General features: G+C 34.4%; 48 protein-coding genes and 1 rRNA gene (1 of these 49 running past the window's edge). 31 read left to right on the top strand and 18 right to left on the bottom strand.

The genetic code is table 11. From position 1 onward, the window contains the following. A protein-coding gene (gene pyrF, locus E0F91_RS14135; RefSeq protein WP_132067101.1) for an orotidine-5'-phosphate decarboxylase crosses the window boundary here: on the top strand, nt 1-398 show its 3' end. Its footprint begins 445 nt before the window's first position; 398 of the gene's 843 nt are visible here — the last part of the coding sequence; its start codon lies off the left edge, out of view; it ends in the stop codon at nt 396-398. 500 nt (nt 399-898) lie between these two features. Then, a complete protein-coding gene (locus E0F91_RS14130; protein ID WP_165930141.1) occupies nt 899-1,699 on the top strand; it encodes an ABC transporter substrate-binding protein in 801 nt (266 codons plus the stop codon). On the opposite strand, the gene E0F91_RS17775 is transcribed toward E0F91_RS14130, so the two are convergent. Then, the gene (locus E0F91_RS17775; protein WP_165930140.1) at nt 1,694-1,843 is read right to left on the bottom strand and encodes a hypothetical protein; all 150 of its coding nucleotides are present in this window, start codon (nt 1,841-1,843) and stop codon (nt 1,694-1,696) included. The genes E0F91_RS14130 and E0F91_RS17775 overlap by 6 nt on opposite strands. A 106-nt stretch (nt 1,844-1,949) precedes the next feature. On the opposite strand from E0F91_RS17775, the gene E0F91_RS14125 reads away from it, so the two are divergent. Next, complete coding sequence (locus tag E0F91_RS14125; RefSeq protein ID WP_132067100.1) at nt 1,950-2,735, top strand: alpha/beta fold hydrolase; 786 nt, start codon at nt 1,950-1,952, stop codon at nt 2,733-2,735. A 248-nt stretch (nt 2,736-2,983) separates the two neighbouring features. Here the strand turns inward: E0F91_RS14125 and purU are convergent, their stop codons facing one another. The 3 genes from purU to E0F91_RS14110 all read right to left on the bottom strand — a co-directional run bounded on the left by purU (nt 2,984) and on the right by E0F91_RS14110 (nt 6,589). Beyond that, entirely contained in the window at nt 2,984-3,838 is an 855-nt protein-coding gene (purU, locus tag E0F91_RS14120; protein ID WP_132067099.1) for a formyltetrahydrofolate deformylase, read from the bottom strand. Nucleotides 3,839-4,064: 226 nt separating this feature from the next. Then, nucleotides 4,065-4,772, bottom strand: a complete 708-nt coding sequence (locus E0F91_RS14115) for a DUF4197 domain-containing protein (protein ID WP_132067098.1) — start codon at nt 4,770-4,772, stop codon at nt 4,065-4,067. Nucleotides 4,773-5,122: 350 nt separating this feature from the next. Further along, complete coding sequence (locus E0F91_RS14110) at nt 5,123-6,589, bottom strand: glycoside hydrolase family 130 protein (protein WP_132067097.1); 1,467 nt, start codon at nt 6,587-6,589, stop codon at nt 5,123-5,125. 797 nt (nt 6,590-7,386) lie between these two features. Here E0F91_RS14110 and E0F91_RS14105 point away from each other — a divergent pair. Then, the gene (locus E0F91_RS14105; RefSeq protein ID WP_132067096.1) at nt 7,387-10,839 is read left to right on the top strand and encodes a methylmalonyl-CoA mutase family protein; all 3,453 of its coding nucleotides are present in this window, start codon (nt 7,387-7,389) and stop codon (nt 10,837-10,839) included. A gap of 398 nt (nt 10,840-11,237) precedes the next feature. Here E0F91_RS14105 and E0F91_RS14100 read toward each other — a convergent pair whose 3' ends face one another. Both E0F91_RS14100 and E0F91_RS14095 read right to left on the bottom strand, forming a co-directional pair. After that, complete coding sequence (locus E0F91_RS14100; RefSeq protein WP_132067095.1) at nt 11,238-11,783, bottom strand: type 1 glutamine amidotransferase domain-containing protein; 546 nt, start codon at nt 11,781-11,783, stop codon at nt 11,238-11,240. A gap of 134 nt (nt 11,784-11,917) precedes the next feature. Next, nucleotides 11,918-12,487 carry a DUF1543 domain-containing protein gene (locus E0F91_RS14095; RefSeq protein WP_132067094.1) on the bottom strand — a complete coding sequence of 190 codons (570 nt, stop codon included), beginning with the start codon at nt 12,485-12,487 and terminating at the stop codon, nt 11,918-11,920. 87 nt (nt 12,488-12,574) lie between these two features. Here E0F91_RS14095 and E0F91_RS14090 point away from each other — a divergent pair, with 87 nt between their 5' ends. After that, on the top strand, nt 12,575-13,075 hold the full coding sequence (locus E0F91_RS14090) for a hypothetical protein (protein ID WP_132067093.1): 501 nt from the start codon (nt 12,575-12,577) through the stop codon (nt 13,073-13,075). Between the two features lie 70 nt (nt 13,076-13,145). On the opposite strand, the gene E0F91_RS14085 is transcribed toward E0F91_RS14090, so the two are convergent. Beyond that, nucleotides 13,146-14,093, bottom strand: coding sequence for a TerC family protein (locus E0F91_RS14085; protein WP_132067092.1), 948 nt, complete (start codon nt 14,091-14,093; stop codon nt 13,146-13,148). Between the two features lie 295 nt (nt 14,094-14,388). On the opposite strand from E0F91_RS14085, the gene E0F91_RS14080 reads away from it, so the two are divergent. The 9 genes from E0F91_RS14080 (at nt 14,389) to E0F91_RS14040 (ending at nt 24,814) form a co-directional block, all read left to right on the top strand. Then, a complete protein-coding gene (locus tag E0F91_RS14080) occupies nt 14,389-16,578 on the top strand; it encodes a glutamine synthetase III family protein (RefSeq protein ID WP_132067091.1) in 2,190 nt (729 codons plus the stop codon). Nucleotides 16,579-17,212: 634 nt separating this feature from the next. Next, nucleotides 17,213-17,899 carry a hypothetical protein gene (locus E0F91_RS14075; protein ID WP_165930139.1) on the top strand — a complete coding sequence of 229 codons (687 nt, stop codon included), beginning with the start codon at nt 17,213-17,215 and terminating at the stop codon, nt 17,897-17,899. 228 nt (nt 17,900-18,127) lie between these two features. Further along, the gene (locus tag E0F91_RS14070) at nt 18,128-18,649 is read left to right on the top strand and encodes a hypothetical protein (RefSeq protein WP_132067089.1); all 522 of its coding nucleotides are present in this window, start codon (nt 18,128-18,130) and stop codon (nt 18,647-18,649) included. Nucleotides 18,650-18,652: 3 nt separating this feature from the next. Further along, nucleotides 18,653-19,384, top strand: coding sequence for a CsgE family curli-type amyloid fiber assembly protein (locus E0F91_RS14065; protein WP_132067088.1), 732 nt, complete (start codon nt 18,653-18,655; stop codon nt 19,382-19,384). A 124-nt stretch (nt 19,385-19,508) separates the two neighbouring features. Then, nucleotides 19,509-19,916, top strand: a complete 408-nt coding sequence (locus tag E0F91_RS14060) for a curli production assembly/transport component CsgF (RefSeq protein WP_132067087.1) — start codon at nt 19,509-19,511, stop codon at nt 19,914-19,916. 117 nt (nt 19,917-20,033) lie between these two features. Continuing rightward, nucleotides 20,034-21,407: a CsgG/HfaB family protein gene (locus E0F91_RS14055; RefSeq protein WP_132067086.1), complete on the top strand. Its 1,374-nt coding sequence runs from the start codon at nt 20,034-20,036 to the stop codon at nt 21,405-21,407. A 93-nt stretch (nt 21,408-21,500) separates the two neighbouring features. After that, the gene (locus E0F91_RS14050) at nt 21,501-22,982 is read left to right on the top strand and encodes a carboxypeptidase regulatory-like domain-containing protein (RefSeq protein WP_243698911.1); all 1,482 of its coding nucleotides are present in this window, start codon (nt 21,501-21,503) and stop codon (nt 22,980-22,982) included. Between the two features lie 230 nt (nt 22,983-23,212). Then, the gene (locus E0F91_RS14045; RefSeq protein WP_132067085.1) at nt 23,213-24,391 is read left to right on the top strand and encodes an AIR synthase related protein; all 1,179 of its coding nucleotides are present in this window, start codon (nt 23,213-23,215) and stop codon (nt 24,389-24,391) included. A 63-nt stretch (nt 24,392-24,454) separates the two neighbouring features. Continuing rightward, nucleotides 24,455-24,814, top strand: a complete 360-nt coding sequence (locus tag E0F91_RS14040; protein WP_073354556.1) for a hypothetical protein — start codon at nt 24,455-24,457, stop codon at nt 24,812-24,814. Nucleotides 24,815-25,012: 198 nt separating this feature from the next. Here the strand turns inward: E0F91_RS14040 and E0F91_RS14035 are convergent, their stop codons facing one another. Then, complete coding sequence (locus tag E0F91_RS14035; RefSeq protein ID WP_132067084.1) at nt 25,013-27,841, bottom strand: M16 family metallopeptidase; 2,829 nt, start codon at nt 27,839-27,841, stop codon at nt 25,013-25,015. A gap of 262 nt (nt 27,842-28,103) precedes the next feature. Between E0F91_RS14035 and E0F91_RS14030 the strand changes: the two genes are divergently transcribed. Next, entirely contained in the window at nt 28,104-28,700 is a 597-nt protein-coding gene (locus E0F91_RS14030) for a GNAT family N-acetyltransferase (RefSeq protein WP_132067083.1), read from the top strand. A gap of 36 nt (nt 28,701-28,736) precedes the next feature. On the opposite strand, the gene E0F91_RS14025 is transcribed toward E0F91_RS14030, so the two are convergent. Next, nucleotides 28,737-30,890, bottom strand: a complete 2,154-nt coding sequence (locus tag E0F91_RS14025; RefSeq protein WP_132067082.1) for a PAS domain-containing protein — start codon at nt 30,888-30,890, stop codon at nt 28,737-28,739. Nucleotides 30,891-31,507: 617 nt separating this feature from the next. Between E0F91_RS14025 and E0F91_RS14020 the strand changes: the two genes are divergently transcribed. After that, complete coding sequence (locus E0F91_RS14020; RefSeq protein WP_132067081.1) at nt 31,508-31,948, top strand: hypothetical protein; 441 nt, start codon at nt 31,508-31,510, stop codon at nt 31,946-31,948. Nucleotides 31,949-32,051: 103 nt separating this feature from the next. On the opposite strand, the gene E0F91_RS14015 is transcribed toward E0F91_RS14020, so the two are convergent. The 6 genes from E0F91_RS14015 to E0F91_RS13990 form a co-directional block, all read right to left on the bottom strand. Beyond that, a complete protein-coding gene (locus E0F91_RS14015; protein WP_132067080.1) occupies nt 32,052-33,314 on the bottom strand; it encodes a peptidylprolyl isomerase in 1,263 nt (420 codons plus the stop codon). 32 nt (nt 33,315-33,346) lie between these two features. Further along, nucleotides 33,347-34,471: a peptidylprolyl isomerase gene (locus E0F91_RS14010; protein WP_132067079.1), complete on the bottom strand. Its 1,125-nt coding sequence runs from the start codon at nt 34,469-34,471 to the stop codon at nt 33,347-33,349. An 8-nt stretch (nt 34,472-34,479) separates the two neighbouring features. After that, nucleotides 34,480-35,142 (bottom strand): gliding motility-associated peptidyl-prolyl isomerase GldI, encoded by a 663-nt coding sequence (gene gldI, locus E0F91_RS14005; protein ID WP_132067078.1) that lies wholly within the window; start codon nt 35,140-35,142, stop codon nt 34,480-34,482. Nucleotides 35,143-35,146: 4 nt separating this feature from the next. Continuing rightward, nucleotides 35,147-36,151 (bottom strand): DHH family phosphoesterase, encoded by a 1,005-nt coding sequence (locus E0F91_RS14000; protein ID WP_132067077.1) that lies wholly within the window; start codon nt 36,149-36,151, stop codon nt 35,147-35,149. A gap of 69 nt (nt 36,152-36,220) precedes the next feature. Further along, the gene (locus tag E0F91_RS13995) at nt 36,221-37,477 is read right to left on the bottom strand and encodes a voltage-gated chloride channel family protein (protein WP_132067076.1); all 1,257 of its coding nucleotides are present in this window, start codon (nt 37,475-37,477) and stop codon (nt 36,221-36,223) included. A 33-nt stretch (nt 37,478-37,510) separates the two neighbouring features. Continuing rightward, nucleotides 37,511-37,921 (bottom strand): RidA family protein, encoded by a 411-nt coding sequence (locus tag E0F91_RS13990; protein WP_132067075.1) that lies wholly within the window; start codon nt 37,919-37,921, stop codon nt 37,511-37,513. A 284-nt stretch (nt 37,922-38,205) separates the two neighbouring features. On the opposite strand from E0F91_RS13990, the gene E0F91_RS13985 reads away from it, so the two are divergent. Further along, the gene (locus tag E0F91_RS13985) at nt 38,206-38,874 is read left to right on the top strand and encodes a hypothetical protein (protein ID WP_132067074.1); all 669 of its coding nucleotides are present in this window, start codon (nt 38,206-38,208) and stop codon (nt 38,872-38,874) included. A gap of 127 nt (nt 38,875-39,001) precedes the next feature. On the opposite strand, the gene E0F91_RS13980 is transcribed toward E0F91_RS13985, so the two are convergent. After that, on the bottom strand, nt 39,002-39,529 hold the full coding sequence (locus E0F91_RS13980) for a hypothetical protein (protein ID WP_132067073.1): 528 nt from the start codon (nt 39,527-39,529) through the stop codon (nt 39,002-39,004). A 196-nt stretch (nt 39,530-39,725) separates the two neighbouring features. Here E0F91_RS13980 and guaA point away from each other — a divergent pair, with 196 nt between their 5' ends. The 6 genes from guaA to yidC all read left to right on the top strand — a co-directional run bounded on the left by guaA (nt 39,726) and on the right by yidC (nt 47,784). Further along, complete coding sequence (gene guaA, locus E0F91_RS13975; protein WP_073354527.1) at nt 39,726-41,255, top strand: glutamine-hydrolyzing GMP synthase; 1,530 nt, start codon at nt 39,726-39,728, stop codon at nt 41,253-41,255. 118 nt (nt 41,256-41,373) lie between these two features. Further along, nucleotides 41,374-43,317: a LysM peptidoglycan-binding domain-containing protein gene (locus tag E0F91_RS13970; protein WP_132067072.1), complete on the top strand. Its 1,944-nt coding sequence runs from the start codon at nt 41,374-41,376 to the stop codon at nt 43,315-43,317. Nucleotides 43,318-43,409: 92 nt separating this feature from the next. Next, complete coding sequence (locus tag E0F91_RS13965; protein WP_132067071.1) at nt 43,410-43,811, top strand: OsmC family protein; 402 nt, start codon at nt 43,410-43,412, stop codon at nt 43,809-43,811. Nucleotides 43,812-43,893: 82 nt separating this feature from the next. After that, a complete protein-coding gene (locus E0F91_RS13960) occupies nt 43,894-44,127 on the top strand; it encodes a DUF3820 family protein (protein WP_066082415.1) in 234 nt (77 codons plus the stop codon). Between the two features lie 73 nt (nt 44,128-44,200). Beyond that, nucleotides 44,201-45,814 (top strand): CTP synthase, encoded by a 1,614-nt coding sequence (locus E0F91_RS13955; RefSeq protein ID WP_132067070.1) that lies wholly within the window; start codon nt 44,201-44,203, stop codon nt 45,812-45,814. A 65-nt stretch (nt 45,815-45,879) separates the two neighbouring features. Then, the gene (gene yidC / locus E0F91_RS13950; RefSeq protein ID WP_132067069.1) at nt 45,880-47,784 is read left to right on the top strand and encodes a membrane protein insertase YidC; all 1,905 of its coding nucleotides are present in this window, start codon (nt 45,880-45,882) and stop codon (nt 47,782-47,784) included. Nucleotides 47,785-47,838: 54 nt separating this feature from the next. Here yidC and E0F91_RS13945 read toward each other — a convergent pair whose 3' ends face one another. Beyond that, nucleotides 47,839-48,807 carry a fasciclin domain-containing protein gene (locus E0F91_RS13945; protein ID WP_132067068.1) on the bottom strand — a complete coding sequence of 323 codons (969 nt, stop codon included), beginning with the start codon at nt 48,805-48,807 and terminating at the stop codon, nt 47,839-47,841. Between the two features lie 462 nt (nt 48,808-49,269). Between E0F91_RS13945 and E0F91_RS13940 the strand changes: the two genes are divergently transcribed. The 5 genes from E0F91_RS13940 (at nt 49,270) to E0F91_RS13920 (ending at nt 54,361) form a co-directional block, all read left to right on the top strand. Continuing rightward, nucleotides 49,270-49,986: a toxin-antitoxin system YwqK family antitoxin gene (locus E0F91_RS13940; RefSeq protein WP_132067067.1), complete on the top strand. Its 717-nt coding sequence runs from the start codon at nt 49,270-49,272 to the stop codon at nt 49,984-49,986. Nucleotides 49,987-50,058: 72 nt separating this feature from the next. Then, nucleotides 50,059-51,246, top strand: a complete 1,188-nt coding sequence (mnmA, locus tag E0F91_RS13935; protein ID WP_132067066.1) for a tRNA 2-thiouridine(34) synthase MnmA — start codon at nt 50,059-50,061, stop codon at nt 51,244-51,246. 132 nt (nt 51,247-51,378) lie between these two features. Then, the gene (locus E0F91_RS13930; RefSeq protein WP_132067065.1) at nt 51,379-52,992 is read left to right on the top strand and encodes a S8 family peptidase; all 1,614 of its coding nucleotides are present in this window, start codon (nt 51,379-51,381) and stop codon (nt 52,990-52,992) included. A 16-nt stretch (nt 52,993-53,008) separates the two neighbouring features. After that, complete coding sequence (locus E0F91_RS13925) at nt 53,009-53,953, top strand: NAD(P)H-dependent flavin oxidoreductase (RefSeq protein ID WP_132067064.1); 945 nt, start codon at nt 53,009-53,011, stop codon at nt 53,951-53,953. A 3-nt stretch (nt 53,954-53,956) separates the two neighbouring features. Continuing rightward, nucleotides 53,957-54,361, top strand: a complete 405-nt coding sequence (locus tag E0F91_RS13920) for a hypothetical protein (protein WP_132067063.1) — start codon at nt 53,957-53,959, stop codon at nt 54,359-54,361. A 51-nt stretch (nt 54,362-54,412) separates the two neighbouring features. Here the strand turns inward: E0F91_RS13920 and E0F91_RS13915 are convergent, their stop codons facing one another. Further along, the gene (locus tag E0F91_RS13915) at nt 54,413-54,853 is read right to left on the bottom strand and encodes a DUF4268 domain-containing protein (RefSeq protein ID WP_132067062.1); all 441 of its coding nucleotides are present in this window, start codon (nt 54,851-54,853) and stop codon (nt 54,413-54,415) included. 93 nt (nt 54,854-54,946) lie between these two features. Between E0F91_RS13915 and E0F91_RS13910 the strand changes: the two genes are divergently transcribed. The 3 genes from E0F91_RS13910 to E0F91_RS13900 form a co-directional block, all read left to right on the top strand. Next, nucleotides 54,947-55,591: an NUDIX hydrolase gene (locus E0F91_RS13910; protein WP_132067061.1), complete on the top strand. Its 645-nt coding sequence runs from the start codon at nt 54,947-54,949 to the stop codon at nt 55,589-55,591. An 87-nt stretch (nt 55,592-55,678) separates the two neighbouring features. Further along, nucleotides 55,679-56,488 carry a lysophospholipid acyltransferase family protein gene (locus E0F91_RS13905; RefSeq protein WP_132067060.1) on the top strand — a complete coding sequence of 270 codons (810 nt, stop codon included), beginning with the start codon at nt 55,679-55,681 and terminating at the stop codon, nt 56,486-56,488. A gap of 1,073 nt (nt 56,489-57,561) precedes the next feature. Beyond that, nucleotides 57,562-57,671 (top strand): 16S ribosomal RNA (locus E0F91_RS13900); the annotation flags it as partial.

Here is a 57,671-nt window from a genome sequence, read left to right as displayed (position 1 = left end):
CAAACGAAGGAGCTTTTGATTTTCAGACGCTAATCACGAATCCAGAAATTTCGGGAGGAAAAGAATTGTACAAACAAGTTTTAGAAACGTCTAAATCTTGGAAAAAAAGTGAAAACTTGATGTACGTTGTGGGCGCTACCAAAGCGGAATATTTTAGTGAAATCCGCAAAATTGTTCCAGATAGTTTCTTGCTGGTTCCCGGTGTGGGCGCTCAAGGCGGAAGTTTATCTGAAGTTTGTAAATATGGAATGAATGCAAATGTAGGTTTGCTTGTAAATTCCTCCAGAGCAATTATTTATGCTTCAAATGGAACTGATTTTGCTCAAAAAGCAAGAGCCGAAGCGTTGAAAATGCAACAGGAAATGGAAGAAATAATAAGTTTAAAGTTTAAAGATTAGCGCTTCAGGTTGTAACCAAAACATAAAACAGACAGCCTTTAATTTGGAAACATATCAGTCATGTAAGTTAAAGAATGTTAGCTTGCTAAACAATACTTAATAAGGTATAGAAGTTAAAAGCGTTCTTTACAAAGCGATGGACTTCTTAAATGAACTATTTGACTGGATACATTCATTGTAATTTAAAAACTTAAATGACTTATAAGTAGTTGGACTTATTTATTGCCGTACTATAAAAGGAGTGAAATACTATTTAACATAAAAAATTATGTAAGCATTAAACCTTAAATGACCTTATTATTGCTAAAGTTATCAGTCTTACACAAATTAAACTTCAATGACTTATATGGTAAAAAAAAATACGTCATTGTTTTATTCTTATTACTTATGTTAAACAATTTATTTTTCATAATGCTCTTATGTGTAAAAACTTCTTATTTCTTAATTTCTTAATGGTAAAAAAGCGATCTATTGATGCTTTAACACTTTAAACTTTTAACTTGAAACAAAAAACACTTATCGATCAAATTGGGACAACACATACTTTTGAAACCTCGCCTAGCCGAATCATTTCACTTGTTCCCTCACAAACGGAATTATTATATGATTTAGGTCTGGAAGAAAAAATCATCGGAATAACTAAATTCTGTGTGCATCCGTATCATTTTAAATCAACTAAGAAAAGTGTTGGCGGAACCAAGAAAGTACATTTTGAGAAAATCAGATTGCTACAGCCGGATATTATCATCTGTAATAAAGAAGAAAATACATTGGAAATGGTGGAGCAGTTGCGAAAAATTTGTCCAGTTTGGGTGACAAATATCGTAAGTATTGAAGATAATTTTCAGATGATAACCGACTTTGGTCAGCTATTCAATTGTAGAACCGAAGCGCAAAAATGGAATGATAAATTAGCTTTTGCCTGGAGCGATTTTAAAAATTACATCAAAGACAAAGAAGTGAAGAAAGTGGCTTATTTCATTTGGAAAAAACCTTTTATGGTAGCTGGTTCGGATAATTTTATTAATGAGTTATTGAAACTAAATCATTTTGAAAACATATACCAAAACAAAGGGCGCTACCCTGAAATCGAACTCAAAAAAATGCGTTTAGAAGGTGATCCAGATTTGGTTTTCCTCTCCTCAGAGCCCTATCCTTTTGCAGAGGAAGATGCCTTTGAGATTGGAAGACACACGCATCACGCCAAAACAGTATTTGTTGATGGCGAGATGTTTTCATGGTATGGAAGCAGACTGCTAAAAGCGTTTGATTATTTTAAAAAAATGCACGAAAAATTATGATTCGCAATCTTCTAAAACCAATTCTTTTTTAGTCCTGTTTGACTTTTCACTGTCTTTTTCGAAGTTGAATTTGAACTCGGAGAACATTTGGTATTCTTTTCTTAACTTTTCTATTTCACTTTTCTCTTTCAATATTCCTTTCATGGGTGCAAATTTTTGGCAAATTTACGGTATACAATTATAAATCGAGCATTATTTTTTGTTAAGATTGAGATTTAAAATTAAAGTCCTATTTTTACAAAAAAAATAAGTGATTAATTATACCATTTACGAGAATAAAAACAGCGATCAATGGGTAACTTTTGTTCACGGTGCCGGTGGAAGCTCTTCTATTTGGTTTAAACAAATACGTGATTTTAAAAAACAATATAATGTGTTGTTATTGGATTTGCGAGGTCACGGAGAATCAAAACCTACTTTAAAGGCAGCATTCAAACAGAAATATACTTTTTCGGCTTTGGCCAATGATATTCTGGAAGTCTTGGACTTTTTAAAAATTAAAAAATCACATTTTGTAGGCATTTCATTAGGGACTATTTTGATAAGACAGTTGGCAGAAATGTATCCAGAACGGGTCCAGAGTATGATTCTAGGTGGAGCGATCTTAAAAATGAATTTCCGCTCTCAAGTATTAATGCGGTTGGGGAATATGTTCAAATACGTTTTGCCGTATTTGGTTTTATATAAGTTTTTTGCTTTTGTAATTATGCCTAAAAAAAGTCACAAGCAATCTCGCGTACTTTTTATCAATGAGGCTAAGAAATTATACCAAAAAGAATTTATTAAATGGTTTAAACTAACCGCTGAAATAAATCCTATCCTAAAGTGGTTCCGACAAGTTGAATTGAATATTCCAACGCTTTATGTGATGGGTGAAGAAGATTATATGTTTTTACCATCCGTTAGAAAAGTAGTGGATAATCACTATAAATCGTCTAAACTCTTTGTCATAGAAAATTGTGGGCACGTTGTCAATGTGGAACAACCTAATGCTTTTAATAATGCTGTTCTTTCTTTTATAAAAACTGCCAAATAAAAAAAATGCCCGCATTATACATGCAGGCAATTCTTTAACTAACCAAAACCAAAATAATAAATAACCAGTTTATTACTCTGCAAAGATCACACTTAAGGAAGCCTTTTGCTGTTAAGATTTTGTTATTACTTTGTTGCACATAAGTTAACTTTTATTCCTCACAATTGAATTGATGGTTTGTATTTAAGAACTCCTATAGAGAAAACTGTGATGCAAAATCTTAACTGAAAACAAAACGGTTCTAATTCCTATGAAAACACGACAGTTTTGTTGTTGTATACCATTGTTTTTCGTTCTGCATGCAACTTTATTGCTCTTGCCAAAACCATGCGTTCTAGATCGCGCCCTTTTGTAATGAAGTCTTCTATGGAATGACTGTGAGAAACTCTCGAAATATCCTGTTCGATAATAGGGCCTTCATCTAATCCTTCGGTCACGTAATGACTTGTGGCACCAATTATTTTTACACCCCGTTTAAAAGCCGAATGATAGGGTTTTGCTCCTGGAAAGGCAGGAAGGAAAGAGTGATGAATGTTGATGATCTTGTTTTTATAAAGAGCAATTAATCCAGGAGTTATAATTTGCATGTAACGCGCCAAAACAATGAAATCAATCTTGTATTCTTGTAGTAAATCCATTTGTTTCCGTTCGCCTTCCATCTTAATTTCTTTGCTAAAAGGAACATAATGAAACGGAATCGAAAAACGCTCCGCCACAGCTCTTAACTCTTCGTGATTACTAATAATAAGTGGAATTTCAAGTTGTAATTCGCCAGCGCTGTAGCGTCCTAAAATATCATACAAACAATGGTCGTATTTAGAGACAAATAAAGCCATTTTAGGTTTGTATTCCTGCGTGTAAATTTCCCAAGACATTTTAAACGGCACAGCTAGATAAGTCTGAAAGTCCTTTTTTAGAGCATCCATATTCCAGTTTTGGGCACTGAACGTACATTCTAAACGCATAAAAAAAACATCCTCGTCTGCATCTACATGTTGGTCTAAATAAATAATATTTCCTTCAATCGAAGCAATGTAATTGGTAACTGAGGCAATAATTGCTTTTTGATCTTGGCAATGAATTAGAATTGTAATTTTTTGCATTTTACTATTTTTAGTTTTTATCCTGATGTATTTCAGAAGCTATTTCCTGCTATCCGCTAAATCTTTCCTTGTCTCGTTCCAAAAAACGAGATAAGGAAAGGATATCGCTTCTATCAGGGCTAGGGCCTTGTGTTTATCAATTATATTTATCAAAAATAACCTTATATTTTTTATAAAAAAATTGAATTTAACAGTTTAATGTTCTAAAAATAGAAATGATTTTTAGCTAGTTTTTATCCTGCAAAGCAAAAACTTTTTGCAATAAGATAGAGGTTCTCGCGCTCAAAGTCGTTCTGATGTTTTTTTCTTCCACAGCAACCATTTTAAAAACACCATTCAATGCTTGATTCGTCACATAATCCGTTAAATCAGGATTCACTTTAGTCACAAGAGGAATGCTGTTGTATTTTGTAATAATGTTAGTCCACACTTTATCAGCACCTACTTTAGTAAAAGAATTTTTAATCACAGGATTAAATTTTCCGTACAAAGCAGTCGACGTGCTATTTTGTAAATAAGCAGTAGCAGAACTTTCATTACCCATCAAAATTGTTTTGGCATCGTAAAAAGTCATGTTGCGAACCGCATCAACAAATATTGGTGTCGCTTCTTTTACTGCGTCTTCCGCGGCACGATTCAATACTTTCAATCCTTCGTCAGCTAATGAACTCAATCCAATTCTTCGCAATCCAGCATCTACTTTTCTCAATTCTTCGGGTAGTAAAATTTTTACTGCTTCATTTCTGTAAAAACCATCGGTAGCCGTCAATTTAGTTACTTGTTTTGAAACTCCGTTATTTAGCGCTTCTTTCAGTCCGCCAGCAATATCAATACCACCAACACCGGGTGTCTGTGGAAATTGATTTAAAACTTGTTGCATTTCGGCACAACCAAATAAGGAAAAGACAGTTAAAAGCAGTACAATTTTTTTCATAACTTTAATATTTAATTCGTTTTTTCAAAGATAAGCAAACACTATGCCTTTTAGTAGTAAAAATATTCCGAAAGAAAATAGTAAGCCATTTTTTAAAAGACTCAAAGGAGCTCAAAGAGCCTTCTTTAGCGTACAATAATAGGTTCCTGCTAGTGACTTATTCCTATTGTAAACCTAACTAGTTTTCACGCTCTATGGTTTGCAGCAACCATTGGATTACTATTCAAGAATAGTTGGTGATGCAATTGATAAAGAGCTTAAAAAATAGTAAAAATAAATTGCTCAGATGTTTGAAAGTAGGCCGTGTCCAAATTTTTAAAACAAGTAATATTCAAAAAAGCGAATTTGTATTATTTGCTTTTCTTCAAAGCATCTAGCAATTCTTCCAAGTCCACCACACCATAGGTTGACGAATAATCGGATACTGCGTAGGGAAGTATAAGACTGTTATTGTGAATAATCGAACCACAAGAATAGACTACATTGGGTACATATCCTTCCCGTTCCATTTCAAGTGGGGCTAATAAGGGCTCTTTTAATCTCCCAATTTCCTTGGAAGGATCATCTAGGTCAAGCAGCGAAGCGCCTAGGCAATAGCGTCTCATAGCGCCTACTCCATGTGTAATTACCAACCAGCCTTCTTTAGTCCAAAGTGGCGAGCCGCAATTTCCAATTTGGGTAAACTCCCAGGAAAAACGAGGTTCTTGAAGAATAATTGGATTGTCCCATTGTGTCCGTCGATCTGAGTACATGATGTAATTATTAACACCATCAATTCGGGAAAGCATAGCATACTTTCCCTTTATTTTTCTGGGAAATAGTGCTAAATTTTTATTTTGAGCACCGGCTCCATACAAGGGCACGACGCGAAAGCTGTAAAAGTCTTTAGTAGAAATAATTTTTGGTAATATAGCGTGACCGTTGTAAGCGGTGTAAGTGGCGATTATTCTATCTGATCCATCATCATCTAGGAAGCGCACAAAACGGGCATCTTCAATGCCGCGACTTTCAGAATCTGATATTGGAAATATAACACGTTCTGTAATATCAGAATCGTGTTTGAATTGTAAATCGTAAAATGAATCCGCCAACCAGAGTACTTCTTCGAGTGCAGTTCTTCTCTCTTGATGGATTGTGTGATCGCTTAAAGCTTTATTGAGTATGTCTTTTAAGGCAGAATACTCGAATTGATCCGGTAACTCACGCATGATTTGGGCAGAACATTGATCTGACGTATGCATTTCTGCCAATTTAACGAGAAATCGCTCTTTGCTATATAAGGTTTTATGGACTATCTCTGCTTTGTCAATGTTATTTCCAATTTTCATCACTTGGAGATCATTATTTTTATCAAGAATTCCTCTTCTAAAAACAATGGAGGAAATATGTCCTTCTCCTGTGGCACGAAACGATATAATAATTCTTTTTTCTCCATTTTGAAGATCTGATTGGTCAAAATCTTCGACCATAGAAGGATTAAAAAAGGCGGCAGATTCTATTGCATATTCCATTGTACAATAGGAGCCAATGAGCATTTTCCGCTCATCGGATAACTGGTCATAATTAATTTGCATTGCCTCAATCAAACCTCTAATCTTTTCGCAATGCCTAAAAAATGTTTGTGAAATGTTACGGTGTCTTCTAGCAAATTCACGTAGCGTATGCTCTAAGGTTTCTTGGACCTGTTTTTCGCTCAAAACCACAATATGGCTTACCATTTTTTGGGTTCTAGAATCACCATTCATAAAATACCTGGCAACCACTCTGCTGCAATCAGGCAAGAATTTTATATTTTTTCGGATAACAGGAACTCGCATAGATTCATTTTTAAAGTGAAATAGTACAGCGGTTTGTTTTACTAAGAATAAAAAGTCGTTTAAGTGTTTAACTTTAATTTGCCCAAATTTATGATTTGATGTAAAAGAAAACGGTTCAAATGAATTTTATTCATAGCATTTCTTTCTTGAATTACCAATGATTATTTGTTCGTTCAACTGATTAATAGCTCCTTGGCGAAATTTGAACAGTTAGATCCATAAATGAATAATTCCTTTGCAGAAATTATTCATACACACTTCAAACGTTACCTTATTGATGTATGGATGATTTTTAAGGCAGCTATTTTGGATACGCTATCTGCAATTACATAAACAGTATTAAAATTACAAAAAATATTTTAAATGAGCATGAATTTTCCTTTTACCTTATTGATCTTATTTTTTTTTAAGAATACAAAATGGAATGGGGTAAAAAAGAAATACTAGAAATACTTCCGTATTAATTTTTTAAAAATAAGGCACGTCGCAAGAGTATTTTGAATAGTATACCAATTCGCTATTCTATTTATAAAATGGAAGTAACTATTTGAAAGGGTTATAAATGAAAAATCTAATTTATGTGCCAAAGTAAAAGGAGGAATTGTATGTTTTACAGATAAATGATATACTTTATTGGGGCTAACTAGCAGAAGTAAGCGGTGGCAGATTTTTTTTTTGAATTAATAACAGTTGTCTGCTTTAAAATTCAAAAAATACACGCTTAAAATTCAAATTTTCAACAATAAATTTTTATTATTTTCGTAAATTGCAGTCCTAAAATCGACATTTAAATAAAAATGGAACAACAAAAACCGTATATCCCTAACAATAAAGTAAGAATTGTTACAGCAGCTGCTCTTTTTGACGGTCACGATGCCGCAATCAACATTATGCGTAGGATTATCCAATCTACAGGTGTTGAGGTAATTCATTTAGGTCACGACCGAAGCGTAGAAGAAGTAGTTAATACTGCAATTCAAGAAGATGCTAATGCCATTGCAATAACATCTTACCAAGGAGGACACAATGAATATTTTAAATATATGTACGACTTGCTTCAAGAAAAAGGAGCGGGACAAATTAAAATATTTGGAGGTGGTGGCGGAGTTATTTTGCCCTCAGAAATAGCAGAATTGCAGGCGTACGGAATTACCCGTATTTATGCACCGGATGATGGTCGAGCCATGGGATTACAAGGGATGATAAATGATTTGGTTCAACAATCGGATTATCCTATTGGAGACAAACTAAACGGAGAATTATCCCGTATTGAAGAAAAAAATCCAACAGCAATTGCTCGATTAATTTCTGCTGCAGAAAACTTTCCTGAAATAGCGAAACCGGTTTTTGAAACTATTCATAAAAATAACGAAACCTCAAAAATTCCAGTTTTAGGAATTACAGGAACAGGTGGTTCAGGAAAATCATCATTAGTAGATGAATTAGTACGTCGTTTTTTAATCGATTTTCCAGAAAAAACCATTGGTTTAATATCGGTCGATCCGTCAAAACGTAAAACAGGAGGCGCTTTATTAGGAGATAGAATTCGTATGAATGCTATCAATAATCCTAGAGTTTATATGCGTTCGTTGGCAACTCGTCAATCGAATTTAGCTTTGTCTAAATATGTTGCTGAAGCGATTCAAGTATTAAAAGCTGCAAAATATGATATTATAATTCTTGAAACTTCTGGAATTGGTCAATCGGATACCGAAATTATGGATCATTCCGATGTTTCTTTATATGTAATGACACCAGAATTTGGAGCAGCAACTCAGTTGGAAAAAATCGATATGTTAGATTTTGCTGATTTGGTTGCTTTAAATAAATTCGACAAACGTGGAGCATTAGATGCCATTCGTGATGTCAAAAAACAATACCAACGCAATCATAATTTATGGGATGCAAGTCCAGATGATATGCCAGTTTTCGGGACTATTGCTTCGCAATTTAATGATCCGGGAATGAATACGTTGTATAAATCGATCATGGATAAGATCGTTGAAAAAACAGATTCAGATTTGAAATCGACTTTTAAAATCACGCGTGAAATGAGCGAGAAAATCTTCGTAATTCCACCACATAGAACACGTTACTTATCTGAAATTGCTGAAAGTAACCGCAAATATGATGTTACGGCAGTAAGTCAAGAACAAGTGGCTCAGAAATTATATGGGATTTTCAAAACGTTAGAAACGGTCTCTGGAAAAGTACCATTAATTAATAAAGCGGGGATTGATGACGATTCAGTTTTACCAACCGCTTTAGAATCGGAAAAATCAGGTGCTGCCGAAAATAAAATATTCCTCAACCTTTTACTAAATCAATTCGATAAAGTAAAAATGGATTTGGATCCGTACAATTGGGAAATTATTTTGACTTGGGACGAAAAAGTAAATAAGTATAAAAATCCAGTGTATACGTTCAAAGTTCGTGATAGAGAAATTAAAATGGCGACACACACGGAGTCCCTTTCGCATTCTCAAATTCCGAAAATTGCGTTACCAAAATACAAAGCTTGGGGTGATATCTTGCGTTGGTGTTTGCAGGAAAATGTTCCTGGAGAATTTCCTTTTACCGCAGGTTTATATCCTTTCAAACGTGAAGGAGAAGATCCTTCTCGAATGTTTGCAGGAGAAGGTGGGCCAGAAAGAACGAACAAACGTTTTCATTACGTAAGTGCAGGATTGCCTGCAAAACGATTGTCAACTGCTTTTGATAGCGTGACTTTATACGGTAATGATCCTCACGTTCGTCCGGATATTTATGGAAAAATCGGTAATGCCGGAGTTTCAATTTGCTGTTTGGACGATGCCAAGAAATTATATTCTGGTTTCGATTTGGTTCATGCTATGACCTCTGTGAGTATGACTATTAATGGACCGGCGCCTATGTTATTAGGCTTTTTCATGAATGCGGCAATTGATCAGCAATGTGAATTCTACATCAAAGAAAATGGTCTTGAAAAAGAAGTTGAAGCAAAAATAAACAAAATATACAAATACAAAGGAGTCGAAAGACCACATTATCAGGGAGATTTACCTTCAGGAAATAACGGTTTAGGATTACTGCTTTTGGGCGTTACCGGAGATCAGGTTTTACCTTTGGAAGTGTATAACGAAATAAAAGCTAGAACGTTATCTCAAGTTCGTGGAACGGTTCAGGCTGATATTTTAAAAGAAGACCAAGCACAAAATACTTGTATTTTCTCTACGGAATTTGCGTTGCGCTTGATGGGTGACGTGCAGGAATATTTTATTACCAAGAATGTTAGAAACTTCTATTCGGTATCTATTTCAGGATATCACATTGCCGAAGCGGGTGCAAATCCAATTACACAATTGGCTTTCACACTTTCCAATGGGTTCACGTATGTGGAATATTATTTGAGTCGTGGAATGAACATCAATGATTTTGGACCCAACTTATCGTTCTTTTTCTCGAATGGTGTCGATCCTGAATATGCAGTAATTGGTCGTGTAGCGCGTAAAATTTGGGCAAAAGCCATGAAGAATAAATATGGCGCTAATGAAAGAGCCCAAATGTTGAAATACCACATTCAAACATCAGGACGTTCGTTGCATGCACAGGAAATTGATTTCAACGATATTCGTACGACTTTGCAAGCCTTATATGCCATTTACGACAACTGTAATTCATTGCATACCAATGCGTATGATGAAGCAATTACAACGCCAACAGAAGAATCAGTGCGTCGTGCCATGGCGATTCAGTTGATTATCAATAAAGAATTAGGTTTGGCCAAAAACGAAAACCCAATTCAAGGTGCTTTCATTATCGAAGAATTAACAGACTTAGTGGAAGCTGCAGTTTTACTAGAATTCGACCGAATTACCGAACGTGGTGGCGTACTTGGTGCTATGGAAACGATGTACCAAAGAAGTAAAATTCAAGAAGAAAGCTTGTATTATGAAACGTTGAAACATACCGGTGAATTTCCAATTATTGGTGTCAATACATTCTTGAGTTCTAAAGGTTCACCAACTGTTATTCCAGCTGAAGTAATTCGTGCCACAGAAGAAGAAAAACAATATCAAATTGATATGTTAACTCATTTACACCAAGCGAATCAGGATTTGGTAAATGAACATTTAAATACGCTTCAGGAAGCTGCCATTAAAAATGAAAATTTATTTGAACATTTAATGGAAGCAACTAAGGTTTGTTCTTTGGGGCAAATCACTTCGGCTTTATTTGAAGTAGGCGGTCAGTATAGAAGAAATATGTAAGCAGAGAACCACTTTTTTGCTCTGCAAAAAAGTGTGTGAATCGCTTATCCCGATTTTTATCGGGATCTATTCAAGCAAAAAGTGTGTGAATCGCTTATCCCGATTTTTATCGGGATCTATTCAAGCAAAAAGTGTGTGAATCGCTTAACCCGCTTTCGGGCGGGATCTTTTTCAATAATAAAAGATGAATCGCTTATCCCGCTTTTTATCGGGATCTGATCAATAATAAAAGATGAATCGTTTATCTCGATTTTTATAGGGATCTTTTCAAGAAAAGTGTGTGTATCAGTTATCCCAATTTTTATCGGGATGTATTCAAGAAATAAATATCGATTACGATATTATAAAAAATGCGGAAATAATTTTCCGCATTTTTTTTTGTTTAAAGGCTAAAAAATTTATTCAACTTGCTGTTGCTTTCCTTCTTTAATTTGTTCTACTAATTTTTTATTAAATGCTGGTAAATCATCAGGATTTCGGCTTGTAACAAGGCCTCTGTCTACAATTACTTCTTTATCATGCCATTCTGCGCCTGCGTTAATTAAGTCAATCTTTATAGAAGGATAAGACGTCATTTTTCTTCCTTTGACTAGATTGGCGCTTATCAAAATTTGAGGCCCATGGCAAATTGCAGCTACTGGTTTTCCTTCTTTGAAAAAGTCTTTTATGAAATGCAAAGCAGCTTCATTTGTTCGTAATTTATCTGGATTTATTACACCGCCGGGTAGCACTAGTGCATCGTAATCGCTAGCCTTTACATTGTTTACAAGTTGGTCGACTTTATAATCTTTCCCCCAATCTGTTTTGGCCCATGCTTTTATAGTTCCGTTTTCGGGACTAATAATTTCTGCTTTCCATCCTTGCTGCTCTAAATATTCTTTTGGCGAACTTAATTCAACTTCTTCAAATCCATTTGTGGCTAAAATAGCTATTCTCTTTTCCATATTCTTTTAATTTATAGAGGTGTTAATATTCTAAAATTACAAATTATATGCTGCTGTAGTTCACAAAGAGGTCTTAAAATAAATATAATGTTTGATAAAGTTGCGTGAAATAGGCGTGTGCGCCAAGGAGATTTTTATTTTATTTTATTTAATTTGACATACCCAATATGCAAAGTATCTTGCTGGCAATTTATTTCATATTTCGTGATTTTTATCGAATATAAACTTCTGAAATGCACTGAAAGCATGTCTGCAACATTGTAAATATCATCTACATCAATTCCGTATTGATCATCAATATGTGAAGGTGCTTCTTTGAAACCGCAATGCTTGTAAAATGCAGTTTTTTTTGATTTTTTTGCTGCTAATGCTAAAGTAGGAGCAACTGTAATCATCTTATAATGGTATTCTTCAAATTCATTTTCTTTATAACCTCCTAAATTGATGAAAAATAACTGTTCCGATGGCGCAGTTATTGCATTTTTGTTGGGGATTATTTCAATCAAGAAGTCATCCACTACCGTTACTTCTCGCCAAGCATCAATATGAATTTTTCCTTTGGCTTCAGGCCAAAAAGTTTTCATGTGAGGTACCAATTCTTTCAAGGAACTACCGATTCCGAAAAAAATATCATGCTGCTCTGTAAACCGTCCTTCTGGCACACAGCCTAGCATTATCATGTATAATTTAAGTTTCTGTTCCATAATTCAAAAGTACAAAATTCTTCACAATAAAATTTGGCACAATTCATGGATAGTGTTTTTTAATATAAATTATAAAAACGATAAAGAATGAAAAAAATTACCTTATTTTTAGTTTTCATCGGGATGATGGCACTACAAAGTTGTGAAATAACAGAAGTATATGACAATACGGATAATAGCCCAAGAACAGAAGTTTTTGAAGTGACGACTTCATTTAATTTCAATAATAATTATAGTAGATTGGTCGTTTTTGATCCACCAATTTATTCCTCGGATTCTGTTTTAGTTTACCATTTATATGATGTAGTAAATGGACAAGATGTTTGGAAGTTAATGCCTCAAACGTATTATTTTAATGATGGTGGAGCACTAGATTTCAATTTTGATTATTCTAGATTTAACGTGAATATCTTTTTGTCGGCTAATTTCAGTCTGAATACATTGCCGTCTAGTTGGACACAAAATCAAACTTTTAGAATTGTTATCATACCAGATGGATTTGCTAAAACGATTAATAAAAACAATATTGATTCCGTAATGTCTGCATTAAAAGTTGATGGGAATAGTGTTAAGAAAATCAATTTGTAGGGATGAATTTTAACAATAAAAAAAGGAAATCGAGAGATTTCCTTTTTTTATTGTTTGTACTTTTTTTGTTTTATACCATTTCTTTACTGCTCTTTCTAAGTGACGCAATAATTCCTGCGATAAGGGAAACGGCTATAAAAGCGAGTGACACCCATTCTGGCAATTTTAGATAATCATGGAGTAGCATTTTAACACCTACAAAAGTTAAGATGGCAATTAGACTGTACTCTAAATGAGCAAATTTGTCTAGCATGTGAGCCAGAAAGAAATACATAGAACGCAATCCTAAAATGGCAAAGATATTAGAACTAAAAACTAAGAAAGGATCACTTGTTATGGCTAAAATTGCAGGAACACTATCAATCGCAAAAACGACATCCATAACTTCAATTACGATTAGCGCAACAAATAGAGGAGTAGCGGCTGTAATATGTCTTCTTTTTACAAAGAAATGCTCTCCATCAATGTGATTAGAAATTGGCATGACTTTTTTCAGCACTTTATAAATGAATGATTTTTTTGGTTCAAATTTTTCGTCTTCTCCACTAAATAACATTTTCATGGCGGTGTAAATTAGAAAACCTCCAAAAATATAGGTCATCCATGAGAATTTGTTAATCAATAAAACTCCAAAATAGATCATCAGACCTCTAAAGACTATAGCGCCAAGAATTCCCCAAAATAGTACTCTATGTTGGTATTTTTGCGGAATTTTAAAGGCAGAAAAAATAATAGCGATAACAAAAATATTATCAATACTAAGGGATAATTCTATCAAATAGCCCGTAATGAACTTTATTGATGCGGCAGCAGGTTTTAAAGAATCTGGATTGGCAATATAATCCGTAGTGTAAAGCCAGTAAATTACTCCAGAGAACATAAAAGATAATGTCACCCATATTGCGGTCCATTTGCCGGCCTCTTTGGAACTTATAATGTGTGGTGTTTTATTAAAAACTCCCAAATCTAGAGCTAAAAAAATCAAAACAGCAGTTAAAAAAGAAATCCAGACAATCATAAATTTTAGGTATTTAAATTTTTGCGTAAAGATACTTTTTGATTGTTTAACTTAACTAGAAATTTTAAGGAAAAGTTACTGACTTTTTACTCTTTTGGTTTTTTTATCAAATCTATCACTTTCGAAAATAACGGCTTTAAAATTACTAAGTTGTGATTTTAAGTATATTTTTTTGTTGATTTCGTAAATTTAGGTCTTTGGCCCATAAAAATTAGAGGCAAAATTTCTTAAAAGTAATAATTAAATTATATTTGCATCAAAATAATAGGGGTCTAATTAATTAAAAACAATTTTTATGTCAACATTACGTTTTCAAGCTTTGAGAGAAGCATCGACCAGAAAGCCAGTTAAATTTGAAGAATCTGATAGAAAATCTACTATTTTTGGTTCAAATGTCTTTAATGACAAAGCAATGAAGCAGTTTTTGACTTCTGATGCTTTTAAAGGAGTTCGCGATGCAGTTCAGCATGGAACTAAAATAGACAGAAAATTAGCGGATTATATCGCTATGGGTATGAAAGAGTGGGCTTTATCTAAAGGAGTAACTCATTATACGCACTGGTTTCAACCACTTACAGGTACAACAGCAGAGAAACATGATGCTTTTTTTGAGACATCTTATGACGGTAGCGATCCTGTTGAAAAATTTGGTGGTGCTCAATTGGTACAACAAGAACCGGATGCTTCCAGTTTCCCAAATGGTGGAATTAGAAATACATTTGAAGCAAGAGGATATACTGCCTGGGATCCAACCTCGCCAGCATTTATTTTTGGAACTACTTTATGTATTCCAACTGTTTTTATTTCGTACACCGGAGAGGCTTTAGATTATAAGACACCTTTATTGCGTGCCCTTATGGTTATGGATGATGCTGCTACCGAAGTATGTAAATATTTTGATAAAAATGTAAAAAAAGTTACTGCAACTTTAGGTTGGGAACAAGAATATTTTTTAGTAGACAGAGCGCTAGCAAATTCTCGTCCTGATCTTATTATGACAGGAAGAACTTTGTTAGGACATACTTCTGCAAAAGGGCAACAATTAGACGACCATTATTTTGGATCTATTCCAACTCGCGCCTTGACTTACATGAGAGATTTGGAACAAGAATGTATGTTGTTAGGAATTCCAGTAAAAACACGTCATAATGAAGTAGCGCCAAATCAATTTGAATTAGCGCCTATTTTTGAAGAAACAAACTTGGCTGTGGATCACAACTGTTTGTTGATGGATGTAATGCAAAAAGTAGCTGAACGTCACGAATTGAAAGTGTTATTCCATGAAAAACCTTTCAAAGGAGTGAATGGTTCAGGAAAACACAATAACTGGTCTTTAGCTACTGATACGGGTGTAAACTTGTTGAGTCCTAGTAAAACGCCAATGAGTAATTTGCAGTTTTTGACATTCTTTATTAATACCATAAAAGCGGTAAATGATAATGAGTCACTATTGAGAGCTGCTATTGCTTCAGCAAGTAATGATCATAGATTAGGAGCTAATGAAGCGCCGCCGGCAATCATCTCTGTATTTATTGGTGGACAATTGACTAAAGTTTTAGCGGAATTAGAAGGGGTGACTACCGGTAAATTATCTCCAGAAGAAAAAACAGATCTAAAATTAAACGTAGTAGGAAAAATTCCAGACGTTCTTTTAGACAACACTGATAGAAATAGAACGTCACCTTTTGCTTTTACAGGAAATAAATTTGAGTTTAGAGCAGTAGGATCTACGGCGAACTGCTCGAATGCAATGACCACTCTAAACGCTATTGTTGCAAAACAACTTAGAGATTTTAAAGTTGAAGTTGATGCTTTGATTGATTCTAAAGACATGAAGAAAGATGATGCGATCTTCAATGTTTTAAGAGAGTACATTAAACAATCTAAAAAAATCCTTTTTGAAGGAGACGGTTATAGTGAAGAATGGGAAATTGAAGCTGCAAAAAGAGGTTTGAGTAATTTCAAAACGACGCCTGAAGCTTTAAAAGCAAGAATTTCTAAACAATCTTTAGATCTGTTTTCTGAATTGAATATTATGAATCATATTGAAGTAGAAGCTCGATACGAAATTGAATTAGAGGAATATACCAAGAAAATCCAAATTGAAGGTCGCGTTTTAGGTGATATTTCAAAAAATCACGTTATACCAACTGCAATTCGTTATCAAAATACGCTGATTGCTAATGTAAAAGGACTAAAAGACATTTTTGGAGCAGATTTTGAAACAATAGCTAAAGAGCAAATTGTTTTGATAAAAGAAATTTCAGGTCATATAGAAGGAATCAACTCTAAAGTACAAGAGATGACTAACGAGAGAAAGAGTGCTAATAATTTGACTGATGCACAGGAAATGGCTGAAGCATATTGCAATAAAGTAAAACCTTATTTTGAAATTATTAGAAATCATTGTGATAAATTAGAGTTGTTGGTAGACAATGAAATCTGGACTTTAACTAAATATAGAGAATTATTATTTACGAAGTAATAAGTAGTTTTTCTAAAATTTCTAAATGCCTTTCCTTTTTGGAGAGGCATTTTTTTATCTCAAAACTTTTCATCAATCAAAATAACAATATTAGGTCTAGTTAGTAAGGAGTAGTAATGTTTTGATTTTATTTTTAAATGATTTCAATTAGAGATATAAAATAGGTTTCATTTATTAGAGTTTCAAATGTAAAAGTACATACTATCTTTTTTTGATATTTAGAACTTGAGGATGATAACGGAGCTATTGAATGTCTTAAAATGTATTCCTAAAGTTTTCTTCGCTTTATCTTGTTGTTTTCATATTATAGTTCTTACTAAATATAGTATAAATAAGAGGAATTTTGGCAATATAATATTAAGTAGTACTTTTCTTGTTTATAAATTTTGATAAAACGTAGTTTATCGATACAGAATTACATTTCATCGAAAATTAGTTTAATTGCATGAAAAACAAGTATTTATACGTGGTTGTTTTTAATTATGTTTTATATCTTTGATATGTAGTTAAAAAATAGAGGCTATTATTAATACTAAAAGTCTTGTTATTTATTACACAAAAAAAGAGGTTCCCAAATCACTTTTTTTAAACCTACATGATAATTTGTATTAACAACCAATTAAATATATTTATTATGAAAAAAGTAATTTTGAGCATCTCCGCGATGCTAGTAGGTTCATTGGCTTTTGCACAAGGGAACGTAAGTATGGTGAACCAAGTAGGAACTGCAAATGCAGGCTTAGTAATGCAAGTTGGAATGCAAAACGATTCAGATGTTTTGCAGTTAGGAGTGGCCAACTTAGCAATTATTGATCAAGATGGTAGATTCAATGAATCTGATACCAATCAAGGAGGGTTTTTAAACCTTGCAGATGTTGAGCAAGATGGCCGTCGCAATGATGCTTACATTGGACAACTTGGCTTTGCAAATGCTGCTTTTATTGACCAAAATGGTAGAAGAAATGATGCCGTTACTGGGCAATTAGGAGAGTTTAATTATTCTCAAACTACTCAATTAGGAAGAGATAATTCCTCAACAACATTACAGTTTATTGTGGGAAACAGTTCAAATGTAATGCAAATTGGAGACGGAAATAGTTCTGATGTATTGCAAGTTGGATTTTTTAACGATGCCAATGTATATCAATTAGGAGATGATAATTCAGCTCTTACGGTTCAATTTGGAGCTGACAATACTTCTTACATTAATCAATATGGAACTTCTAACGCTGCTTGGACTTTTCAAACTGGTAATGATCACATGAGTACTGTGAACCAATGGGGACTTGGAAATTTAAGTATTGTAATGCAATCGAACTAAATTTCATACTTATAAAGGGGATGGAGTTGAAGTATCAGCTCTATCCCTTTTTTATTAAAAAAAAATTATCTAAGAATAATTCGGTTGAATTTTTTCTTTTCAGACCAAGTTTTTCAAAATTCTCCTACCTAAATTCTTTTTTATTTTTTGAGTTTAGTTCTATGATTCGTTTTTGTAATTATTTTCAGAATCTACTATTTTATGTGTTTGACAATAAATTAACAAGTCATGAAATCAAAAATTTACACTACGCTTTTTATCATTGCATTTTTAAATGTCAGTTACGTAAAAGCACAAGTTCTTCAAACAAATACTTCTTCAGGTATTTATGAACTGATAGATAAAACGACACTTTCTAAATTTAATGATGGTGCCATTGGCCAAACTCAACTATTAGATAATTATCTTCAAAATAATAATTTAATACAAGTACAACAGGTAGGCTTTAATAATTATGCGACTGTTACTATAAAGTCCGAAAATTATGAAATCGCCGTAAACCAGAATGGATTTAATAATTATTTAGATATGTATAAGAATACGGGTGATCTAAATCAGTTCGTTTCACAATCGGGATCTAATAATTTTATAAGTGATTTTTCTTTGTACTCGGGTTCTGCTATTGACATGTCTATAAATCAGGAAGGAAATAATCTTACGTTGTTTAATAACGGTACAAATTCTATTTCAAAGGATTTAAAAATTACTCAGACTGGAAACTCAGGGACTATCTACATATTTAATCATTAGGTTATGAAATCAAGTAAGTATAAGATCATTCTCCTTTTCTTTTTTAATATAGGGTTTTGTTTTTCTCAGAATATTAATAAGGACATTAAACCAAAAATAGAAGTCGAAGAAATAGAAAATACACTTTCGGCAACAGCAACAGTAGAAAATTTAAAATCTGAATTTAGAAATATTTCATTCAAACTTACTGTTTTTAAGAAAAATAAGGCAAATGCTAATAGATCTGACAATGCACAGGAAGGTCGTGCTACATTAGAGCCGATTCAAAAAGTTAGCCTTTCTAAAACACAGGTTAGCAGGGGGGCACAAGATCAGATTATTATATTGTTATTGATTTATGATGAGGATAATAAAATAATAGGGAAAGATCGTGTTGTTTTTGGTGGAGAAGATGAAGCTAAAGTAACTGTAATAAGGCCTAATGATGGACTGGAAATGATAGGGATTGTCGCTAATGAAACAAAAACAAAATTAGGTTCTGATTTCTACGATTTATTTTACTCGGAATTTTCCAAATTGAATATCAAATCTCAAAAAATAATTACACTACAAGAGGAGTTGTCATTTGGTCGAACTACCAAAATAACCGTGAAAGTAGATAGTGATATTATTGAAGAATTCAATGCTAGGCCGGATGAAGATTTTCTAAAATATATGGCTGAAACTTCTTCTGCTAAAATATTTAAATATTTTAAAAATATTGAAAAAAACGCCAAATTTATTACGCATTATTGATTAGTTGTAATACGCTGTCACCATAAATATGAGAAAGATATTCAATGCTAAACTAATTAAATTTTACAGTTGTTTAGTTTTTAAAAATCTTCAAAATTATTCTATCCTTTAAAACATTACTATTATGAAACTATTATTTTTAACAGCTTTTTTCTGTTTGTTTTTTGTGAATTTAAGTGCTCAAGATTTAGTTTATAAACCTAGAAATCCTGCTTTTGGTGGAGATACATTCAACTATCAGTGGTTGCTTAGTTCTGCCGAGGCGCAAAATGAATTTAAAGAGGATGCCGGTAACGGATTTGAGCAACCAACAGAGCTAGAGCGTTTCAAACAAAATCTTAATAATCAGATTCTGAATCAAATTTCCAATTCCTTGTTTCAAAAACAATTTGGAACTGGAGGGATTAAGGAGGGTGCTTATGTATTTGGAAGCCTATCGGTGGATATTTATCCTTCAAATCTAGGTTTAGTTGTCGATATACTTGATACCGATACTGGTGAACAAACTCAGATTATTATTCCAGGAAATTAGAACCACGAGAATGAAATATTTAATACTTACTGAATCATTTTAAAATTATACATCAAATTTTAAAATTGTTAGAATGCAATTTTGCCCAAAATGTGCCCTTAATTTCTACCTATTGTTATGAATAAAAACGCTACAATCACACTTTTGTTTGTTTTTCTATTGTCTAGTTGTGGAGCTTATTTCAATCAGCCAGTTGGTATTGAAAAAGCAGTCTATGGAGAAAACACACCAGCTACTTCATTACTCACAAAACTGCCTAAACCTAAGGAACAAATTGTTGTTGGGGTCTATAAGTTTAAGGATCAAACGGGTCAGTATAAAGCTATTGATCAAGGGAGTACATTCAGCACTGCAGTCACTCAAGGTGCTACTTCGATCCTGATAAAAGCCTTGGGCGACTCCAAATGGTTTGTGCCTATAGAAAGAGAAAATCTTGGAAATCTTTTAAATGAGAGAAACATTATAAGATCCACTCGACAAGAATATGCAACAGATTCAAAAACTCCAGAAACCCAGTTAACGCCACTATTATTTGCAGGAGTTTTGTTAGAAGGAGGAATAATATCCTATGATTCTAACATTATTACTGGTGGGTTTGGTGCGAGGTATTTTGGAACTGGTGGCTCTACTAGGTACAGACAGGATCGAATCTCCATTTATCTTAGGCTAGTTTCGACATCTAATGGGAAAATTTTGAATACCGTTTATGTTTCCAAAACAATTCTTTCTCAAAGCGTAGATGCGAACTTATTTAAATATGTAAATATTAAAAGACTTCTCGAAGTGGAAACGGGTTTCACTAGAAATGAACCAATTCAACTTGCCGTTACTGAGGCCATCGAAAAAGCCGTTGAAGGTTTAATTGTTGATGGAATTAAAGATAACCTTTGGGAAGTAAATGCTACCTCTAAGGATGTAACTGCCTATATAGATTCCTACACTAAAGAAAAAGAGGAGTCGGATTTAGCCATGTTACATGGTAGGAATAGAAATGAAAAGCGAGGGAAATTAGGTTTAGAGGCTACAGGAGGAGCAACTTATATGGCTGGTGATTATCCTAATCCTGTTGCCAAACCAATGCTTAGAGGCGCAATAAAGTACTTCATAAAACCAAACCTAAATTTGAGTGCCTCAAGTAATTTATTTCGACTCGGAAATAAAGAAAAATTAGATGTGGGTTATGCTTCTTTAGATTTAAATCTGGAATATTTAGTTCTTCCTTATGATGTTCTCACGCCTTACGTTTTTGGTGGTTTTGGAACTAGTTTTAATTCTGCTTTTGAAAATTTCGCTGGAAAGGTTCAATACGGTGCCGGTATAGAATATTTGGTGACCAATAATTTTGGTTTAAAGTTGTACGCAGAACATAATTTGAATTTTTCAGATACTATTGACTATGTCGTAAGCGGTGTCCGAGATGATTATTATTGGCGTTTCGGATTTGGAATGACTTATTATTTTCCTCGAAAACAAAAAACTATTATTAAGTGAGATTGAACTTAATCGACAATAATCATAAGGAAAAAATCAGGAACTAAAAGTTCAAATGTGCTCAGATATCTAAATTAATAATACAATATAGTGATGAAAAAATTAGCAATAAAAATCATAATGTGTTTCATTCTCTTCGTTTCTTGTTCTGAAGAACAGATTGATGACAGTGGCATGGGAATAGTAAAAGGTAGAGTTGTTGATTCAGAAACTTTCGAGCCTATTGCAAATGCAAGAGTCTTAACCAGCCCTACTACCAGCACGTACTTTTCAGATAAAGATGGGTATTTTGAATTTAGTGAAATTTTAGTAGGCAAATATTCTTTTCAAGCTCAAAAAGATGGATACATCTCAAAATTTGAACCTGCAACTGTAACGAAAAACACTACTGTTCAAATAATTTTCGAATTAGATATTTCAACAGCAAATAATAAACCACCTGAAATTCCACTATTAACAGCACCAGCGGACGACGCTAAAGGCCAGGCCTTAAAACTAAATTTGACTTGGACAGCGACTGATAAAGAACTTGATCCGCTTACGTTTACAGTGACTCTTAAAAACGGAACTACAGACGTTATTACTACTTTCAAAGATATTAAAACTCCAAGTTTAGAAATATCTGGTTTGAGCTATAGTACAAAATACTATTGGCAAGTGTCATCATCGGATGGAATTAATGCGCCTTCAAATAGCGTAACTCGAAGCTTTACAACACTTGCATTTCCTAATCCTAGATTTTTATATGTTAAAAAAGTAAACAGTAATAATGTTATTTATACTGCTGACGAAGCTGGAAATGAACTGCAATTATCCTCCTCTGAGGTTAATAGTTTTAGACCTAAAAAGAATCTGCAGATTAAAAAAATTGCTTATATCAGTTCTGATGGATCACAAAATCAAATCTACACCATGAATCCTGATGGTTCAAGCGTATTTAAAGTAACCAATTCAATTCCAATTGCAGGATTTAATATGGAACATGTAAGTTACAGTTGGAGCACTAACGGTAGTCAATTGATTTATCCAAATTTTGATAAGTTGTATCAGATTAATGCTAATGGTAGTGGACTAGTACAATTATTTAAAACGCCAAATGGTAAATTTATATCAGAATGTGATTGGAGTCAGGATGGAAGTCAAATCGTATTGAAAGTGAATGATATCTCCGGGTATAACGTAGAAATTTATGTCATAAATAGTGCTGGAGCTTTACTTTATCAAGTCCTTTCTGGATTAAGTGGAGCAGTTAGCGGATTGAATATTTCCGTTGATAATAGAAATATTGTGTATACTAGAGATGTTTCAGGCTATCAAAGCGCCAATTATAGACGACTTGATTCTCGCATTTTTATGTACAATAGAGTGACCAATGCTTCAACTGAAATCGACACAAGCAAACCAAATGGGTTTAATGATCTTGATGTTAAATTTTCTCCAAACGAAGCGGAAGTCATTTTTACCAGTACTTCTAATGATGGAATTTCCATAAAGAACGTTGTGAAAGCCAGTATTAATGATGTAGACACCCGTGTGATCTTATTTTCAGGCGGTTCCATGCCGGAATGGAAATAGAATAGGGTAACGTAAATATAAAAATGTCTGCCTAACTCAGGTAGACATTTTTTTTAGAATAGTTTTAGGATATTTAGCAGGCAGTTGCTTATTTGTAACTTTAAATAATTTCTCTTTAAAGAACAATTGATACAAAAACAGTTCTTAAACTCGATAGACAAAACCGAAAAAAAATAATTATCTTTGCCGCACAACCAGCTGCTTAAAAGCAGACTTCACAACTATACTACATGAGTTCAGATACTTCAAAAAGATATGCTCTTCGCGGTGTTTCGGCATCCAAAGAGGACGTACACAACGCAATAAAAAACATTGATAAAGGGTTATTTCCGCAAGCTTTTTGTAAAATCGTCCCGGATTATCTAACTCAAGATGATGATTATTGTCTTATAATGCATGCAGATGGAGCGGGAACAAAATCCTCTTTGGCATACTTATATTGGAAAGAGACTGGCGATATTTCAGTTTGGAAAGGCATTGCTCAAGATGCGTTGATTATGAATATTGACGACCTACTATGTGTAGGTGCTACCGATAATATTTTGCTTTCATCCACTATTGGACGAAACAAAAATCTCATTACTGCCGAAGTAATTTCAGCAATTATCAATGGAACCGAAGAATTAATCAAAGAATTAGACTCTTTTGGGGTAACCATACATTCCACAGGGGGTGAAACCGCAGATGTAGGTGATATTGTTCGAACTATAATTGTTGATTCAACAGTTACAGCTCGCATGAAACGAAGCAAAGTAATTGACAATGCTAACATTAAAGCAGGAGACGTAATAGTAGGATTGGCTTCTTTTGGTCAAGCTACGTATGAGAAAAGCTATAATGGCGGAATGGGAAGCAACGGCTTGACATCGGCACGTCATGATGTCTTTGGGAAGTACCTGGCAACTAAATATCCAGAAAGTTTTGATCCAGCAGTGCCTGAGGAATTAATCTATTCCGGACAAGTAAAATTGACTGATGCCGTTGAAAATTCACCAATAGATGCAGGACAATTAGTGCTTTCGCCAACCAGAACCTACGCGCCAATTATCAAGAAAATATTAGATATTTATACTTCTACTGAAATTCACGGAATGGTGCATTGTAGTGGAGGAGCGCAAACCAAAATTTTGCATTTTATAGAAAACTTACACATTATAAAAGATAATTTATTTCCAGTGCCACCATTGTTTCAATTGATACAAGAAGAATCCAAAACGGACTGGAAAGAAATGTATCAAGTTTTTAATTGTGGACACAGAATGGAAATTTATGTTCCAGAAGATCTTGCTGATGCTATTATTGCAATTTCAAAATCATTTAATGTTGATGCGCAAATTGTAGGTAGAGTAACGGAATCTGACGTTAAAAAACTGACGATTACCAGCGAGTATGGAACTTTCGAATATTAATTAACCCATTGAATTAGTGCTGATTTTTTAATCTTTTCCTATTCAATATTCACCTATTTTAAAATGTACGAATTACTTTTTTGGAAATATCTTGAGGGAATTTATTTAAACCATCATGAAGTGTATGAAGCTATTATCGAAGAACAGGCTCACATTGAGGGATTAGAAGAACTTCCTGTTCAAGTCATCTTGAATAGAATTGCATCGGTTTTCTCAAAATGGGAAAAAGTCGACGATAAAAGTTGGAAAAATAACACTGGGGTAGGTGCATTTCACATTAGAACCACGCCGCAAAGTATAAAAATTGATTGTTATGGTACCGAAGGCAAGACCATGGATGCCTTGGTAAACATAATGGAGGAATTCAAATGTGCTTTGTATGATCCTCAAGTCCCACAGCGCTATGATGAAATGGCCGAGTAGTTTTTTTAGAAGCTAATCCAGCACTACGCTTCAAGTCCTCCCTTAAATAAACATTTTTCTATATCCTGAAAGGAGCTCCCGTTGGTCGCTCTTTCAGGACAAGAAAAAATTGTTTTTTTGCAGTCTGGGCTTTTCACTTCGATCTGGGCTAATTACGATCTGTAATTCGAACCAACTATAATAACAACAAACGGAGTATTATTTTGTTTCCGTTTTATTCAAAAGAATAGGCTCTCCAAAACCAATTTGAGATAACTTTTTTAACTGTGTCTCTGCATCTCCTACTACTAAATAGATCATTTTATCAGGATTCAAATAGTTTTCTGAAAGCTTTTTTATACTATCCACTGTGCTATTTTTCACAATGTTTTCCTGTTGTTTTGCATAGTCATCAGCGTAATTATAGTTGCTAATGTCATAAAGCATTTCTAGTTTTGATGACAACGTTTCAAATGCTCTAGCATTGCTCTTTATTAAATATCCTTTGGTTACTTCAAGGTCATTCTCGCTGAAATTTTTTCCGTACTGCTGCAAGATTTCCTTGATCAAATTCACAGATTCAAAGGTTACATTTGATCTAACACCACTAGAAATAAGGAATGGCCCTTTATTAGTAGAGCCAGTAAAGGAGGAGCTTATGCCATAAGTATATCCTTTTCCCTCTCGTAATTGCTGTGTGAGCTGGGATGCAAAACTTCCACCACCTAAGCGATAATTCATTATTTGGGCTGGATAAAAATTAGCATCAGTAGCTGCAAGTGCAGGATAACCAATTCGGATTACGGATTGTTTTGCCCCTGGAACATCATAAAAATAAATTTTTGAAGTGGTAATTGTATTCCCAATTGTAATTTTTGGAAAAGTAATATTTTTAGATTTCCAGTCCTTATTTAAAGAAGTTAAAGAATTAATAACATCCGTTTTTGAAATAGCACCTACAATCTGAAAATTAGCGACAGAAGGAGCAGTGTTTTTAGTGTAATAATTTTTCAAATCCTCTAGCGTAATTTTCTTGACCGTGCTTTCAGTTCCAATACGATTATACGCTAAAATAGATTCATTTCCATAAATTAATTTTTTGAATTCATTTCTGGCGATGCTATTAGGGTCTGCTTTCTGTTGTAAAATCTGGCTTAAAGTACTTTGCTTGATTAATTCAAATTCTTTTGCGTCCCAGCGCGGTTGTACTATTATTTCTTGAACTAACGCCATAGTAGCGTTGTAATTCTTTGCCAGTGTAGTCACCGAGATAAAAATTGCCTCATCTGTTGCGTAGGCGTTAATTGTGGCTCCAAGACTTTCGATCGCATTTTCCAGTTGTTCTGGTGTTTTGTTTTTGGTCCCTTTGGTCATCAATTCAGCCAACATATTTGAAACTCCTATTTTATCACTTTCTTCTAGGAGCATTCCGCCCTTTATTTGCAACTGAAATTGTACGAGAGGTACTTCTTGGTTTTCAATTCCCAAAACGTTTAGTCCAGATGATAACTTGCTTTTCCAAACTGAAGGTAACTTCACATCAGGGCTTTCACCATAAGAAGGTTCTTTAGTTCTATCAAATTTAGATGGTGTCTTTTCATACGTTGCCGCAATGCTGGCATCGAATGTATCTTCCTTGCCTTCAACGATTTTTTCTTCTACTACCGCTGCTAATGTGGAACCATTTAAGATTAAAGTTGATTCTCCTTTTGGAACAAAACTAGTGGCTACATACTGTTTTCCTTTGATGTACTTTTGATATACCCGCATCACATCTTCAGTAGACACTGCCAGAATTTTTTTCACATCTTGGTTAATATACTCTGGTGTTCCCGCGAAAATTTCATATTGTGCCAGTTGAAATCCTTTTCCCAATACACTGGACAAATTAGTGTAGAAAGCGGTTTCTTGTCCCGCTTTAATGCGGTCTAAATCTTGTTGTGAAATCCCTTCCGTTTCAAAGTTTTTAAAAGCTTCGTTGACGCCGTTCATAACTTCATTCAGGTTTACTTTTTCAAATGCAGTAACACTTAACATGTACTGACCGGCTATTTCTGAATTATATTGAAAGACATCAGCGGCATCGGTTAATTTTTTATCTTCAACAAGAATTTTGTACAAAGGCGCTTTTTTACCTTTTGAAAGATAACTGGCCAGCACTTCTAAGGCATAACTATCAGGATGGTACTCGTAAACAGACGGCCAAGTCAATGTGAGTTGTGGTAGCTTTGCAAAATTATCCTCATAATAGAGTTTCTTAGTTTCGGTCAGTGTCACAGGCTGTTTTTCCATTTTAGGAATTGCTTCGCCACGTCTTATTTCTCCAAAATATTTTTCAACCCACGCTTTAGTTTGCTTAACATCAAAATCTCCGGCAATAGTCAACGTAACATTATTAGGAACATACCAGCGATTGTAAAAACTTTTTACATCTTCAAGAGTAGCATTTTGTAGGTCTTCTAATGAACCAATAACATCCCAATTATAGGGATGCGTTGACGGGTATAAATTTTTAGATATTACAGAAAAGGTATGTCCGTAAGGTCTATTATCATAACTCTGTCTTTTTTCATTTTTAACGACCTGTTTTTCTTTTGATAGAACCGGTTCTGTAACCGTGTTGATAAAATAGCCTAATTTATCTGCTTCAGCCCAAATCATTTTTTCTAATGCATCTTTAGGAACGGTTTGAAAATAATTAGTACGGTCTCTACTAGTAGATCCATTTGCTCCAGCACCACCAATACGCGCACTCATTTTATCAAGACCTCCTTTGCCTAAATTCTCTGATTCCAAGAAAAGTAAGTGTTCAAATAAATGAGCAAATCCCGTTCGGCCCGCTTTTTCTCTCGCAGAACCTACGTGGCTTGTCAAAGCAACAGCCACAACTGGATCTGATCTATCGAGGTGTAAGATGACTTGTAATCCGTTATCTAAGGTAAATTTTTCAAATTCTACTTTAAATTCTTTCGGTTTTTGGTTTTGAGAATAAGAAGAACAGGCACTACAAAGTACGAAATAGAGCAGGAATGATTGGAGTGATTTCATTTTAAAAATTTAGGTTTGGCATTATTTTTTTTTAGCAAACGAATTTGTTATTTCAAAGAACTAAAGTAAGAAAAAATAATAATAATAAACTCATTAAAGACAAGCGTTTGATTTATCATTTAAGATGTAGAAGTATATTTTTTAATTTTGTTAAAGGAATCCTTTTTGAAATTGAAATACGATCGCGAAATAATTTATATAAAGTATACTTTATGATTTATATTTAATGCACACAATCGTTTTACAATTAATTGGAAAGTATATGAATTTTAATTTTTTACAAGAGGTGGTTTTAGAAGATGAAATCGTTTTATTACGGCCGTTGCAAAAATCAGACGTTGCTAATTTATTAGAAATTTCCATGAATGAGCCAGAAACTTGGCAGTACTCGTTAATTCGTGCTAATGGAAAAGAGAATCTAGAAAATTATATTCAAATAGCCTTAAAAGCAAGAGAAAATGGTACAGAATTTTCCTTTATAGTTTTCGACAAAAAATCAGGGAAATATGCTGGGAGTACTCGTTTTTATGATATGAATCTGGCCTTTAAAACTCTTCAGTTAGGCTATACTTGGTATGGAAAAGCATTCCGAGGTACGGGTTTAAATAAACATTGTAAATTCTTATTGTTACAGTTTGCATTCGAGAACTTAGGCGTAGAACGAGTAGAATTTCGTGCAGATAATAGCAATCAACGAAGTATTGCAGCCATGAAAAGCATAGGTTGTAAAGTAGAAGGAGTTTTGAGAAATCACATGCCAACTTTAGGAAGTGAATTGCGACGGGACACTATTGTTTTGAGTATCTTAAAAGAAGAATGGTTTCTTGAAGTTAAAGAAAAACTGAAAAGTAGCCTATAATAATACAGTTAATAATTAACAGAGCTAGTGTAAGGCTTAAATCATAGTGTCACTTCCTCCTTTTCGGTACCCAATTAGTTGTCGGTATTTTGATTCTGTTTCCTTTAACTCTTGCTCCATCTGTTTGTATTTGCTAATGTCTTTGATAGTTACAACAGCAGCAACAACTGTGTTATTTTGGTCTACCAATGGTCTGCCACTGATGAGCACTCGTTTCTTTTCTCGTGCTACCGGATTCCAAAGTATGATTTCGATATCCGTTGTCACCTCTCCGTTTAGTGCACGTTCCATGGGTAAATTTTGAGAAGGAAAAATCGTTTTCTCATCTGGAAAATACAATTCAAAGTGATTACTCAGATTAGGTGATATTTTGTCATCCTCTTCAATTCCAAAAATTTCATTAGCCATATGGTTGGCCATGATGATTTTTTTATCAGCATTTGCCACAATTATTCCCTCACTAATATTTTCGACAATTAGGCGTAGTTTTTCTTCATTTTCATAAAGATCATCAATGGCGGTTTGTTGTTCGTTTTCTAACTGTACTAGTTTAGTAACGTTTCGTCCAACCGAGTAAAATACTCCATTTTCAATATCCATGTTGCTGTTCCAATCCAGCCATTTATAGGATCCGTCTTTGCATAGAAAACGGGTTCTGAAATTCACAATTGAATCTCCTTTATAATGTTTTTCAAGTACTTCGGTAGCCATTTGTTTGTCGTCAGGATGAATTAAATCTATGAATTTTATTTTATCCATTTCCTCTTGATTGTACCCAAGGGTTTTAGTGAAGGCCTCATTGATTTTGATGAAGTGCCCGTCTTTGGCAACCGTTAAAATATCGAATGCCATGTTGAAAAACATATTTGATATTTTTAAAGATTCTTCATTTTTAACTAATTTTGTAACATCTCTTGCAACAGCATACAGTACGCCTGTGTGTATATCAATTGTCATGGTCCAATCGAGTATTTTATAGGTGCCGTCTTTAGTGCGTTCTCGAACCCTGTGACTAATAACAGAGTCGCTAATTTGCAGATTTTTAATTGCATCCGTAACCATTTTGGAATCATCAGGATGTAGGAATTCTAAAATGGATCGGTTAATTATTTTATTTTGGTCATAGCCAAGAATCCTTGTAAAGGCTGGATTAACTTTTATGAATTTGAGATCTTTGATCACTACAAACATATCAAATGACATATCAAAAAACATGTTTGAAACACTTAACGCATTTTCAATTTCTTTTTGATTGGTGATATCACTGGCAACAGCATACAACAATTCGTTTTTAACATCCGGAAAAACGGACCAAGCTAACCATTTTAAGCTGCCATCTTTGCAAATGTATCTGTTTTCAAACTTGATAGAAGTAGCTCCTGTTTTAAGTTTTGTCACTTCTTTTTGTGTGATTTCAATATCATCAGGATGAGTAAATTCTAGGAAATTTTTACTTAAAAGCTCTTCTTCGGAATACCCTAAAATTCGACTAACTGACGGATTAACTTTTATGAATTTTTGCAGAGATGAAATAATCATCATTTCTACGGACATCATAAAGAATCTGTTTGCAGCTTTAGATGATTCTTCTAGCTTTTTTCTTTCGGAGATATCGGTAAAAATGCCTCCTATGGCATATATTCTTTTGGTGGCATCATAAATAGGAAATTTGACCGCGATATAAGTGTGCTCGCCATCTTCCTGCTGAATTATTTCCTCTGTTTTTAATTCTTTCAAAGCTTTGACGACTTCAAAATCCGAATCTCTGTAAGCCTTCGCAGTAAGTGGTGCCAGAAATTCTTGATCTGTTTTCCCTGCTATTTCTTCATTTGAAATTTTAAATAAGGACTCAAACTCTTTGTTGATTAACAAATATTCTCCATTTATTTTTTTTATAAATATGGGACTCGAAGTATTATCAATTATGGATTGAAGTAATTGCTTATTTTCTGAAAGTAATTTTTGAGAAATATTTTTAGCTCGAAGTTGAGCGCGTATAATAAAATAGACGACAGTTAACAAAATGACAGAAACAATTATTAATGAAATCTCAATCAAGTTCAATGAATTGTCTAATGATTGATCTCGTTTTTTGTCGATTCTCAAGATAAAAACCCAAGCTATTGCAAAAACAACAAATAAATTAAGGATGAAACCAATTATTATTTTTTTTTCTAAAGAAATTTTCATGGCACAACAGTATTTAATTGAAAGAAAGTCAGTCTAAATTTTACTATTCAAAAATAAATTTAAGTAAATGAAAGTTAGTGATTTAAATTTAATTTTCATCATTTATTTTTGCATTCAATAGGTAGTATTCTAGGGCTTTTGTCTTCTTGTCACTTGCAGTAACGAAGTTATATCGGTTTTCGATTAAGTTAAATTAAACGCAAGAAAAGACACAATTACCGCTAGACTCAGATGGCTATCTAGGCTTTGGATAATTTGCCTCGAACATCAGAAGTGTTGACGTCGTGCAAACGATTCCGATCTTTAGGATGGAGTATTCCACTCCGAATTCAATGTTCGTTCGTCGGGATCAACCCAACCAATCCTTGGTTGTTAGCTATTTCATCAGCTGTTGCTGTTTTTATTGCAGATTATGCCTCGTTTAATATTGATTTGGTGGAAGTAGTTCTCGTTTTCTGCTAACTTTTAGTTGCAAAAAGTAGTCGAGTTTGTGAAAATCTTTCCGAACTTTGCAAGCTAAGAAAACCATAGGTACTTGGTGCGATTCCAAATTTGGCGAAAGCATAAAGCAGCGGGTGCTTACGACTAATAACGAATAAAAAAATAATCAGCTACAAATGAAAATAATCCCAAAAAACGGAATTGAGAAACTCATTTTCGGAATGAAACAAAATGATGTGACGGCACTGTACGGCAAGCCAGATCGCAATTACAAGGACGAAGATAACAATGTGATTTTTGCTTATAACAAGCTGAAAATGCGTTTGACTTTCTATGTTGAAGAAGATTTTAAATTGGGTTATATCGTAGCCTCGAGTCCAGAGCTGGAATTGTTTGGATTTAAAATGATCAACAGAAAAATTAGTGAAGTCAAAAAAGATTTAGCTCTTAAGGGCATTACTAAGTTCACTCAGGAAGAGTTTGATACATTTGAGAACTACTTCAATGAAGAAAACTGGATTATTTTCCAAACGGAATTTGATGAGGTTGTGAAATTTGAGATTGGCGCTATTATCAATCAAAAGGACGAATTTGATTGGAAATTTGGAAAGAAATAAAGTCCGTTTTAATCTTTATTTTAAAGACATTTCCATCGGATGGTAATAAAAAACCCGACAGCTTTTGAAGTCTGTCGGGTTTTTTAGGGTTTATGTTTGTGCTCTATTGTTTTGGAGCGGGTTGTTTTTCCAGCATTTCCAATTCGAAAATAAGCATGGTATTTGGTGGGATAACACCTCCAGCGCCTCTTTCTCCATACGCTAAATTGGAGGGGATGAAAACGACCGCTTTATCACCAAAAGCCATATTGTCTAATCCTTCAATAAATCCGGGAATCATACCGTCTTTTTTTCCTGCTTCAAATGGGAAGGCTTGGTATCCGTTTTGAGCGGCACGATTTGCATCAAATTTCCCGTAAGTTTTATTGACTTCTTCATAACTGCTATCAAATAAAGTTCCATCTTCAAAATAACCAGCATAATTGAAATAGAATGTTGCTCCGTTAGCAGGTTTTATTCCGGTTCCTTTCTCAGTTATTTTGTATGCTAATCCAGATGGAGTAGTGGTTGCTGCTGCTTTTATAGTGGCCAAATAGGCTTTTTTAGCGGCGACTATTGGACCGTATTTTCCCATGTACACTTTTTTGGCTTCCGCTTCTTCAACTTCACGTTTTGCTTTGTTTTCGACTTCAATAGCTGCTTGTTTCGCTTTATTTTCAGCGTTGATTAAATCCTGTTTCTTTTGGTCTTCGGATTTATTATTGAAATAATCTGCGAATACTTTTGGCGCATCAAATTTTTTGGCCAATGTCCCTTTTCTCACAATGGTGATCTTTGTAATTACATCATTTTGAGCAATAGCATTAACCACACTCATTCCTTCAGTAACATGGCCAAAAATGGTGTGTTTTCCATCCAGCCAAGGTGTTGCTTTGTGTGTGATGAAAAATTGGCTTCCATTCGTTGTTGGTCCAGAATTAGCCATAGACAGTATTCCGGCTTTGCTGTGCTTTAAATCGGTGAATTCGTCCTTAAAGGCATAACCTGGACCGCCGGAACCACTTCCAGTAGGATCTCCTCCCTGAATCATGAAATCTTTGATTACACGGTGAAATTTCAAACCATCAAAAAATGGTTTTCCTTTAAGATTTTCTGGAGTTACAAAGGTGTTTTTACCTTCTGCCAAAGCAATAAAATTAGCAACGGTTACGGGTGCTTTTTTGTATTCTAGTTCCACAACAATAGCTCCTTTATTCGTAGCAATTGTGGCAAAGATTCCCTCGATAACAACCGGAGCTTTAACCGGAGCTTTTACAACTGCTTTGGTTGTGGTAGTTGGTTTTTTTGCAGGAACAGATTTCTTGACAGTTTGAGAATGTACATTGGCCATTCCCAGAAATAATAAAAACAGAATTTTAAATTTCATTTTGTACTAATTTAAGGGCTTATTATTTAAAACTATTGGGGCATTTTTTCTAATAACTCAATTTCAAAAATGATGTTGGCATTGGCTGGGATTACGCCTCCTGCTCCAGCTGCTCCATATCCTAAACGCGACGGGATAAAAATAACCGCTTTATCTCCAAGTGATAATTGCTCCAATCCTTCTATAAAACCAGGAATCATGCCATCTTTTTTACCTGCTTGAAAAGGAATGGGTTGGTATCCATTTTGAGCGGCTCTGTTTTCATCGTATCTCCCGAAAGTTTGAGCAACATTTTCTACGCTGGCATCAAATAATTCTCCATCTTCTAAAAAACCAGAGTAGTGAATGAAGATATTGCTTCCCTTAGCAGGTTTTTTTCCACCACTTTTTTTGGTAATCACGTATTGTAATCCTGTAGGTGTTTTTGTTGCTTTGGTTTTTAAATCAGTAAAATAAGCTACTTTTTCCTCGCGAACTACTTTGTATTTTTCGTTGTACACTCTTTTATTTTCAGCATCAATAGCTACTTTTTTCTTTTGGTTTTCAGATTCAACGGCAAAGTAATCAGTGAATATTTTTACGGCATTGAATTTCTTTGCATTTTCACCATTTCGAATAATGGTTACTTTATTGATGTAATCGTTTTGTTCAATTTTGTTGACTGCATCCATTCCTTTTTCAACTACATGACCAAAAATAGTATGTTTGCCGTCCAACCAAGGCGTTGCAAGATGCGTGATAAAAAATTGACTGCTGTTGGTCATCGGTCCGTTATTGGCCATAGCCAAAACACCACCGTTGTCAAACTTTAAATCTGTGAATTCATCTTTAAATTTATATCCTGTATCTCCTGATCCTGTTCCTAATGGATCTCCGGTTTGTATCATGAAATCTTTGATCACTCTGTGGAATTTCAAACCGTCAAAAAAAGGTTTGTTTTTAAGGTTTTCATTGGTTACAAATTCATTTTTTCCTTCGGCTAAGGCCACAAAATTAGCGACCGTAATTGGCGCTTTTTCGAAGTCTAATTGAACGATGATGTCTCCTTTATTAGTTTCAATTTTAGCATACAAGCCATCTGGTAGATTGCTGTGTTCTTCTTTGCAAGAATAAAAGGAGGCGATTACTAGGAATACGAATAGGATCTTTTTTTTCATTTCTAAATTTAATTTTGTGGAGTTAAAGTGTCTTTAGGTTTACTTAAAGTGGGTGCTTCTTTCTTTATTGGTGGTGCAACTGTGGGCGTTGTTACTTTTAATTGACTTTCTTTTTTATACACTACTTCCGATTTAAAATCACGAAGTGTAACGGTACAAATGATAGGTTGGTTGGTGCCAATTTTTTTATCATCACCATGGTATCCATACGCCATATTGGACGGAAAAAGGAAATTAACTTTTTCGTTTTTGCGCATTAATTTGATACCGTCACGCAAGCCCATCATGATATTTTGTTTGTCCACATAATACGTTTGAGGTCTTAATTCTAACTCCGAATAAAAGATGGTTCCTTGTAAATCTTTGATTTCGTAATCAAAAAAGGCCACATCTCCTTTTTTTGGCGTAAGCGTATCAGTAGTATTTCGTGTTACATAGGAATACCAGTATCCTTTTTTGGAGGCCAAGTACACTACATTAGGATTGCTCTTGATTAGATTCTGAATTTGGCTTTCCTCAGTAGAAACCAGTTTTTTATTGCGGGCAATAGATTTTTTCATGAAACTACCAGAAGCCTGAGAGATTGGTCTTCTGGCTTCTTGATGCTGTTTGCAACTGGAAATTAGAAGAAACAAAAAAAATACAACGGCTATTTGCGTGCTATTTTTCATAGGATTAGATGCTTAATTTTGTTATCAAATCTTCAAATTTCTTTTTGGTTTCTTCCATCGTATCGGATGATTTGCCTCCCGCAGCATTGCGATGTCCTCCTCCGTTAAAATAATCTCTTGCAAATTGATTGACATCAAAATCACCTTGGGAACGAAATGAAATTTTGATTATTTTCTCTTCTTTATTTTCTATAAATATAGCTGTAAATAGGATTCCTTTGATGCTTAAGCCATAATTCACAATTCCTTCCGTATCGCCTTTAACATAATCAAAGGAATTCAATTCCTCCTGCGTCAAAGTGGTGTAGGCGGTTTTATGTTCCGGCAGGATAATCATGTTTTGAAGTGCTCGGCCTAATATTTGTAAACGCCCATAGGAACTATTGTCAAATAATAAACTTGGAATTTCAGTATTTTCGACGCCTAAATCAATTAATTCAGCTACAATTCTATGCGTTGTTCCAGTTGTTTTTGGGAAACGAAAAGAACCAGAATCCGTAAGGATTCCAGTGTAAATACAAGTTCCAATAGTTTTATCAATATCTTGCTTTTTGCCAAGAAATAAAATAAAGTTGTACAGCATTTCGCAAGTAGAACCAAACGAGGTGTCAGAGTAGGTCACAACGGCATAATCATCTGGCTTTTGATGATGGTCTATCATCACAAAAGGGGCTTTTAGTTTGGCTAACACGTGTTCCATTTCACCGGTACGATGCAAAGCATTAAAGTCTAATGTGAAAATAATTTCTGCATCTTCAAGAATTTTTGTGCAGTTTTGTTTGTCTTTTTCGAATATTTTAACAGTTTCAGATCCCGGCATCCACGCCAGAAAATCTGGAAATTCATTAGGAGAAACCACTACAGGATGGTGCTTGTTTTTTAATAAAAAATGGTATAAACCCAGCGTAGAACCCATGGCGTCTCCGTCAGGACCTCGGTGTGGGATTATGGCAATTTTTTTTGGAGTTGCTAATAACAACTGTATCGCTTCAATGTCTTGTATGTTCATAGTCTGCGAAATTACATTTTTTTAATGTAAAGTTGAAATCATTTATACAATTAACAAACTTTTAGAAGGTTATAAAAAGTCTGTTTTTTTTCTTTTCAATTTTTGGTATACGTAGTATTTTGCTCCCCTAACTATTTGGGCTTTATAAATCCCCATGGAACCCGAACTAAAATAAGCAATTCCGCAAGCTAGTCCAATGAAAAGACCACTTTCAATCCCAAAAAGTTCCAATCCCATTACGGTACAGGCAATAGGCGTGTGAGTCGCTCCCGAAAAAACAGCCACAAATCCCATTCCTGCTAAAAGGGCTATTGGTAAGGGAACTATTAGTGATAAGGCACTTCCCAAAGTGGCACCAACAAAGAACAATGGAGTGACTTCACCACCTTTAAAGCCAGCGCCTAATGTAAAACCGGTAAATAATATTTTAAGTAGGAAGTCGGATGGAGCATTAGGAATTGTAAAAGCATCAACGATAACTGGAATACCTAGACCTGCAAATTTTGTTGTTCCAATAAAAAATAATGCTACAGCTAAAATAATTCCTCCTACAAAGGGACGAAGAGGAGGAAAGGCTATTTTTTTTGAGAACAAGTGACTCCACAAGTGTGTGCTTCTGGAAAAAAGCATGGCGGCTAAGCCAAATAGAATACTCACAAGCACTACCCAAAATAAATTGATAACGGTTATTGCTGGCACAAGAGGAATAGCATAATGGGTATGATGCACCTGCCACAGTGCTACCGTAAAATAGGCTATGTAAGCAACTAGAAAAGACAATAAGATGCTTCTTATATTGATTTTACTGAAATAAACAACTTCTAAAGCGAATAATGCTCCTGCCAAAGGTGTCCCAAAAATGGAGGCGAACCCCGCACTGATTCCAAGAATGAGTATTGTTTTTCTTTCGGAAGAATCGAGTTGAAATAGCTTTGTGAACTGGTCTGAAATGGCGCCGCCCATTTGTACTGCAGTTCCTTCTCGACCCGCGGACCCGCCAAAAAGATGTGTTATTAAAGTGCCTAGAAGCACCAAAGGAGCCATTTTTAATGGAATAATTTGTTTTGGGTTTTCGTATTCTTCCAATAATAAATTATTCCCCTTAACGACTGATTCTCCCCAGTAATGATATCCTAATCCTATTAATAGGCCACCTATTGGCAAAAGCCAAATAATCCAGCTGTTGTTTTCTCTGATTTGCGTAACCCATTCTAAAGCGACAAGAAAAAAAGCAGATGCAGATCCAGATAAAACGCCTACTATGATGCAGATGAAAATCCATTGGAATAGAAGTAAAGAAGTTTTTTTTGTTTTTTCTGGAATCATTAGTAAAAGGGGCAAAGTATTTTGACAAAAGTATTATAATCCTCCTTGAATTAATGGTTTTTCAGTGGCTATTGCGGTAAATTCAATTTCTACTAAATATTCAGGTGCCACTAGTTTACTAATTTCATAAAAACCAGTAGCGGGTTTTATATCTTTAAAAAAGTGAGCATGCGCTTTGGCTACATCTTCAAATTTTGTAATGTCGGTTGTAAATATGCGGGTTCTTATGACGTCCTCCATGCTTACTTTTAAGTCTTCTAGAACCACTTTTACGCGCTCTAATATATTCATTGTTTGTGCATACGCATCAGTAGCTTTTACTTTTTCGCCATCTACTAGGGCGACGGTACCAGAAACTTCGATAGTGTTTCCAATGCGTACCGCTCTGCAATAACCCATTTTATTTTCCCATGGTGAACCTGTCAATATATTTTCCCTTTTCATTTTGTTTGGTTTTTTAAGTAGTTATTGTAATCGAAACACTGTTTTTGGTATGGCATAATATTTGCAAGTTAGAAAAAAAAGTGAAATAAAAAAGATCAATTTTTTGGATTAAAAAAATCAAATTTAGAGGCGCGAATTTTAACTGTTTTGTTTTCTAAAATGTAATAAAAAGCAGATTTGGGAGTTATAAATGAAAGTTAAATTGTTGCCTGATTTTTGAATAAATACAATTGGTTTTTTATTTTTAAAATTTTACAAGCACTGATAAACTAATTTAGAAAGTTATGAAAAGGATTTTATTTTTAATGATTATGATAAGCATGTCTTTGAGTGGCTATGCTCAAAGTGAATTTAGTTCCAAATTTAAAGCGATTCCACCTAAAACTAATGCGCCAAAAATAAAAAAGACAATTCCTCCTAAAGCAGATATTCCGCCAATTAAGACACCAAATGTATTTAAGAATCCGGAAATATTCAACCCAAACCCGAGCCCTTCGCGCACGATTTCACCTGCAAATAATTTTTCGATGACTCCAAAGAATGAATTTATTAATCCGGGAGATGTTTATAAAGACAAGTGGAATAAAAAAGAAGATAATTCACAAGGTATTGTATATCGAAAAAACCAGAATTTAGGTAATTATCAAACAGGATCTGTTACGGCAAAGGTTATGTATCGTGATGCAGCTTATGTCGATGGAGATCAAATTAGAGTGTACTTGAATGATAAAGTGATTCAGAATCAAGTAAACTTGGATAGTGCTTTCAAAGGCTTTGAAATTGTATTAGAGAAAGGATTCAATAAAATTGATTTTGAAGCTCTAAATCAAGGGAGTTCTGGTCCAAATACTGCTGAATTTAGGATTTATGACGATAAAGGAGCTTTGATTTCTGGAAGTCAATGGAATCTTGGTACGGGATTCAAGGCTACAATTATTTTAGTTAAAGAGTAGTTTGTACCTGAAGTTGCAACGATTTACATAAAAAAACAGACTCCTAAATAATTTTAGGAGTCTGTTTTTTTATACGATCTCATTGCTTAATTAAATTTCACCAAAATATACTGAGCTTCCTCTTACACTAAAAAGGATCTGCAGTAACTTGAAATTTCATCGCTGCTTTTACGGCGATATCTTGGGTAATAGTTTCTTTTGTCACCGCTGAAATTCTTAATCTGAAACTAGGTGCTTTAATGTATTTGTCTAATTTTTCGGAAGTACACGTTAGATCTATTGTATTTGAAGTGGAGTTTATATCTGTTAAAAAAGCCAATTCAATTTCATCACTGTCATTTGTTGAAATGTACATACGTATGGATTTCAAAAATGAAAACGATTTATTGGCAGGATTGGTTACTGTCAATTTAAGTTCTTTTAGTCTTACATCTTTAACCAATTCCGCTTTAGTATTGTTGTTTTCAAATTCGGAACTTGAATTGGAAGTAATATCTGGAGTGATTAATTCAAGTGCAGTATTCACAGGAAAACCGCTTGGAATTGTAACAGTAGTTTGATTGTCTATTGAAAAAGTCAATAAATCATCAATCACACTACAGGATACGGCTACAAGTCCAAAAATTGCGATGGCAATATATTTTTTAAGTTTCATTTTTATCTTTATTATTTAGAAAGTCTCAAAGGTACTTCTTTATACCTTTAAAGCCTACAATGTAAATAAGGGACTTTTGAGGGTACAAGGAATCCGTTTTTAGTAGCAGTAAGAGATTATGGGTGCAGGAATAAATAAAATAAATATTTTTTAAAATTCAATTTTTCAATTCAAAATATAAAAAGTATTTTTGCGCATGCAACACAACGTCCTTATTTTAGATTTCGGATCGCAATACACACAACTTATTGCGCGTAGAGTTCGCGAATTAAATATATTCTGCGAAATATTCCCATACAATCATTTTCCGAGTGATTTGTCTTCTTATAAAGCAGTAATTCTTGGAGGTAGCCCTTTTTCTGTACGAGCAGAAGATGCGCCACATCCTGATTTATCTCAAATTAGAGGTAAATTACCAATGCTTGCCGTATGTTACGGGGCACAATACTTAGCTCATTTTAGTGGTGGCGAAGTAGCAGCTTCAAATACAAGAGAATATGGTAGAGCGAATTTATCTTACATAAAAGAAGATGAGGTATTCTTTGAAGGAGTTTCAGAGAATAGTCAGGTTTGGATGAGTCACAGCGATAGTGTAAAAGTATTACCTTCAAATGGAGTAAAACTGGCAAGTACACATGATGTGGAATTTGCAGCGTATCGAATAGAAGGGGAAACAACTTATGCTATTCAATACCATCCAGAAGTTTTTCACTCTACGGATGGATCAAAAATGTTAGAAAACTTTTTAGTTAAAATAGCAGAAGTGCCTCAAAATTTTACACCAAAAGCTTTTGTTAGCGAAATGGTAGCAGAATTGAAAGAGAAATTGCAAGATGATAAAGTAGTTCTTGGACTTTCAGGAGGAGTAGATTCCACTGTAGCAGCAGTTCTATTGCATCAAGCAATTGGCAAAAATCTATATTGTATTTTTGTAAATAATGGTTTGCTTCGTAAGAACGAATTCCAAAATGTGTTAGACCAATACAAAGGAATGGGTTTAAACGTAAAAGGAGTAGATTCAGGTGATCGTTTTTTAAGCGAATTAGCTGGAGTGAGTGATCCTGAGACAAAACGTAAAATTATAGGACGGGTATTCATCGAAGTTTTTGATGATGAGTCACACCTTATCGAAGATGTTAAATGGTTGGCACAAGGAACAATATATCCTGATGTTATTGAATCGGTCTCTGTAAAAGGACCATCAGCAACTATAAAATCGCACCATAATGTAGGTGGTTTACCAGATTATATGAAACTGAAAATCGTGGAGCCACTTCGCATGCTTTTTAAAGATGAAGTGCGTAGAGTGGGAGCTTCATTAGGAATAGATCCAGAATTATTAGGAAGACATCCTTTTCCTGGACCAGGATTATCCATTAGAATTTTAGGAGATATTACCCCAGAGAAAGTTCAAATTTTACAAGATGTTGATGCCGTGTTTATTGACGGATTAAAATCTTGGGGCTTGTACGATAAAGTATGGCAGGCAGGAGCAATCTTGCTTCCCGTAAACAGTGTAGGAGTTATGGGTGATGAGCGAACGTATGAAAAAGTGGTGGCACTTCGCGCGGTAGAATCTACAGACGGGATGACAGCGGACTGGGTGCATTTACCGTATGATTTCTTGATGAAAGTGTCTAATGACATTATCAATAAAGTAAGAGGTGTTAATAGAGTAGTATACGATATCAGTTCAAAACCACCGGCAACTATTGAATGGGAATAATAATTTAGTTTTTATATCCTTAGAGCAGCTAGTTCGAATGTTCGTTATAAAACGGTATCAGATTTTTGGAATAAAATTTGATACCGTTACTTTATTAAATAATTTATAAATAAAAGCGATGAAATATTTTTTTGCGATTTGTATGGCAGCTTTGTGTTTTAATTTTAGTGGTTTTGCACAAAGTAAAACAACTACACACAAGGTCGAAAAAGGGGAAACAATCAGTCAGATTGCTCAAAAATATAATGTAACTCCGTATGATATTTATCAATTGAATCCGGATGCACAAACTGGATTAAAACCAAATACTGTTTTACTAATTCCTAAAAGTTCTGGTAAACAACTAGCCATTCTTCCCACTAAAAAAGGGAATGTAGCTGTAACGCACGAGGTTCTGCCTAAAGAAACGCTATATGGTATTGAAAAAAAATATGGAGTTTCTGACGAAGTTCTAAAACAAGCCAATCCATTTCTGGAAAAAGAAGGACTACAAATAGGGCAATCACTTACTATTCCTTCCAATAAAATCCCAAAGAGTACAGCTGCAATCTCAGAAAAAGTAGTGTTTCACTACGTACTTCCAAAAGAAACAAAGTATTCAATTGCCAAGCAATACGGAATTACTATCGAAGAGTTAGAGCGCAAGAATCCTGAAGTGGTATCTAATTTGCCAGAAGGATTCAAATTATTAATTAAGGGAATAGCTCCTAAAGCAGAAAAAATCCCTACAGCCATAGAGCCTAAAAAAGAGGCTGTTGTCACAAATCCTGTCAAATCTCCTTCTGAATCTAATTACCTTAATTATGTAGTAAAGTCGAAAGAGACGTTGTACAGCTTGTCAAAAATGTCGGGTTTGACTCAAGAGGAATTGATAACAATTAATCCAGAACTAGCACAAGGTGTAATTGAAGGTATGGTTTTGAAAATTCCTACAACATTAGTGCTTACTCCAGAAAGTAAAAAGGAGTATGCGGATTTGTCAAAAAGTAGCGCAAACACTAACAGAAAAAAATTAACGTTGCTCTTGCCTTTTAATGTTTCAAAAATTGAAGGCGATACCGTTAATTCGATGGTTATGCGTTTGAAAAAAGATAAATTCCTAAATATGACATTGGATTTTTATGCAGGTGCTTTGATAGCTATTGATTCCGCCAAAACATTAGGACTTAATATTGATATTAAAATATTGGATTCACAGGAAACTAAAAATAGTTCTGCTGTAGCTTCGCTGATTCAAAAAAATAATTTAGAAGTTTCAGACGCTATTATTGGTCCTTTCTATCAAAGTAATGTTGAAAAAACTGCCGAAATTTTAATGCCAAATCAAGTGCCCGTTATATCGCCATTGTCAAAAGACTTGGGCGTATCCTATGCTAATATTTTTCAATCAATCCCAGATCCAGACGCAGTCAAAAACGCCATGTTCGATTACATGCGTTCAAAAGGCGGTAATATAGTGGCAGTAGTTGATAGAAAGAAAGGATCCGTTATTCAATTTATTAAAGAAAATCACAAAGACGTGCGTTTTGCAGCACTTACTGCAAATGGAGGAGTATCGCCTGAAAATTTGAAAAGCTTGTTCGTGAAAGATAAAATGAATTATGTAGTGATGGAAACCGCAAATACGGGAATGATAAAATCAACAATAGCCACTATGTTAGGTGCTATGGCATCATACAAAGTACAACTTGTTATTTTGGAGCCAAATGAAACATTAGATACCGATGAAATTAGTTATGTAAATCTGACTAAACTGAAACTAATGTATCCTTCAGTTACTCGAGAAAACGAATCTCCCGAGGCTTTGATTTTTCAAAAAGAATTTAGAAAGAAAAACAAGATTGACCCTAGTGACTTTGCTACGCGAGGATTTGATGTTACTTTTGATACTATGCTGCGTTTGTCACAAGATGTAAAATACCAAGAAACAATTGATACTACCGCAACGGAACAAGTCGACAATAAATTTGAATTTTATAAAAAAGGAGATGGAGGTTATATCAATAAAGGAATCTATATTTTATACTACGACATAGATTTGACCATAAAAGAAGCCAACTAAAATTACGCCTGCCGGAAATGTAAGCAGCTTAATGAAACTTTAATGCAACGCACTCCTTATAGTTGTGAGGACAAAAAAAAATAATAGCAAACATGACATCAATAGTAACTTATTTGGGGGATTTGAGAACATCTTCGATTCATTTGCAATCTGGCACCGAAATTCTTTCAGATGCACCGGTAGATAATAATGGGAAAGGAGAGGCTTTTTCTCCAACAGATACAGTTGCTAATGCTTTGGCAACGTGTATGATGACGATAATGGGAATAAAGGCACGAGAAATGGAAGTTGATTTGACAGGTTCCACCGCCGAAGTAATTAAAATTATGAATGCTGAACCGAGACGTATTGGTGCGATAGAAATTGCTTTTGAGATGTACGGAACGATTGAGGAAAAAAACAGAACCATACTGGAAAGAGTGGCGATGACTTGTCCCGTTTTCTTAAGCTTGCATCCTGAAATCGAGAAACGAATAATTTTTAACTGGAAATAAAGAGATTTTAGGAGCAAGAGATACGATACAGGAAGCATTAATGGTTCTAGTTTCTTATCTCTTGTTCCTTTTTTTATAAAAAATGGATCAAAACCAAAAACAACTCATCAAACTCGCTCACACTAAAATGCCTTTTGGTAAATATGAAGGGTGGTTTCTTATTGATATTCCGGAATATTATATTGTGTGGTACAGTAATAAAGGGTTTCCAAAAGGAGAATTGGGAGAACAATTGAAATTAATTTATGAATTAAAACTCAATGGTCTAGAAGAGTTAATTCGAAATATAAAAAAACGGTACCCAAAACCGATTTAATTTTCAATTTGACAATTTATAATTGTACTTTTGCCACGTTTTTTTACACAACTACAACACAAACAACAATAGAATGAATCAAACGAAATATATTTTTGTTACTGGCGGTGTGACTTCTTCTTTAGGGAAAGGAATCATCGCGGCATCTTTGGCAAAATTGTTACAAGCAAGAGGATACCGTACAACCATCCAAAAGTTTGACCCGTACATCAATGTAGATCCCGGAACATTAAATCCTTATGAACATGGGGAATGTTATGTTACTGATGATGGCGCTGAAACGGATTTAGATTTAGGACATTACGAGCGTTTCTTGAATGTTCCTACGTCTCAAGCCAATAATGTGACTACAGGACGAATATATCTTTCCGTTATTGAAAAAGAACGAAGAGGAGAATTTCTTGGTAAAACGGTACAAGTCGTTCCTCATATTACCAATGAAATCAAAGAAAGAATGCAGTTGCTAGGAAATTCCGGTGACTACGATATTGTTATTACAGAAATTGGTGGAACGGTAGGTGATATTGAATCGTTGCCATATATTGAATCTGTTCGTCAATTGGTGTGGGAATTAGGAGAACATAACGGAATTGTTATTCACCTTACTTTGGTGCCTTATTTGGCTGCAGCCGGAGAATTAAAAACAAAACCAACACAGCATTCTGTGAAAACCTTGATGGAAAGCGGAATAAAAGCGGACATTTTAGTGTGCAGAACAGAGCATGAAATTTCGGAAGAATTACGCAATAAACTGGCTTTGTTTTGTAATGTAAAAAGAGAAGCCGTTATTCAATCCATAGATGCTTCTACTATTTATGAAGTCCCTAATTTAATGTTGGAAGAAGGACTTGACGTCGTGGCTTTAAAAAAATTAGATCTGCCTAAAAAAGCAGCACCAGACTTAAAAAACTGGAATACTTTTTTACGCCGATTGAAAAATCCAAAGCATACAGTAAATATCGGTTTGGTTGGGAAATATGTAGAAATGCAGGATTGTTACAAATCTATTTTGGAAGCGTTTATTCATGCTGGTGCTGCTAATGAAACGAAGGTAAATGTAGTGTCAATTCATTCAGAACACATTGATGCCAACAACATACACGAGAAATTTTCGGGCTTAGATGGAATACTTGTGGCGCCAGGTTTTGGAGAAAGAGGAATTGAAGGGAAAATTGCAGCAGTGCAATACGCTCGTGAAAATAAAGTGCCGTTCTTCGGGATTTGTTTAGGAATGCAAATGGCTATCATAGAATATTCAAGAAATATTCTGGGTTACACTGATGCCAATTCAACCGAAATGAATGAACATACAGCGCATCCAGTGGTAAATCTTATGGAAGAGCAAAAAACAATTACGGATAAAGGAGGGACAATGCGTCTAGGTGCATGGAAATGTGATATCAAAAAAGATTCATTGGCCTTTAAAATTTACGAAAAAGAAACAATTTCAGAACGTCACCGTCATCGCTATGAGTACAATAGCAATTATGTAGCACAATTACAAAATGCAGGATTGATTGCGTCTGGAGTAAATCCGGATACCGGGTTAGTTGAGATTATAGAAATAGAAGACCATCCTTTTTTTATCGGGGTGCAATACCATCCGGAATATAAAAGTACGGTTGCGAATCCACATCCCATTTTTGTGAATTTTGTGGCAGCAGCTGTTAAAGCAAAGAAAAAATAGTTTTAGTTTTTTGAAACAATTCATCAAACGGTATACTAATTAGATTAAACTTTTTAAATATTATAATGGAACAAAAAAAATTTGACCTCAATTCGATTATAGGTTTTGCATTAATTTTTGGTATTTTGGTTTTTATCATGTATCAAAATCAACCAGACCCGAAAGTGGTTGCAGCTGAAAAGGCTCAAAAAGAGTTGGTAATTAAAGAAGCAAAAGCGAAAGAGTTAGAAGCTAAAACGGTAGCCAAAGCAACTGTTGCAGTAGCAACGGGAGACTCTACACAAATTGCCCAATTACAAAAAAACTTAGGGAATTTTGCGTATTCTGCAACACTTCCCTCTGCTAAAGCAGGTCTTACAACTATCGAAAACGAATTGGTAAAGTTGACTATTGCTAATAAAGGAGGCTATATTGTTGAAGCTACTTTGAAACAATTTGAAAAATTTAAGAAAGGTTCGGGACAATTAGTTCAATTAATTAAAGACAATAATGCTAATTTAAATGTACAATTACTAACCAGTGATAACCGTACATTAAACTCAAAAGACTTGTATTTTGAACCTACTTTAACGAAAGTTGGAGCGGATCAAATATTGTCTATGAAATTGAAAGCGGGAGCCAACGAATTCTTAGAATACAAATATATTTTGAAACCAAACGATTATTTGATTGGTTTTGACATTCGTTCCCAAGGGTTGAATAAAGTATTGAATACGGCAAAACCATTGGATTTAGAATGGAATTTGAAAACCTACAGAAATGAGAAAAGTGTTTCTTATGAAAACCGTTACACCGAAATCTATTTCGAGCATGAAGAAGGTAAAATTGATTATTCAGGTTTAGGTCAAACAGAAGAGTCAGATCTTGAAAAAGCAACTTTTATTGCTTTCAAACAGCACTTTTTCTCTACGATTTTGTTATCAAAAACACCTTTGGAAACAGCAAAAGTGAAGTCTGATAATTTAGTTATAGATGATAAAATTGATACTACTTTTACCAAACAATTTAAAGCTAATATTCCTTTAACGTTTACCAATGGAGAATTAGATCATAAAATGAGTTGGTATTTTGGTCCAACAGATTACAAAACACTAAAATCATATGATCTTAATCTTGAAAAAATCATCTCGTTAGGTTGGGGTATTTTCGGATGGATTAACATGTTTATCTTTATACCGTTGTTCGGATTTTTAAGTTCATACATTGCTTACGGAATTGCAATTATTGTTTTTACTATAATCATTAAAATTGCAATGTCGCCTATTACTTTCAAATCATTCTTGTCACAAGCGAAGATGAAGGTATTGCGTCCTGAAATAACAGAATTGGGTGAAAAATTCAAAAAAGACCCAATGAAAAAGCAACAGGAAACGATGAAGTTGTACAACAAAGCAGGAGTAAATCCTATGGCAGGTTGTATTCCAGCATTGATACAGCTCCCTTTTATGTATGCTTCGTTTCAGTTTTTCCCATCGGCCTTTGAGTTGAGACAAAAAAGCTTCCTTTGGGCAGATGATTTATCGTCTTTTGATGAGGTAATTAGATTGCCTTTTTATATCCCTTTTTATGGAAATCACATCAGTTTGTTTCCAGTATTGGCTTCGATAGCTATTTTCTTTTACATGAAGATGACATCTGGCGACCAGCAAATGGCTGCTCCACAACAAGAGGGAATGCCAGATATGGCTAAGATGATGAAAATCATGATCTATGTTTCGCCAATCATGATGTTGTTTTTCTTTAATAGTTATGGTGCGGGATTGAGTTTGTATAACTTTATTTCGAATCTAATTACCATTGGAATAATGATTGTCATCAAAAGATACTTTATCGACAGTGATAAAATTCATGCTCAAATTCAAGAGAATAAATTGAAAGAGCCGAAGAAACAAGGTAAATTCCAGAAAAAACTTCAAGAAGTTATGGAACAAGCCGAAGCTCAAAAAGCATTAGACAAAAAGAAGAAATAAGTCATAAAAAAAGCTCTCAAAATTTTGAGAGCTTTTTTTTTGCTTTAAAAATAATTACAGAAGAGGTAGTAATACTTTGTCCACGGCGTGAATGACACCGTTTGAACACTGAACATCGGTAATGATAATATTTGAAATTCTGTTTCTAGCATCTTTAATTTTGGCACCCCCAGATAATTGTATGGTAAAGGTTTGAGCTGGTACTAGAATAGGAGTAACTACCTGTCCTTCGGTTAAGCTAGCCGCTAATACATTAGCAGGGCTTACTACATGGTATTGTAAAACTTTTGTCAAGTTTGCTGGAGAAACTCCTGCAATTCCGCCAGGAGCTAGTTCCGTATTCAAGGCTGTAAAAGCACCATTTGTTGGAGCAAAAACGGTAAACGGACCAGTTCCAGATAAGGCAGTTATGAAGTTAGGTTCTCCAGAACGATTTAAAACGCTTACCAAAGTACTAAAATTAGCATTTGCTGCAGCATGAGTTACAATAGTTGGCAAGTCAATCACTTTGTCTACAATGTGAATCACTCCATTTGAAGCCATGATATCTGGAGTAGTAACGGTCGCAACTCCATTAAGTTTCACACCAGCAGTTATATTTACATACATGCTTAAATTATTAGTAGTTGATGCGGAACCTTTGGCTAACGTTTTGATGTATCCTGTGGTTAAATCCGTAGATTTTACAGAACCAGTGACAACATGATTCAATAATATTTGTGTTAAAGCTTCTTTTGGTACATCATTTATTGTAGCATAAGGAGTGGTTGCAAGAAAAGCGGTAAATGCTTCATTCGTGGGTGCAAAAACGGTAAAGGGACCAGCTCCTTTCAAAGTAGTAGCTAATTCCGCTTTCACAAGTGCCTGAACCAAAATACTTAAATTTGGAGTAGCTACTGCTTTTCCAGTAATGGTGTTGTCTACAACCATATTGTCGTTATTATTATCATCGTCGCACGATACGGAAAGTGCGGTAAATAATGCAATTAGCATTAGATTTTTCAGTTTAATTACATTTTTCATAGTGTTTAATGTTTATTTGTTTCCACTAAATTAGTAAATAGCTTTTGAATTTTGTTTAATAAGTATTATAAATTGCTAAACAACATGAAACTTTATTATTTCTTTTAAGGTTGTTTAACTTCAATTGTAGTCAATTTTAATTAATCATAAGGTATTGATAATAAGCTATATATGGTGAATCGGATCTTTTTTATAGTATTTGTTTTAAAAAATACTTGTTAGTTTAATTAAACACTTTATAATTAACGGTTACTTACCACTTTAAAAACGACTAGTAGATAATTTTCAACGTTGTAATTCCATCTAGAATTTTATATTTTATCTTTAAACTTTACAAGTTTAAACTGTTTCTCTTATCCATAATTAAGTGGAGGTGAGAACAACTATAATAAATTTGTAAATTTGCTTAAAATAAAAGAGTACAATTGTAGTTTTGTACTATTGACTTAATATTATGTAGTGATGAAAAAATATCAAATTAGTTTTTTTACCCTTTTAGTTCTTATGCTTTTGAGCCAAAATTGCATGTCTCAGTCCAATTTTAATAAATTAGACGAAAGAGGAAAAAAACAGGGAGTTTGGAAAGGGTTTTATCAGGATTCCCGAAGACCTCGTTACGAAGGTAATTTTGAACATGGTAAAGAAATAGGTATTTTTTATTTTTATGATGATACCAAAGCTAAGGCGGTAATTGCTACACGAGAGTTTAATCCAATTGATAATTCAGCATTCACTATTTTTTATGATCAAAAAAGCAATAAAGTGAGTGAGGGTAAAGTGGTAAATAAAGTATTTGAAGGGCAATGGAAATATTATCATTTGGCCTCAAAAAACATAATGACTATTGAAAATTATAGTAAAGGAAAACTAGAGGGGCTTCGTACCGTTTTTTATCCTAGTGGTAAAGTCGCAGAAGAGATTAATTATAAAAATAATTTGAAAAATGGTTTTTATAAAAAATACACAGAGAAGGGAGTCTTACTGGAAGAATCTAATTTCAAGAATGACGTGTATAATGGTACAGCCATTTTCAAAGAATCTAATGGAGATATGGCTTCCAAAGGACAGTTTTTAAATGGAAAAAAAGCTGGAATGTGGCAGTTTTTTGAAAAAGGGAAATTGATCAAAGAAAAGAACATGAGTTTTCAAGAGCAGGCAATAAAAGACAAAAACAATTAACAAAACACTTAACGAATACTGTTATAAATCTTTTGTAACTTTGCAGCCTTATAAAATTATAATTTTTTGAAGATGAAGCGTGTAGTTGTTGGACTTTCAGGAGGAGTAGATTCAAGTGTTGCGGCATATTTGTTGCAACAGCAAGGATATGAAGTAATTGGTCTTTTTATGAAGAATTGGCATGACGATTCCGTTACTATTTCTAATGAATGTCCGTGGCTGGAAGATAGCAATGATGCTTTACTTGTAGCAGAAAAGTTGGGAATTCCTTTTCAAACAGTCGATTTAAGTGAAGAATATAAAGAGAAAATCGTGGACTACATGTTCAACGAATACGAAAAAGGACGTACACCAAACCCAGATGTACTTTGTAATCGCGAAATAAAATTTGATGTTTTTATGAAAATTGCGTTGAGTCTTGGGGCTGATTTTGTTGCAACAGGACATTACTGTCAAAAAAGCGAAATAGAAGTGAACGGCGAAACGGTCTATCAGCTAAAAGCAGGTGCGGACACCAATAAGGATCAATCCTATTTTCTTTGCCAATTGTCGCAGGAGCAATTAGCAAAGTCGTTGTTTCCAATTGGAGAATTGACAAAACCAGAGGTTCGAGAAATTGCTGGGCAATTGGATTTGATTACTGCTGAAAAGAAAGATTCACAAGGGTTATGCTTCATTGGAAAAGTAAGGTTACCAGATTTTTTACAACAAAAATTACAACCTAAAGCAGGCGATATTATCCAAATTGATAAAGATGACCCTATATATAATTTAGAAAAAAAAGTAGGACTAAGTTTTGAAGAAGATTTAAAATTGGAGGCTGAAAAAATTTCCTATACCCCAGAAATGGGAAAAGTAGTAGGAAAACATCAAGGGGCTCATTATTTCACTATTGGGCAACGAAAAGGATTAAATGTTGGTGGAACAACAGATCCATTATTTATTATAGCTACTAATGTGGAGACCAATACGATCTATACGGGATTAACAAGTCAGCATCCTGGATTATTCAAGAAAGCGTTACATATTGAAAAAGAGGAAGTACACTGGATTCGTAAAGATTTGGCTTTAGCCAAAGGAGAAACCATGAATGTAATGGCTAGAATTCGATACAGACAGCCCTTACAAAGCGCCACTTTGCATCAATTTGAAAATGGAATGTACGTGGCTTTTGATGAACCTCAATCCGCAATAACCGAAGGACAATTTGCAGCTTGGTATGTAGGAGATGAATTAATAGGATCAGGAGTAATTTCTTAGTTTGTTTTATTACATTATCAAAATCTAATAGTGAGTTCCACAAAATTGTAATAATAGACCAAATATAGTTTTGACCATGATTCAATTACCGCTACTGTTGAAATCTTGATGGCACAACAAATGACGATACCTATGACCAAATTCTACCTATTTATTTTAGTATTGCTTACAACAAACGGTTTTGCGCAGCAGGATGCTTGGGTATATTTTAATGCAAAGCCTAGTTCTCAATCTTTTGCTGATACACCATTGAAAATGCTTTCTCAGAGAGCATTAGATAGAAGAACCAATCAAAATATTATTTTAGATATTAAAGATGTGCCTGTTGAGGCTTCTTATATTAATCAAGTAAAAGCTATTACGGGTATTACTGTGATGGCAAAATCGAAATGGCTAAATGCTCTTCATGTGCGAGGAACGCAAGCTAAAATAAATGACTTACTACAGCTTTCATTTGTGGTTAAAGTTGATTTTGCAGATAAATCATTAAATCAAATTGGTAAAATCGCGAAATCAATTAAGGTAAAGCAAGGAAATAAAACCAAGAAGACAAAAGTGGATTATGCTTATGGAAGCTCTTCAAATCAGATCCAAATGCTCAACGGGCAAGTAATGCACCAACAAAATTACACGGGCTCCGGAAAAGTAATTGCTATTATGGATGCAGGTTTTCCTGGTGTCAATACAACACAACCTTTCCAAAAATTAAGAACCAATAACCAAATTTTAGGTGGTTATAATTTTGTATTGAGAAATCCAGATTTTTATACTGGTGTCTCGCATGGAACCTCTGTACTTTCCGCAATGGGAGGTTACAAAGAGAATTCATTAGTGGGAACTGCCCCAGATGCTTCTTATTATTTATTTATAACAGAAGATGATACATCTGAAAATCCTGTGGAAGAATCACTATGGGTTGAAGCAGCAGAAAAGGCAGACAGTTTAGGTGTGGATATTATCAATACCTCTTTAGGATATTTTGATTTTGATAACGAAGCATACAACCATACCTATAGTGAAATGAATGGTACAACAGCGTTCATGTCTCGAGGTGCGGAAATTGCATTTAGTAGAGGAATGATTCTGGTGACTTCGGCCGGTAATTCGGGTGGTTCATCAGATCCTCATGTTGCCGTACCAGCAGATGCGGTTTCCGTGATCGCAGTAGGAGCAGTGAACTCCACAGAAATAGTAACTTTCTTTAGTTCAGTAGGACCCTCATCTGATGGGAGAATAAAACCCGATGTTATGGCGCAAGGTCAGGCTGCAGTTGTTTCAGATGCTGCTGGAAATATTGTATCGGCAAATGGGACTTCCTTTTCTGGTCCTATAATGGCTGGAATGGTGGCTTGTCTATGGCAAGCATTTCCAGAAAAAACAAACCAACAAATTAAAGATTTAATACTTCAATCATCCGATAAATTTTTAACTCCCAACAATCAGTATGGATATGGAATTCCTGATTTTGGACTGATTGTTCGCAACCAATTGTCTACAGAGTCATTTTCTAAAGAGGATTTTATAATTTATCCTAATCCAGCCACTGATTCTATTTCCGTTTCTTTGCCTACAAAATTCGAAAGTGGAACTGTTTTTATTTATACTATTTCAGGACAGAAAATTTTAGAACAAAAAGTAACACCTCTATCAGCTGTAATTTCTTTAAAAGCATTGAATCAAGGAATGTATCTTTATAAATTGGAATCGGATAGTTTCTCTAAAAGTGGAAAAATAATAAAACAATAATAGCAATCAAAACCGCATGAACAAAATCACCGAACTTTTCAAAATTAAATATCCAATTATTCAAGGAGGAATGATATGGAATAGTGGTTATAAATTAGCCAGTGCTGTCAGTAACGCGGGTGGTTTAGGATTGATTGGTGCGGGCTCTATGTATCCCGATGTCTTGCGAGAACACATTCAAAAATGTAAAAAAGCTACTTCAAAACCATTTGGAGTAAATGTTCCCATGTTGTATCCCAACATTGAGGAAATAATGAAAATTGTCGTAGAGGAAGGGGTTAGAATAGTTTTTACATCAGCGGGAAATCCAAAAACATGGACGTCATTCTTGAAACAAAATGGGGTAACGGTAGTGCATGTCGTAAGTAGCTCCGTTTTTGCATTGAAAGCACAAGATGCTGGTGTGGACGCAATTGTTGCCGAAGGATTTGAAGCTGGAGGCCATAACGGTAGAGAGGAAACCACAACACTGACACTTATTCCTATGGTGAAAGAAAAAATTTCAATTCCGTTGATTGCTGCCGGAGGTATTGCTACTGGTCGCGGGATGCTAGCAGCCATGGTTCTTGGTGCCGATGGAGTTCAAGTTGGGAGTAGATTTGCCGCATCACTAGAATCGTCAGCTCATGATAATTTCAAGGAATCGATTGTAAAGGTTAAGGAGGGAGATACGCAATTGACATTGAAGGAACTTGCTCCAGTTCGGTTAATTAAAAATAAGTTTTATCAAGATGTACAGGATTTATATCAAACGTGTCCGTCAAAGGATGAAATAGTTACGTTATTAGGAAGAGCTAGAGCAAAAAGAGGCATGTTTGAAGGCGATTTAATCGAAGGAGAGTTAGAAATCGGTCAAATTGCAGGTCTTATTCACGAGATAAAATCGGCTGCTGAAATCATCCAAGAAATGATTGTCGATTTTGAATACGCAAGAACAGAGACAACCAATTTTCAATTTTAAGCAATGATAAAAAGATATATTATTCTACTTTTTTTGATGCTAGGAGTACAATATTCCTATGGACAAAATTATAAGTTTAAAACTTCAGGCTTTAGCGTTTTAGAGAAAAATGAAAAAGGGAAATGGGGAAAATGGTCTGATTTAAATTTAGTTAATATTTTAATTTCATTAGATACTAATAAAAGTAGAATTGTAGTTTATTCTCAAATTATCCAACTTTTTGAAATTGTAGAATACCAACCTATTGAGGAAAATGAAACAGATACTGTTTACACATTTACCTGTAAAGATAACGAAGGCGTCGATTGTACAGTTTCGATCATTACCAGAAAAAAGCAAGAAAACCGAAAGCAACTGTACATTAATTATGGTAACAGGATAATACTTTATAATATTTTCAATATGTGATTGAATATGAAGTTGGATAATACAGTGCTATGTTTGATTTCTTACTCGTTTTTAAAATTGTTCAATATCTTTGATATATCCATCATACTCTGAATAAAACAGCTCCAAAGCATTCATTTTATCATTGTAAAATTCAAAAATTTCCGGCCAGTATTTTCTATTACTAACGCCAACGCCTAGTTTTTCAACCCAAATAAGGCTAATCGTTTTACCACTTTCCAAGGTGTGCTCTTTTTCAAAAACCAGATCTTTAATGAATTCCTCTTCTAGAATGTTTTTTAAAGATTCCAGTTTCTCAAAATAAGCAATTCTTTTTTCATCGCTTCGCTGTTCTATGGCTATTAAAACTTGAGCCTTTTTATTATCCACATAAAATTTAAAAGAAAAATCTTTGATTTTAGTATCGTACAACAACCATTTTCGGGGAAATTTTTCCGAAAATTCAACCCAGAATTCGCGTTTTAACTTTTGTGTTTCTTCTTTACTGTACATTGTGTATGACTTTTGGTATCAGAAAATTTGTATAACGGTATTTTCTAGACTATATTTATATTAAATTTCAATATGCAAAAATAGACTTTGATTATGGATTTTCAAGAATTTTTACAGTTTGTTCCTAAAGTACTTGATGTAAGGCTCCCTGCCTTTGACGCACATATTAAAATGGCACCATTGGAGCGGTCACAAAGTTTAAAGCAGATTGATTTTAGCAATAAAAATCCAAGAGTAGCTGCAGTAATGATGCTTTTTTATCCTAAAAATGAAACTACACATCTGGTTTTGATTGTTCGGAATTCATACAAAGGGGTGCATTCTGCTCAAATTGCCTTTCCAGGAGGGAAATACGAAATCGACGATAAGGATTTTGAGTACACAGCATTGCGTGAAACTCACGAGGAAGTTGGCATTCATCCAGATAAAATACAAATACTTAAACCTTTTACACAATTATATATACCACCTAGTAATTTTATGGTGTATCCTTTTTTAGGTATTAGTAAAGAGGAATTAGTATTTGTGCCGCAGCCTTCTGAGGTAGCGGATATAATCGAATTGCCTCTGTCTATTTTTTTAAGTGATTCAATTGTTGTGGAGACTAAGGTCTTAACGTCTTATTCAGATGAAAGCAGTGTTCCTGCTTTTAAAATTGAAAACCACATCGTTTGGGGAGCAACAGCAATGATGCTTAGCGAATTGAAAGAGGTTTTAAAAAAAGGCCTATGTTCTTAAATAGATAGGAAGCAACGGTTTTAGAATGCTAAAAACAATCAAAAATTAATTTCGTAGGTTTGCTAAATATAAAAAACACATAATTTTATGGGATTATTTAAGAGAAATCCTTTTGGTCACATCCTGTTTTTAAAAAAATGGTTAATCAGGATTTTCGGCGCCATCACGCATCGGCGATATAGAGGTTTCAATGAATTGCAAATTGAAGGTTCAGAAATCATAAGGAATTTACCTGACACTAATGTTCTTTTCATTTCGAATCATCAAACGTACTTTGCTGATGTCGTAGCAATGTTCCATGTTTTTAATGCAAGTCTCAGCGGTCGTGATGATTCTATTAAAAACGTATGTTATCTCTGGCAGCCTAAAATGAACATCTATTATGTAGCTGCAAAAGAAACAATGCAGGCTGGATTATTACCGCGAATTATGGCTTACGCTGGCGCAATTACGGTCGAAAGAACTTGGAGAGCTAAAGGAGTCGATGTTCTGGAGAAAAAAGACATTAATCCAGATGATACTGAAAATATTAAAATTGCTTTAAAAGACGGATGGGTTATAACCTTTCCGCAAGGGACAACTAAATCCTTTAAGCCAGTTCGTAAAGGAACGGCTCATATTATAAAACAGCACAGACCTATTGTTGTTCCTATTGTGATCGATGGCTTCCGTCGTTCATTTGATAAAAAAGGATTACGTATGAAAAAGAAGGGCATTCTTCAATCCTTCATTATTAAAGAGCCTTTGGATATTGATTACGATAAGGATACTGTCGAGGAAATTGTTGAAAAAGTAGAATATGCTATTGAGCAACATTGTTCATTCCTCAAAGTAATACCGGCTGAAATTATCAAAGAGCAAGAAGAATTAAATAAAACGCGCAGGTGGGAATACTAAGCAGACGTTAAATAAATGCGTGGGCTTATTAATAACAATTACTTGGGCGTTTCCCTCTATAAAAGAGAGGCTATTATCTAAATGGGTAGTAGCCTCTTTTTTATAAAGGGCCGGGCTATTCGCTACAAGTCCTCGTCAAGTTGCGTTACACTTCACTTGGCTGCGGGCTTTTTGCTACTATCCCTAACGCGGGGAGTTGTGTAATTGATTTAGAATTCGGTGTACCTTATATATAGGTAGGTATAGAATGTCTTAATACAATGAGAACCGCAATAAACAAGGAACAACTGCCAAGGCGTCAAAAAAATCGAACCTATCTTAGACGATACTGCAGTCAAGGATATAAAATCAGTATTAATCTTGTCTGTGATGTCAATAAAGCGGCTCAGAGAAGCAATAAATATTTAAAAGGAGTCACATATCCGATCGCTCCTAGCGCAATCTAATAACAAAGAAACTAGATTTTGATCCTTTTAGCATGCTTAGCTTTGGAAAGGGAGAGGGAAGCACAAAAAACTTATACTTTCAAAATTCACGGTTTCAGCGAGTTAAAGTTAAAGTTAAGAAAAGGATAAAAAAAGAGTTTAAAAAAGCTTGAATAACCCAATAAAGGAGTTAGTTTTGCACCCGCAACAACGGCAAATGTTCTTTTAAATACTGGCAAGCACATTAGATTAAGGTAGAAATTTATTTTCTAAAAATATTTAAAAAAGCTTGTGAGATTAGAAAACGGATGTTACCTTTGCACCCCGCAAAAGCTCAATGTTCTTTGAGAGACTGGTAAGAAAAGATAAAGAAAAGAGGATTTAAATCTTCGAAAAAAAACTTTAAATTTTTCTTGCGAGAAACAAAAGAAGTTGTTACTTTTGCACCCGCTTCGAGAAACACTTTAACAAGTGTTGATTGAGGTAAAGAATAAGACAAGAACACGTTCCTAGACATATTGAATTGACAGCCGTTTTAACAGAGATGTTAAAGCAAAAGAATAAGAGTAATAGAATCGAGAGATTTTAAAAAACCGATAGAATTGGAGTCGAATAACAATAGCTTGAAGCAATTCAAGCACACAATATACGATGAAGAGTTTGATCCTGGCTCAGGATGAACGCTAGCGGCAGGCTTAACACATGCAAGTCGAGGGGTATAGTTCTTCGGAATTAGAGACCGGCGCACGGGTGCGTAA

It is taken from the genome of Flavobacterium sandaracinum (assembly GCF_004349135.1).
Taxonomy (GTDB): Bacteria; Bacteroidota; Bacteroidia; order Flavobacteriales; family Flavobacteriaceae; genus Flavobacterium; species Flavobacterium sandaracinum.
Note: the sequence above shows the minus strand (reverse complement) of the source record. Positions and strands in the feature narration are given on the sequence as shown.

Bases quoted from the DNA above. Each gene is read 5' to 3' on its own strand.
- E0F91_RS14025 (WP_132067082.1), bottom strand. From the start codon at position 30,890: ATGAAAATTTCTTTAGAAAAAAAAATAATAATTGGTTTCATCCTTAAT.
- E0F91_RS13985 (WP_132067074.1), top strand. From the start codon at position 38,206: ATGAAAAGGATTTTATTTTTAATGATTATGATAAGCATGTCTTTGAGT.
- E0F91_RS14030 (WP_132067083.1), top strand. From the start codon at position 28,104: ATGAATTTTAATTTTTTACAAGAGGTGGTTTTAGAAGATGAAATCGTT.
- E0F91_RS14020 (WP_132067081.1), top strand. From the start codon at position 31,508: ATGAAAATAATCCCAAAAAACGGAATTGAGAAACTCATTTTCGGAATG.
- E0F91_RS13980 (WP_132067073.1), bottom strand. From the start codon at position 39,529: ATGAAACTTAAAAAATATATTGCCATCGCAATTTTTGGACTTGTAGCC.
- E0F91_RS14070 (WP_132067089.1), top strand. From the start codon at position 18,128: ATGAAATCAAAAATTTACACTACGCTTTTTATCATTGCATTTTTAAAT.
- E0F91_RS13970 (WP_132067072.1), top strand. From the start codon at position 41,374: ATGAAATATTTTTTTGCGATTTGTATGGCAGCTTTGTGTTTTAATTTT.
- E0F91_RS14060 (WP_132067087.1), top strand. From the start codon at position 19,509: ATGAAACTATTATTTTTAACAGCTTTTTTCTGTTTGTTTTTTGTGAAT.
- E0F91_RS14100 (WP_132067095.1), bottom strand. From the start codon at position 11,783: ATGGAAAAGAGAATAGCTATTTTAGCCACAAATGGATTTGAAGAAGTT.
- E0F91_RS14095 (WP_132067094.1), bottom strand. From the start codon at position 12,487: ATGGAACAGAAACTTAAATTATACATGATAATGCTAGGCTGTGTGCCA.
- E0F91_RS13940 (WP_132067067.1), top strand. From the start codon at position 49,270: ATGAAAAAATATCAAATTAGTTTTTTTACCCTTTTAGTTCTTATGCTT.
- E0F91_RS14010 (WP_132067079.1), bottom strand. From the start codon at position 34,471: ATGAAAAAAAAGATCCTATTCGTATTCCTAGTAATCGCCTCCTTTTAT.
- E0F91_RS13920 (WP_132067063.1), top strand. From the start codon at position 53,957: ATGATAAAAAGATATATTATTCTACTTTTTTTGATGCTAGGAGTACAA.
- E0F91_RS14035 (WP_132067084.1), bottom strand. From the start codon at position 27,841: ATGAAATCACTCCAATCATTCCTGCTCTATTTCGTACTTTGTAGTGCC.
- E0F91_RS13960 (WP_066082415.1), top strand. From the start codon at position 43,894: ATGGATCAAAACCAAAAACAACTCATCAAACTCGCTCACACTAAAATG.
- E0F91_RS14105 (WP_132067096.1), top strand. From the start codon at position 7,387: ATGGAACAACAAAAACCGTATATCCCTAACAATAAAGTAAGAATTGTT.
- E0F91_RS13915 (WP_132067062.1), bottom strand. From the start codon at position 54,853: ATGTACAGTAAAGAAGAAACACAAAAGTTAAAACGCGAATTCTGGGTT.
- E0F91_RS13905 (WP_132067060.1), top strand. From the start codon at position 55,679: ATGGGATTATTTAAGAGAAATCCTTTTGGTCACATCCTGTTTTTAAAA.
- guaA (WP_073354527.1), top strand. From the start codon at position 39,726: ATGCAACACAACGTCCTTATTTTAGATTTCGGATCGCAATACACACAA.
- E0F91_RS13955 (WP_132067070.1), top strand. From the start codon at position 44,201: ATGAATCAAACGAAATATATTTTTGTTACTGGCGGTGTGACTTCTTCT.
- E0F91_RS14080 (WP_132067091.1), top strand. From the start codon at position 14,389: ATGTCAACATTACGTTTTCAAGCTTTGAGAGAAGCATCGACCAGAAAG.
- E0F91_RS14065 (WP_132067088.1), top strand. From the start codon at position 18,653: ATGAAATCAAGTAAGTATAAGATCATTCTCCTTTTCTTTTTTAATATA.
- gldI (WP_132067078.1), bottom strand. From the start codon at position 35,142: ATGAAAAATAGCACGCAAATAGCCGTTGTATTTTTTTTGTTTCTTCTA.
- E0F91_RS13945 (WP_132067068.1), bottom strand. From the start codon at position 48,807: ATGAAAAATGTAATTAAACTGAAAAATCTAATGCTAATTGCATTATTT.
- E0F91_RS13990 (WP_132067075.1), bottom strand. From the start codon at position 37,921: ATGAAAAGGGAAAATATATTGACAGGTTCACCATGGGAAAATAAAATG.
- E0F91_RS14000 (WP_132067077.1), bottom strand. From the start codon at position 36,151: ATGAACATACAAGACATTGAAGCGATACAGTTGTTATTAGCAACTCCA.
- E0F91_RS14055 (WP_132067086.1), top strand. From the start codon at position 20,034: ATGAATAAAAACGCTACAATCACACTTTTGTTTGTTTTTCTATTGTCT.
- E0F91_RS13965 (WP_132067071.1), top strand. From the start codon at position 43,410: ATGACATCAATAGTAACTTATTTGGGGGATTTGAGAACATCTTCGATT.
- E0F91_RS13930 (WP_132067065.1), top strand. From the start codon at position 51,379: ATGACCAAATTCTACCTATTTATTTTAGTATTGCTTACAACAAACGGT.
- purU (WP_132067099.1), bottom strand. From the start codon at position 3,838: ATGCAAAAAATTACAATTCTAATTCATTGCCAAGATCAAAAAGCAATT.
- E0F91_RS14115 (WP_132067098.1), bottom strand. From the start codon at position 4,772: ATGAAAAAAATTGTACTGCTTTTAACTGTCTTTTCCTTATTTGGTTGT.
- E0F91_RS14085 (WP_132067092.1), bottom strand. From the start codon at position 14,093: ATGATTGTCTGGATTTCTTTTTTAACTGCTGTTTTGATTTTTTTAGCT.
- E0F91_RS13910 (WP_132067061.1), top strand. From the start codon at position 54,947: ATGGATTTTCAAGAATTTTTACAGTTTGTTCCTAAAGTACTTGATGTA.
- E0F91_RS14040 (WP_073354556.1), top strand. From the start codon at position 24,455: ATGTACGAATTACTTTTTTGGAAATATCTTGAGGGAATTTATTTAAAC.
- E0F91_RS14075 (WP_165930139.1), top strand. From the start codon at position 17,213: ATGAAAAAAGTAATTTTGAGCATCTCCGCGATGCTAGTAGGTTCATTG.
- E0F91_RS14110 (WP_132067097.1), bottom strand. From the start codon at position 6,589: ATGCGAGTTCCTGTTATCCGAAAAAATATAAAATTCTTGCCTGATTGC.
- E0F91_RS14015 (WP_132067080.1), bottom strand. From the start codon at position 33,314: ATGAAATTTAAAATTCTGTTTTTATTATTTCTGGGAATGGCCAATGTA.
- mnmA (WP_132067066.1), top strand. From the start codon at position 50,059: ATGAAGCGTGTAGTTGTTGGACTTTCAGGAGGAGTAGATTCAAGTGTT.
- E0F91_RS17775 (WP_165930140.1), bottom strand. From the start codon at position 1,843: ATGAAAGGAATATTGAAAGAGAAAAGTGAAATAGAAAAGTTAAGAAAA.
- E0F91_RS14050 (WP_243698911.1), top strand. From the start codon at position 21,501: ATGAAAAAATTAGCAATAAAAATCATAATGTGTTTCATTCTCTTCGTT.
- E0F91_RS14045 (WP_132067085.1), top strand. From the start codon at position 23,213: ATGAGTTCAGATACTTCAAAAAGATATGCTCTTCGCGGTGTTTCGGCA.
- yidC (WP_132067069.1), top strand. From the start codon at position 45,880: ATGGAACAAAAAAAATTTGACCTCAATTCGATTATAGGTTTTGCATTA.
- E0F91_RS14090 (WP_132067093.1), top strand. From the start codon at position 12,575: ATGAAAAAAATTACCTTATTTTTAGTTTTCATCGGGATGATGGCACTA.
- E0F91_RS13925 (WP_132067064.1), top strand. From the start codon at position 53,009: ATGAACAAAATCACCGAACTTTTCAAAATTAAATATCCAATTATTCAA.
- E0F91_RS13995 (WP_132067076.1), bottom strand. From the start codon at position 37,477: ATGATTCCAGAAAAAACAAAAAAAACTTCTTTACTTCTATTCCAATGG.